The organism is Klebsiella sp. HMSC25G12 (genome assembly GCF_001807705.1).
Classification (GTDB): Bacteria; Pseudomonadota; Gammaproteobacteria; order Enterobacterales; family Enterobacteriaceae; genus Klebsiella; species Klebsiella variicola.
The window spans coordinates 1-57,671 of record NZ_KV789923.1 but is presented as its reverse complement, the minus strand read 5'-3'; the positions used below and the strand labels follow the sequence as shown (position 1 = coordinate 57,671).

Sequence of the window (57,671 nt, the reverse complement as noted above, 5' to 3'; positions counted from 1 at the left end):
GTGGTGTAGCGATCCGCATCGTCTGCTGCGGGAAGCCGATCGTGTACTGATCGATGATGGCTGGATGATCCTGACCGGGTTTAATCCGGTCAGCCTGATGGGGTTGCGTAAGCTGGTGCCGCTCCTGCGCAACGGTACGCCTTATAATAGCCGTATGTTTACGCTGATGCGCCAGCTGGACTGGCTGTCGCTACTCAACTTTGAAGTGCTGCACTATGGGCGTTATCAGGTTTTACCCTGGTCGCGCCACGGCGGCAAACTGCTGAGCACACATCTGCCAGCGCTGGGCTGTTTGCAATTGATTGTCGCCCGCAAACGGACCATTCCGCTGACGCTCAATCCGATGAAATCCGGTAAAGCGAAAACCCAGCTGCGGCCGGCAGTCGGCGCCACCCGGCAGTGGCGCAAGGGGCAGAATTAGCTCTCCGGCTGGTAGCCGATGTCGTCCTGAGTGGGATGGGAGGCCGCCGCGCGGGCCAGCTCGTCGCAGCGTTCGTTTTCTGGATGGCCGGCGTGGCCCTTCACCCACTCCCATTTGATCTTATGCTGGCCAAGCGCAGCATCCAGCCGCTGCCAGAGGTCGACATTCTTTACCGGTTTTTTCTCTGCCGTTTTCCAGCCGCGCTTTTTCCAGTTGTGGATCCACTGGGTGATCCCCTGGCGGACATACTGGCTGTCGGTGCTGAGCACCACCTCACAATGCTCTTTTAACGCCTCGAGAGCGACGATTGCCGCCATCAGTTCCATGCGGTTATTGGTGGTCAGACGGTAGCCGGCGCTAAAGGTTTTTTCGTGCTGGCGGTAGCGCATGATGGCGCCGTAACCGCCGGGTCCTGGATTTCCCAGGCAAGAGCCGTCGGTGAAAATTTCTACCTGTTTGAGCATCTCTGGTAGACTTCCTGTAATTGAAATCGATTTGTAAACGATAAGTCTGACATAAATGACCGCTATGAGCACTGCAATTACGCGCCAGATTGTTCTCGATACCGAAACCACCGGTATGAACCAGATCGGGGCGCACTACGAAGGACACAAGATTATCGAGATCGGCGCCGTGGAGGTGATCAACCGCCGCCTGACCGGTAACAATTTCCATGTCTATCTGAAGCCCGATCGGCTGGTGGATCCTGAAGCATTCGGCGTGCACGGGATCGCCGATGAGTTCCTGCTGGACAAACCCACCTTTGCCGACGTGGCTGATGAGTTTATGGATTACATCCGCGGCGCGGAGCTGGTGATCCATAACGCCTCGTTCGATATCGGCTTTATGGATTATGAGTTCGGTAAGCTGAACCGCGGCATTGGAAAAACCGAGACCTTTTGTAAAATCACCGACAGCCTGGCGCTGGCGCGGAAAATGTTCCCCGGCAAGCGCAACAGTCTGGATGCGTTATGTTCGCGTTACGAAATAGATAACAGCAAGCGTACGCTGCACGGGGCATTACTCGATGCCCAGATCCTTGCCGATGTCTATTTGATGATGACCGGCGGCCAGACTTCGATGGCGTTCTCTATGGAAGGCGAAAGCCAGCAGCAGGCGGGAGAGATGGGCATTCAGCGCGTCGTCCGCGCCGCCAGCCAGTTACGGGTGGTTTATGCCTCTGATGAAGAACTGGTGAACCATGAATCCCGCCTCGATCTGGTACAAAAGAAAGGCGGAAGCTGCCTGTGGCGTGCCTGATAACCACTAAAATGGATTAAAAGTAGGCGGTTGGGCGATTTTTGCAGCAAACGATTCAAAACGGTAGAAAAAGCGTTGACGGGGTAGAGGGGAATCCGTAATATTCGCCTCGTTCCCAACGGAACAACAACGCGGAGCGGTAGTTCAGTCGGTTAGAATACCTGCCTGTCACGCAGGGGGTCGCGGGTTCGAGTCCCGTCCGTTCCGCCACTATTCAGAAAGCCTGAATCAGCAATGATTCAGGCTTTCGTCGTTTTCGTCGCCGAATTTCAGCGCGCCTCTTGTTCCTCCTGCATACACTGCATGAATACCCGCATCGCCGGACTGATTGCTTTCCCGGCGTGATGGGCGCAGAGCGCATGGATCGTCAGCGGCGTCTCGCTGAACGGCAGCTCGACCAGCGTCCCGCGTTTGAGTTCCTCCTCTACCGCAAAGCGCGGCAGAAAACTCACCCCTAGATTGCCCGCCACGCACTGCTTGATGCTTTCAATACTCCACAGTTCGATGGTGTTCTCCATGGTAATGCCGCGCTGGCGCAGGGTACTTTCAAAAATCTGCCGGAACACGCACTGGGGTTCGTTGATGATAAAACTCAATGGGATATGCTGCCGCGGGCGCAGGAAGTCGACCGGCGCCTGATCGACTGACGCGACCAGCGCCAGCGGCTGCGGGCCAAGTTCCATCATGGTGAGCGCATCATCGTTGCCAACCCGGTAAAACACCCCCAGGTCGACTTCGTCAGCGAGCAGCGCATCACGGATGCTGTAGCAATTGAGCGACTGTAGTGACAGGCGGACCTTCGGGGCGCGTTGCTTAAAACGCTGCAGCACCGGCGGCATTTTGTACGCCAGCAGGGTTTCACCAGTGGCGACGCGAAGTTCGCCGCCGGGTTCATCGTCCTGGCGCGCCGCCTGGCGAATCGACGCCATCACTTTGGTCAGATCGTAGACGTGCGGCAGGACATTTTTACCGGCGGCGGTGAGACACATCCGTCGGCCAATTTTCTCAAACAGCGGGATAGCAAGCTCCTGCTCAAGCTGCTGGATATGAAAGGTTACGGTGGACTGGGTGCAGCACAGTTTCTGCGAGGCGCGCAGAAAGGATCCTTCTTCGACAACCGTTTTGAAGGTGATAAAGCGTCGCAGATCCATATTTCCTCTTTATATCGACATTCTCGAATTCAGAATGAAAAAACATTCATTTTTTTAAATTATCAGCTTCGGGTACTGTCTGCCAGTCAAGAGGAGAAAACACGTGACACCTACCCTGATTAGCGCCTTTTTAACTTACACCCTGATCACCGCCCTGACGCCCGGGCCGAATAATATTCTGGCGCTGAGCAGCGTCACCGCGCACGGCTTTCGACGGAGCATGCGGGTTCTGGCCGGCATGAGCCTGGGGTTTGTGATCATCATGCTGATTTGTGCCGGGCTGACGTTCACTCTCGTTACCCTGGATGAGGGGATAACCTCCCTGCTACGCTGGGTCGGCGCAGGGTATATCCTGTGGCTGGCCTGGCACATTGCCCGCAGCGACCCGGCCAGCGGTGGGCAGGAGGAGCGGCCTGTCAGCTTCTGGGCCAGCCTGGGGCTGCAGTTTGTGAATGTAAAAATTATCCTGTACGGCATCACGGCCCTGTCGACCTTTGTTCTGCCAGTGACTCGCGAGCCATTCTGGCTGGTGATGATAAGCCTGTTGCTATCAGTAATAGGCGTTGCCGGCAATCTTTGCTGGGCGCTGGCCGGTCATCTGTTTCAGCCGGTGTTCGAACGCCATGGAAGAGGGTTAAATCTGCTGCTGGCGCTGCTGCTGGTCTGGTGCGCGGTACGAATGTTTATGGAATGAATTAAGGGAGCGTAACGCTCCCTTGAGGTTATTTATCCTGCGGCAGGGCGGGTTGCCCTTCATTTACCCAGGTCATGAAGATCCGATAACCGATGGCCAGCAGGGTGGCGCCGAGAAACATACCGAGAATGCCGTTAGAGGCCATTCCGCCGAGGGCGCCCAGCAGCACTACCGGCATTGGCGCGTCGACTCCGCGCCCCAGCAGCAGAGGTTTGAGGACGTTATCGGCCATGCCGGCGACGATCAGCAGGATGGTGTAGAAGATATCCATGCCGGTACTGTGGGTGCCGAGACTCCACATTAGCGCAATGGCCGGGGCCGTCACCAGGATCACCGGCACCTGGGCAATGCCGAGGATCAGGGCCAGAATAAAGAAGATCCCGACGGCGGGAATGCTGGCCATCAGCATGATCACGCCGACCAGCAGCGCCTGGATCAATGCCACCCCGATGACGCCCTGGGCGACCGCGCGGATGGTGCTGGTGCACAGGCGGGTGAGGGTCACGCCTTTATTTTCATCGGTAATACGGATGGCAATACGCTGGGCGCTGATGGCGCCCGCTGCGCCCCAGGCCATCATAATTCCCGAGACGATAAACGAAATAATAAAGCCAATCAGCCCGCCGCCCATGCTGGCCAAAATACTGAGAAACTGTTTGGCAATGTCGCCGATTTGCGAGCGGTAATTACTGAGCAGTCCCGGGAGATCGACGGAAGCTCTCATCCACAGGGCGCTAAGCCGTTCGCCAATGATCGGTAACGCGGCAATGCGCGAGGAGGGCGGGGGAATGGTAAAGCTCTGGCTGCCCATCTTGTCTATCATGGCGCTGGCGCTTTCCGCCAACGAGGTGATCATCAGCACCGTGGGGATGACGATCAGTAAAATACCTAACAACACCAGCACCACTGACGCCAGTCCCTGTTTGCCCGCTAACAATCCGGCAAAATATTGATGTAAGGGATAGAGCGCCACGGCGAGGATCAGCGCCCAGAGCATCATATTGATAAAGGGAGAAAAGACGGTAAAACAGAATGAGGCCAGCGCCAGAATAAGCCCGAACCGAATAAACATATCGAGAAAGCGGGTGACCAGCCGTTTTTCAATCAACAGCAGATTATTATTATCCATTTTCTTTTACGCTCACATAATATTCTTACGCCAACGCTCAGCGTTGTTTAACAAAACACGCCAGCAACAGAAAATTCATGATTTACAACGCAGAAGTGAGTTGAAGGTGATCTCCGCCCATTTGGTTGTGGGGGCTTTTAATGAGTGTAGAACAGAAATGAATGGCGCCCGGCAAATATTCTGCGGTGCGCTGGCGGGCGAAATCCCGCTTTCTTTACCTGCTGAATGAGGAAGAAAGCGGAGGGAGATTAACCGAGGGTAAAAGGATCGGCATCGCGCCAGGCGGGAAATTTTTCGCGATATTCCTGGAGGGCAGCCAGCGACAATTCGGCATCAAGACGGGTGGCCTGATGCGGATCGGCAGTGGCGACAATCTCCCCCTGGGGACTGATAATCCGGCTATCGCCGCGGTAATGATGGCCGTTACCGTCAGTACCGACCCGGTTACAGCCGGCGACATAGGCCTGGTTCTCGATAGCGCGGGCGACCAGCAGCGACTGCCAGTGCAGGGAGCGCGGCGCCGGCCAGTTGGCAACATACAGCGCCAAATCATAGTCGTTCAGATTACGCGACCATACCGGAAAGCGCAGGTCGTAACAGACCAGCGGCAGGATACGCCATCCGCGCCATTCAAAGACCACGCGTCGGTCACCAGCCTCATAATGATGGTGTTCATCGGCCATACGGAACAGGTGCCGTTTATCATAATGGTGCACCGTACCGTCGGGCTCGACCAGCAGGAAGCGGTTAACAGCGCCGTGTTCGGTTTGCAGCGCTGCGCTGCCGGCAATCAGCGCCTGGGTTTGCGCGGCCCGGGCATGCATCCACTCCACCACGTCGGCTTCGGGTAAAGACTGTTTTGCCGCTTCCATGGCAAAGCCGGTGGTGAACATCTCCGGTAAAACAATGACATCGCGCCCAATAATCCCTTCCAGTTGGCGATCAAAATGGCGCAGGTTGGCAGGGCCGTCCATCCAGACCAGCGGTTGTTGCAACAGCGTAATTTTCAGGCCAGGCACAATGGTCAACTCCATTCTCATGAGGGGGTTAGGTTAACTGTAACACCATATCAGCCTCGCGGCGGTCAGCGGAATATTTTGTTAAAAAAATGCTACTGACAGAAGCCACGGAGGAGGGGGGACGAAAAAAAGGCGGGGAAAATTCCCCGCCCGGCGTGTGATGTGGTGATTGTTTTATTATGCGGCTTCAACTTTGCGAACTTTTTCCGGCAGCTTTACCGGCTTTGTCGCCAGCTCCTCTGGCGCAAAGTCGTCGACGTTGATGCTGCGCAGGCGACTGTGCTCTGCGCGGGTCAGAATAGCGGCTTCTTCCTGATTTATTAATCCTTTGGCCAGCGCGTTGTGTGCCAGCTCATCCAGACGGGTGAACGGCAGGTTTTTACCCAACTCTTTGCAGATCCGCTGGTGGATAGGATCGGCCGCCATCACTTCCAGCAGCGCCTCTTCCAGCAGACCAACCGGGTTATGCTCGCTCGGCGTCAGGTACTGACCGCGACCGATGCGGGAGCGAGTGGCGCTGGGCACCTGCAGAATTTTAGCGACTTTATGGTCCAGCTTATCCGACGGCGCATGATGATGACGCCCGGTCGGGAAGATGGCCACACGCATCGCACCTGCCACCAGACGGTTGGGGAAGTTTTTCAGCAGATCGTCGATGGCCTGTTCAGCCTGGTGCAGCGCATCCTGCACTCCCCAGTGAACCAGCGGCAGATCGGCTTCATTGCGTCCTTCATCGTCATAGCGTTTCAGCACCGCGGAGGCCAGATACAGCTGGCTTAACACATCCCCCAGACGCGCGGAGATACGTTCGCGACGCTTGAGGCTGCCGCCCAGTACCGCCATCGACACGTCTGACAGCAGCGCGAGGTTGGCACTCAGACGGTTCATTTGCTGATAGTAGCGACGGGTGGCGTCACGGGTCGGCGCGCTGCTGGTGCGTCCGCCGGTCAGGCCCAGCCAGAAACTCCGGACTTTGTTACTGCCGACATGGCCGATGTGTTTGAACAGCAGCTTATCGTAGGCGTTCAGGTCGTTATTCTGCGCGGCGGCCATCTCTTCCAGCACGTAAGGGTGGCAGCGAATAGCCCCCTGACCGAAGATCATCATGCTGCGGGTCAGGATGTTTGCGCCTTCAACGGTGATGGCGATCGGCGCGCCCTGGTAAGCCCGGGCGAGGAAGTTACCTTCGCCCAGCATAATGCCTTTCCCGCCGGTAATATCCATCGCGTCGATAATGGAGCGCTGGCCGCGGTGGGTACAGTGATATTTCACAATCGCGGACAGCACTGCCGGTTTCTCGCCGAGCATAATGCCGTAGGTGATCAGCGACGCCGCGGCGTCCATCACATAGGCGTTACCCGCGATGCGCGCCAGCGCCTCTTCAATCCCTTCCATTTTGCCGATCGAGATTTTGAACTGACGGCGAATGTGGGCGTAGGCGCCGGTCGCCATGGCGACGGATTTCAGGCCGCCGGTGGCGTTGGAAGGCAGGGTAATGCCGCGGCCCACGGACAGACATTCAACCAGCATGCGCCAGCCCTGACCGGCCATGCTCGGGCCGCCGATGATGTAATCGATCGGCACGAAGATATCCTTGCCGCGGGTTGGGCCGTTCTGGAACGGGACGTTCAGCGGGAAGTGGCGACGGCCAATTTCCACGCCCGGCGTTGAGGTGGGGATCAGCGCGCAGGTGATGCCCAGCTCTTCCTCGCCGCCCAGCAAACGGTCCGGGTCAGAGAGTTTGAAGGCCAGCCCCAGCACGGTGGCGATTGGCGCCAGCGTGATATAGCGTTTGTTCCAGGTCAGGCGCATCCCCAGCACCTGTTGACCCTGCCAGTCGCCCATGCACACCACGCCGGTATCCGGAATAGCGCCGGCGTCAGAGCCCGCTTCCGGACTGGTCAGTGCGAAGCAGGGGATTTCCAGGCCGCGCGCCAGACGCGGCAGATAATGATTCTTCTGTTCTTCGGTACCGTAATGCTGCAGCAGTTCGCCCGGGCCCAGCGAGTTCGGGACGCCGACGGTGATCGCCAGGATGCCGGAGACGCCAGAGAGTTTCTGTAGCACTCGTGCCTGAGCGTAAGCGGAGAACTCAAGCCCGCCATACTCTTTCTTGATAATCATCGCGAAGAAGAGGTGCTCTTTCAGATAGGCCCACAGCTCGGGCGGCAGATCGGCCATTTCGTGGGTGATGGCGAAGTCGTTAGCCATCCGGCAGGCCTCTTCCACCGGGCCGTCGAGGAAAGCTTGCTCTTCGGCGGTCAGGCGCGGCTGCGGATAGTTATGCAGCTTGTGCCAGTCCGGGTTGCCGCGGAACAGATCGCCTTCCCACCAGGTGGTGCCGGCGTCGATGGCTTCTTTTTCCGTACGCGACATCGGCGGCATCACCTTGCGGAAAGCGCGAAATGCCGGTGCGGAAATCATCGATTTACGCATGGGGGCAAAGTTGAACGGCAACAAAATAATGGCCAGCGGCAGCAGCAGCCAGATATTCCACACTCCGGCCGCGCCGAGCGCCGCGGTCCAGGCGAGCAAAATCACACTGCTGAGCAGCAGGCTGACCCGGTGATAGAAGAGCGCACCGAGTAAAACGACGGTTGCAACAATACTCAAAATCATCATAGAGAAATGCTCCCTGAGCTTGTAGGAGGTCTGACCACTTGTGATGTATTGGTTGTAGTGCATGCGTTTTTATTTAGCAATGTGTTTACAAAATAATTACAACCTCGCTCACATTGTTGTATGCAAAAGCGGCACATAAAATCAAAAGGACGGGGGATAACGCTGCCTGCTGCTTCTCGCTTCGGCGGCTATCCGGTACACTGCCAGGGTTATTCCACTCATACTGAAGGATTATCCTCATGTACCAGGATCTTATTCGTAACGAACTGAACGAAGCCGCGGAAACGCTGGCTAACTTTCTGCAGGACGAAGCCAATATCCATGCTATCCAGCGTGCCGCTGTTCTGTTGGCGGATAGCTTTAAGGCGGGTGGGAAAGTGCTGTCCTGTGGTAACGGCGGTTCCCATTGCGATGCGATGCATTTTGCGGAAGAGCTGACCGGTCGTTATCGCGAAAACCGCCCGGGTTACCCGGCCATCGCGATCTCCGACGTCAGCCATCTCTCCTGCGTGAGCAATGATTTTGGCTATGAGTATGTGTTCTCCCGCTATGTTGAATCCGTCGGCCGTGCGGGCGATGTGCTGCTCGGCATCTCCACGTCAGGTAACTCCGGCAACGTGATCAAGGCCATTGAAGCCGCGCGGGCGCAGGGGATGAAAGTGATCACCCTGACCGGTAAAGACGGCGGCAAAATGGCGGGTTCCGCCGATGTTGAAATACGCGTGCCGCACTTTGGCTATGCCGACCGCATCCAGGAGATCCACATCAAAGTGATCCATATCCTGATTATGCTGATCGAAAAAGAGATGGTGAAAGGCTAACAGGCAGGCGAGTGTGTACTGTTGACGGCGGCCTCGCTTTGGCGCCGTCGTGATTTGTGAGGGTGAGGTGATCTATGTGCGAACTGCTCGGGATGAGCGCCAATGTGCCAACAGATATCTGTTTTAGCTTTACCGGGCTGGTGCAGCGCGGGGGCGGGACGGGGCCGCATAAAGACGGCTGGGGCATTACCTTCTATGAAGGCAAAGGCTGTCGCACATTCAAAGATCCGCAGCCGAGCTTTCAGTCGCCGATCGCGAAACTGGTCCAGGATTACCCGATTAAGTCCTGTTCCGTCGTCGCCCATATCCGTCAGGCCAATCGCGGGATGGTGGCCCTGGAGAACACCCATCCCTTCACCCGCGAACTGTGGGGGCGCAACTGGACCTATGCGCACAACGGGCAGCTCAAAGGCTATAAATCGCTGAAAACCGGTAATTTCCATCCGGTAGGTGAAACCGACAGTGAAAAAGCGTTTTGCTGGCTGCTGCACCGTTTAACCGAGCGCTATCCGCGCACGCCGGGCAATATGCTGGGCGTTTTCAAGTATATCGCCACCCTGGCGGGTGAACTGCGTGAGAAAGGGGTGTTCAACATGCTGCTGTCGGACGGGCGCTACGTGATGGCGTTCTGCTCGACCAATCTGCACTGGATCACCCGGCGGGCGCCGTTTGGCGTGGCAAAACTGCTGGACCAGGATGTGGAGATCGACTTTCAACGCGAGACCACACCCAACGATGTGGTCACGGTTATCGCCACGCAGCCGCTGACGGCCAATGAAACCTGGCACAAGATCATGCCAGGCGAGTGGGCGTTATTTTGTCTCGGGGAGCGTGTAGTTTGAGGCCAGCTGCGGCTGAACAACCTCGTGGCTGAGCGGCTTGCTTACCACATAGCGGCCGTCGGTCACTGACACAATCGGCGGTTTGTGGGTCTGCTGGAAATAGTCATAGCCAGGCTTAAGCTGTTTCCAGAAATCTGCATAGTAGGAGTATTTGTGGCGTTCCATATTGGCGTTGGTCATGCGGAACGGATAGATACTCACCTGCACGCTTGGCTGGCCGAAGACTAAGGCGCCGGTCACAAACTGGAAGATCTCATCGATCCCGCTGTCGGTCATGGCGTAGCAGCCGACTGAGACGCAGTCGCCATGGATCATCAGGTATTTCCCTTCATAACCATGGGCGCGATCGTAGGCGTTCGGGAAGCCGATGTTAATGGCTTTATAGAAGCGGCTGTCGGGTTTGAGCTGGCTGCGGGTGACGCTATAGAACCCTTCCGGACTCTTGAAATCACCCTGACGCTGTTTCGGACCCAGGCCACCGGAATAGTTGCAGATCCGATAGCTGTCGAGGAGCTGGTAGGTTTCACCCATTTTGACGTAAAGGTCGAGCATGCGCTCTTCTTTAAAGATCTCAATGTAAACCGGTGAACCCATTAATTGCTGCTTGTATTCTTTGCTAACCGGCGTCGTCGGGCTATTGCTGCTGAGCAGCCCGGCAAATGACACGCACGGCAACAGAAGCATCGCAATAAATAATGCGATTTTGCGCATACTGCTTGTTCCTTGATAAAACAAAATAGCCACATTGCCAGGACGGCAAGAGAGACCCGAAATCAGAGTTTTCTGGATTTAGAGCGCTCACATTAGCATCACGGCATTTTTTCGCAAGGGCGACGTGGCGGCGTTTACAATTCAGCCTCACTTTATAACCCGCTTACGGCGAAAACACAGTCAGAACTTTGCGCAATAGCTCGCATTTTAGAAGCACTTATTGCCCCTCGTGCTACAGCCGCCGCTCACGAAATGTTACACTTGCGCCGGTTCATCACCAGAGTAAGAAAGGAGGCTTCTCTTCCGTCATGAGCGCCACTGGCGCCGTTTCGCCCTTTCTTCTCTGCCATTCTGTCAATAAGCTGGCCCCGGCCTGCGTCGGGGTTGAGGTTACGGATACCTGCTAACGATATGATTAAAATCACGAAAGGGCTGGATTTGCCCATAGCTGGCATGCCATTACAGCAGATCTCTCCTGCGCCAGCGGTGAAGCGCGTCGCGCTACTCGGCGAAGAGTACGTCGGGATGCGTCCCGCTATGGCGGTCAAAGAGGGCGATCGGGTCAAAAAAGGTCAGATCCTGTTCGAAGATAAAAAGACCCCCGGCGTCTACTTTACCGCCCCGGCGAGCGGGGTTGTCAGCGCCATCCACCGCGGTGAACGGCGCGTTTTACAGTCAGTGGTGATTGATATCGAGGGCAATGACGCGGTGGCCTTTACCCGTTACGCCGCGGACGCACTGGCTGAGCTGCCGCGCGACACCGTACAGCAGCAGCTGCTGGCCTCGGGCCTGTGGACCGCGCTACGCACCCGGCCATTCAGTAAAACGCCGCGCCCGGGCAGCGTGCCCGCCGCTATTTTTGTCAACGCCATGGATACCAATCCGCTGGCGGCGGAGCCGCAGCCGATTATTCTGGCCGAGCGTGCCGCCTTCGATGCCGGTCTTACCGTGCTCACGCGTCTGACCGACGGGAAAGTGCACGTCTGCCAGCCCAGCGGCGGCAAGCTGGGCGGCCATCCTGCCGGCCAGGTCTGTTTTAATCAGTTCTCCGGGCCGCACCCGGCGGGGCTGCCGGGAACCCATATTCACTTTCTGGAGCCGGTGAGCCTGAATAAACAGGTCTGGCACCTCAATTATCAGGATGCGATCGCTATCGGTCAGCTTTTCCTTGAAGGTGAGCTGAACTGCGAACGGGTGATTGCGCTCGGCGGCCCGCAGGTGAAGTCGCCGCGGCTGGTCAAAACGACGCTGGGCGCCAGCCTGGACGATCTGCTGGCGGGCGAGCTGGAGGAGGGGGAAAACCGCGTCATTTCCGGCTCGGTACTTAGCGGTACCCGCGCCCACGGCCCCCACGCTTTCCTCGGGCGTTTCCATCTGCAGGTGAGCGTGGTTCGCGAAGGTCGGGAAAAAGAGCTGTTTGGCTGGGTGATGCCGGGCAAAGAGAAGTTCTCGATTACCCGCACTACGCTAGGCCATTTCTTCAAGCGCAAGCGCTTTCATTTCTCCACGGATACTAACGGCGGCGAGCGGGCGATGGTGCCGATCGGCAACTATGAGCGGGTGATGCCGCTGGATATTCTGCCAACCATATTGCTGCGCGATCTGCTGGCCGGCGATAGCGATAGCGCCCAGGCGCTGGGCTGTCTGGAGCTGGATGAAGAAGATCTGGCGCTCTGCACCTACGTTTGTCCGGGCAAATATGAATACGGTCCGGCGCTGCGCAGCGTGTTAACCCAGATTGAGCAGGAAGGATAAGAGATGGGCTTAAAGCACCTGATTGAGAAACTTGAGCCGCATTTCACGCATGGCGGCAAGCTGGAAAAATATTACCCGCTGTATGAAGCGGCGGCGACCATCTTCTACACGCCGGGGCAGGTCACCCGCGGCGCGGCGCACGTGCGCGACGCCATCGACCTCAAGCGGATGATGATCCTCGTGTGGTTTGCCGTATTCCCGGCGATGTTCTGGGGCATGTACAACGTTGGGCTGCAGACCATTCCGGCGCTGCACAAACTGTACGGCGCCGAACAGCTGCAGCAGGTGATCGCCAACAACTGGCATTACAGCGTCGCCCAGTGGTTAGGGGTCAGCTTCAGCGCTGACGCCGGCTGGCTGAGCATGATGACCCTGGGCGCGGTCTTCTTCCTGCCGATCTATATCACCGTTTTTATCGTCGGCGGCTTCTGGGAAGTGCTGTTCGCGATTGTGCGCAAACATGAGATCAACGAAGGCTTTTTCGTTACCTCAATTCTCTTCGCGCTGATTGTGCCGCCTACGCTGCCGCTATGGCAGGCGGCGCTGGGGATCTCCTTTGGGGTGGTGATCGCCAAAGAGATTTTCGGCGGTACCGGGCGCAACTTCCTCAACCCGGCGCTGGCGGGGCGCGCGTTCCTGTTCTTCGCCTACCCGGCGCAGATTTCCGGCGATCTCGTGTGGACGGCGGCGGACGGTTTCTCCGGCGCCACGCCGCTCTCCCAGTGGGCCAGCGGCGGCGGTGAAGCGCTGGTTAACGTCGCGACCGGCATCCCGGTGAGCTGGATGGACGCCTTCCTCGGCAACATTCCCGGCTCAATTGGCGAAGTCTCCACGCTGATGATCCTGATCGGCGGCGCGATCATTCTCTTTGGCCGCGTCGCGTCCTGGCGCATCGTCGCCGGGGTGATGATCGGCATGATCGCCACCGCCACCCTGTTTAACGTTATCGGCTCCGATACCAACCCGATGTTCTCGATGCCGTGGTACTGGCATCTGGTGCTCGGCGGCTTTGCCTTCGGCATGATGTTTATGGCGACGGACCCGGTATCCGCCTCGTTTACCGATAAAGGGAAATGGAGTTACGGCGTGCTGATCGGCGTGATGTGCGTGCTGATCCGCGTGGTGAACCCGGCTTATCCGGAAGGGATGATGCTGGCGATCCTCTTCGCCAACCTCTTCGCACCGCTGTTCGATTACCTGGTGGTGCAGGCCAATATTAAGCGGAGGAAGTCGCGTGGCTGAGAAGAAAAGTAACGATAGCATCGGCAAAACGCTGCTGGTGGTGCTGGTGCTTTGTCTGGTCTGCTCCATCGTGGTAGCGGGCTCGGCCGTGGGGCTGAAATCCCGCCAGCAGGCGCAGCGGGCGCTGGATAAACAGCGCAATATCCTGGCCGTCGCCGGCCTGATACAGCCCGGGATGGATGCTGATGCGGTAGCGGAAACCTTCGCGGCGCGCATTTCGCCGCGACTGGTGAATCTGGCGACCGGCGAGCTGCTGGAGAAAGACCCGGCAAAATTTAATCAGGCCCAGGCGCTGAAGGATCCGCAGCAGAGCATCGCGCTGGACGCCAGCCAGGATCCGGCCGGCATTAAGCGGCGTAGCAACCTGGCGGAAATTTATCTGGTGCGCGACGCGCAGCAACAGATTGAGCAGATGGTGCTGCCGATCTACGGCAATGGCCTGTGGTCGATGATGTACGCCTTTGTGGCGCTGGACGTTGATGGCCGCACGGTGAAAGGCATTACTTATTACGATCAGGGGGAAACCCCGGGGCTGGGCGGCGAAGTGGAGAACCCGAACTGGCGCCAGCAGTTTATTGGCAAGCAGGTGCTGGATGACAACGGCATGCCGGCACTCCGGGTGGTGAAAGGCGGCGCGCGCGCCGGTGACCTGCATGCAGTAGACGGTTTATCCGGCGCCACGCTAACGTCTAACGGCGTGCAGCATAGCTTTGATTTCTGGATGGGCGAACTGGGCTTTGGTCCGTTCCTGAAAAAGGTGCGTGAGGGAGGGCTGAATAATGGCTGAACAGAGCGATATGAAAGAGGTGAAGCGCGTGCTGGTGGGGCCGCTTATCGCCAATAACCCCATCGCCCTGCAGGTGCTCGGCGTCTGCTCCGCGCTGGCGGTAACCACTAAACTGGAAACCGCCTTCGTGATGACCATTGCGGTGACGCTGGTGACGGCGTTCTCCAGCATGTTTATCTCGATGATTCGGCACCATATTCCCAATAGCGTGCGCATCATCGTGCAGATGGCGATCATCGCCTCGCTGGTCATCGTGGTGGATCAGCTGCTGCGGGCTTTCGCTTATGAGACCTCTAAGCAGCTGTCGGTGTTCGTCGGGCTTATCATCACCAACTGTATCGTGATGGGGCGTGCCGAAGCTTATGCCATGAAATCGCCGCCGCTGGCCAGCTTTATGGACGGTATTGGCAACGGTCTCGGCTATGGCGCGATCCTGATAATCGTCGGCTTCCTGCGCGAGCTTATCGGCAGCGGCAAGCTGTTCGGTATCACGGTGCTGGAGACGGTGCAGAACGGCGGCTGGTATCAGCCGAACGGCCTGTTCCTGCTGGCGCCGAGCGCCTTCTTCATTATCGGTTTGCTGATCTGGGCCCTGCGTAGCTGGAAGCCTGAGCAGCAGGAAAAGGAGTAATCGATGATGGCTCATTACATTAGCCTGTTTGTCCGCGCGGTGTTCGTTGAGAACATGGCGCTGGCCTTCTTCCTCGGGATGTGTACCTTCCTCGCGGTGTCGAAAAAGGTCTCCACCGCCTTCGGCCTCGGCGTCGCAGTGACGGTGGTGCTGGGTCTTGCTGTGCCAATCAACAACCTGGTCTATAACCTGGTGCTGCGCGACGGCGCGCTGGTGGAAGGCGTAGATCTCAGCTTCCTGAACTTCATCACCTTTATCGGGGTGATTGCGGCGCTGGTGCAGATCCTCGAGATGATCCTCGATAAGTACTTCCCGGCACTCTATAACGCGTTAGGGATCTTCCTGCCGCTTATCGCCGTTAACTGCGCCATTTTCGGCGGCGTGTCGTTCATGGTGCAGCGTGATTACAACTTCCCGGAATCCATCGTCTACGGCTTCGGCTCCGGCATCGGCTGGATGCTGGCGATCGTGGCGATGGCGGGGATCCGCGAAAAAATGAAGTACGCCAACGTGCCCGCCGGCTTGCGCGGGTTAGGGATCACCTTTATCACCACCGGGTTGATGGCGCTGGGCTTTATGTCCTTCTCCGGCGTGCAGCTATAAGGGCGAATAAGTATGGAAATTATTCTTGGCGTCGTGATGTTCACGCTGATTGTGCTGGTGCTGTCGGGGCTTATCCTGGCTGCGCGCTCAAAGCTGGTGAACGCGGGCGACGTGGTTATTGAGATCAATAACGAAGCGGATAAACAGATCCGCACCCCGGCGGGTGACAAACTGCTGAACACGCTGTCCAGCAACGGTATCTTCGTCTCTTCCGCCTGCGGCGGCGGCGGCTCCTGCGGCCAGTGTCGGGTGACCATCAAAGAAGGCGGCGGCGATATTCTGCCGACCGAGCTTTCGCATATCACCAAACGCGAAGCCAAAGAAGGGTGCCGCCTGGCCTGCCAGGTGGCGGTGAAGCAGAATATGAAAATTGAGCTGCCGGAAGAGATTTTCGGCGTGAAAAAATGGGAGTGCGAGGTTATCTCTAACGATAACAAAGCCACCTTCATTAAAGAGCTCAAATTACGGGTGCCTGATGGTGAAGCGGTGCCGTTCCGCGCCGGCGGCTATATTCAGATCGAATGCCCGTCGCATAAAGTGGCCTATGCCGACTTTGATATTCCTGATGAATATCGTTCAGACTGGGACAAATTCAATCTGTTCCGCTATGTCTCTGAGGTGAAAGAGCCGACCCTGCGCGCCTACTCGATGGCTAACTATCCGGAAGAGAAGGGCATCATTATGCTCAACGTGCGCATCGCCACGCCGCCGCCGAAGGTCCCGGATGCGCCGCCGGGGATCATGTCGTCCTATATCTGGTCGCTGAAGCCTGGCGATAAGGTGACGATTTCCGGGCCGTTCGGCGAGTTCTTTGCTAAAGAGACCGACGCTGAGATGGTGTTTATCGGCGGCGGCGCCGGCATGGCGCCGATGCGCTCGCATATCTTTGATCAGCTTAAGCGGCTGCACAGCACGCGCAAAATCAGCTTCTGGTACGGCGCCCGTTCGCTGCGCGAGATGTTCTACGATGATGAGTTCGAGCAGCTGGCGCGCGACAACCCTAACTTTACCTTCCACGTCGCGCTCTCCGATCCGCTGCCGGAAGATAACTGGACCGGGCATACGGGCTTTATCCATAATGTTCTGTATGAAAACTATCTGCGCGACCACCCGGCGCCGGAAGACTGCGAATTCTATATGTGCGGGCCGCCGGTGATGAACGCCGCGGTGATAAAAATGCTCAAAGACCTGGGCGTCGAAGATGAGAACATCATGCTCGACGACTTTGGAGGCTGACGATGCTGACGGTATTTGTCGCGACCTTTGTGATTTTTGCGCTGGTGATCCTCGGTATGTCGCTGGGCTACCTGGTGAAGCGCAAGAGCATTCAGGGCAGCTGCGGCGGGATCTCGTCGCTGGGGCTGGAGAAAGTCTGCGACTGTCCGGAACCGTGTGACGCGCGTAAGAAACGTCTCGCTCGCGCGGCGCAGCGTCAGCAGCGGCGTATTTTGTAATGCCCGGCGGCGCTGCGCATGCCGGACCTGCGGCTTCGGTTCTGTAGGCCGGGTCAGGCGCAGCCGCCACCCGGCATAAAGCGGCTCCGTGCCCGGTGGCGCTGCGCTTGCCGGGTCTGCTGCTTCGGTTCTGTAGGCCGGGTCAGGCGCAGCCGCCACCCGGCAACAACATGCCAGCAATGTGAGGCCGCTTTCGCGGCCTTTTTAGCCGTTGACTCCCTTACTGCCAGCTTTTCGCCTGTGCCGGAGAATCCACCATCACCCCGTCGGCGCCCAGCTCCTTCGCCGTGCGGTAGTCTTCCGCACTGTTGATGCCGAAGAAAATAATGTGCGCTTTGCCCTGTGAGCGGAAGCAATCCATCGCCTCTTTATCCCAGGTGAGCGTTGCCGGGGAGATCCCTTCGCCAAGGGTAAACTTCTCCACTACCTCCACCTTGCGCTTCAGCTCCAGCCCATACCACTGCTCGCCCTCGTGCTGGCTGCTCAGTTGACACTGGTGGCTGAGTGAAATAGTCGCAAGTTTAGTGCGAGTCTCGCTGCGGGTGACGAAGCGGGGAATAGCCGATGGCAGGGCGGCGATATAGCGGTCATCGGTGGAATAGACCCGCACGCGATCGAGGCTGTCGGTGGCTTTTAACACCGCCAGCAGGCGTTCGCCCATCACCGCCGGTTCGGCATCTGGAGATTTGATATCGATATAGAAAAAAGTGTGCGGCCACTGTTGCAGCACGCTTTGCAGGGTCGGGATCGTGGCCTGCTTACCGCGCCACGGGTGGCTGTCATCCCCCCATTTCCAGCCGACGTCGACTTTCGCCAGCTCGGCGGCGGTTAAGCTGGAGACCTTACCCTCGGCGTTGGTCAGGGCGGAGAGAGCGCTTGAACGATAGAGTACCGGTACGCCGTCGCGGCTTAACTGCACCGTGACCCAGATGGCCTCAGCGTGGTTCTCCAGCGCCAGTTTAATGGCCGGCAGGGTATTTTCCGGCGCATCGCCGGTACCGCCGCGGTGGGCAATCAGCTGTGGGTTAGCTAAAGCGCTGCTGGCGGCCAGCAGGCAAAGGGCGGTGAGTCGTTTCTTCATAATTGTATCTTTCAGATTAGTTGATTAACGTTATGAAAATAAACATGATTTATTGCACTTTTATGTTGTCAGCGTTTTTTTGACCACCGGAGTAAAAAAAGCATCAAACTGGCGCGCAGTTTTGCTATGCTGTATGGGTATACAGTGTTGAGTCTGACGATGCGTAAAATTATCCATGTCGATATGGACTGTTTCTTTGCAGCGGTGGAGATGCGCGACAACCCGGCGTTGCGTGATATCCCCCTCGCGATAGGCGGCAGTCGGGTACAGCGTGGCGTGATTAGTACCGCGAACTATCCTGCGCGTAAGTTTGGTGTGCGCAGCGCCATGCCGACGGCAACGGCGCTCAAGCTGTGCCCGCATCTCACGCTGCTTCCCGGCCGCTTCGATGCCTACAAAGAAGCCTCGAATCATATCCGCGAAATTTTCTCCCGCTATACCTCGCGCATTGAGCCGCTGTCGCTGGATGAAGCCTACCTTGACGTCAGCGACAGCGTGCATTGTCACGGGTCGGCCACTCTGATAGCTCAGGAGATCCGCCAGACCATCGAACGGGAGCTGCACCTCACCGCCTCGGCGGGCGTGGCGCCGGTGAAGTTTCTCGCTAAAATCGCTTCCGATATGAATAAACCCAACGGCCAGTTCGTTATCGCTCCCCATCAGGTGGCAGAGTTTGTGCGGGCGCTGCCGCTGGCGAAAATACCCGGTGTCGGAAAGGTGTCGGCGGCGAAGCTGGAAAATATGGGCCTGCGTACCTGTGGCGATGTGCAGAACAGCGATCTGGCCATGCTGCTCAAGCGCTTCGGTAAATTCGGTCGTATTCTGTGGGAGCGCAGCCACGGGATTGATGAGCGGGAAATCCATAACGATCGGCAACGTAAATCGGTGGGTGTGGAGCGGACGTTAGCGGAAGATATCCACGAATGGTCAGCGTGCGAAGCGATTATCGAAAATCTCTATCCCGAACTGGAGCGGCGGCTGGCGAAGGTCAAACCGGACCTGTTGATCGCCCGCCAGGGGATTAAACTGAAATTCAATGACTTCCAGCTGACCACTCAGGAGCACGTCTGGCCGCGGCTGAACAAAGAGGATCTGATTGCCACCGCCCACAAAGCCTGGGATGAGCGCCGCGGCGGACGGGGCGTGCGTCTGGTTGGGCTCCATGTGACGCTGCTCGATCCGCAGCTGGAAAGGCAGCTTTTATTAGGGATTTAACCATGCATATTCGTGCTTACCGCGACAGCGATTTGCCATTGCTCTGCCAGATCTTTCTGCGCGCGGTGCAGGAAACGGCGAGCCGGGACTATACCCCGGCGCAGATTGCGGCCTGGGCACAGGTGGATGAGACGCGCTGGCGACAAAAGCTGGCTGACTCAGTCGGGCGGGTAGCCGTGGTTAACAATCAACCGGTTGGCTTTATCACCGCCATCGGGACGCATATCGATTTGCTCTTTGTCTCGCCGGATCACGCCCGGCAGGGTATCGGCGGCGCGCTTATCGAGGCGCTCTGCGCTCAGTATCCTGCGCAAATCCTGACGGTGGACGCCAGCATTACCGCAAAGCCCTGTTTTACGGCCCATGGATTTAAAGTGGTGGCGGAGCAGCGGGTGGCGGCCCGTGGGGAGTGGTTTATTAACTACCGGATGGAAAAACGCGTGGCGCTAAGGTGATGCGGGGGAAAACCGGCGGCAGACTGCCGCCGGTGGTGGGGCTTATTTAGCCGGAATGGCTTTCAGCAGCTCGGTCAGCAGCGTCCAGTACTGGCCGACGCTCTCGATATGTACCTGCTCATCCGGGGAGTGCGGACCAGTAATGGTTGGCCCGATGGAGACCATGTCCATCTCCGGATACGGTTTTTTGAACAGACCGCATTCCAGACCGGCGTGGATGATCTGGATGTTCGGCGTCTTGTTGAACAGACGCTGGTAAGTCTCGCGCACCAGGTGCATTACCGGCGAGTTGGCGTCCGGCTGCCAGCCAGGGTAAGCGCCTTTGGCTTCGGTTTTCGCCCCCGCCAGTTTACCCAGAGAATCCAGCATGCTGACCACGTAGTCTTTGCCGCTGTCGATCAGCGAGCGGATCAGGCAGTGGATCTGCACGTTGTCATCGGTCATGGTGACGACGCCGACGTTCAGCGAAGTTTCCACTACGCCTTTCGCCACGTCAGAGTTGCGGATAACCCCGTTCGGCGTGGCGTTCAGCAGGCGGATGAAACCGTCGCGGGAAGCCTGCGTCAGCGCTGCTTTGTCGTTATCGACCGCTTCCAGGAGCACTACCAGGTTCTTCTCTTTGGCCTCCAGCTCGTTTTTCAGCAGCGCCTGGTAAGTATTCACCAGCGCTTTCAGCGCATCGGCTTTATCCGCGGCGACGGCGACGGTCGCGTATGCTTCGCGCGGGATGGCGTTGCGCAACGTACCGCCGTTGAAATCGACCAGACGCAAATCCAGCTCATCGGCGTGGCCGGCGAGGAAGCGCGACAGCAGCTTGTTGGCGTTACCCAGACCCAGGTGAATGTCACCGCCGGAGTGGCCGCCTTTCAGCCCTTTTAAGGTTACTTTAAAGCTCTGGAACCCGGCCGGAATCGCTTCTCGGGTCAGCGCCAGGTTAGAGGTGAAATCGATCCCGCCGGCGCAACCCATGTAGATTTCGCCTTCTTCTTCGGAGTCGGTATTGATCAGGATATCCGCCTGCAGCCAGTTGGCCTGCAGACCGAACGCGCCGTCCATACCGGCCTCTTCGGTCATGGTCAGCAGCACTTCCAGCGGACCGTGAGCGACGCTGTCGTCGGCCAGCACCGCCAGCGCGGACGCCATCCCGATGCCGTTATCCGCGCCCAGCGTGGTGCCGCGCGCTTTCACCCATTCGCCGTCAATGTACGGCTGGATCGGATCTTTGGCGAAGTCGTGGACGGTATCGTTGTTTTTCTGCGGCACCATATCGAGGTGCGCCTGCAGCGCTACCGGCTTGCGGTTTTCCATACCGGCAGTCGCGCCTTTACGAATCAGAATGTTGCCAACCTGGTCACGTTCCGCGTGTAAGCCTTTTTCTTTTGCCCAACCCATAATGTGCTCGGCGAGCTGTTCTTCGTGATAGGACGGGTGCGGGATGGAGCAAATCTTGGCAAAAATATCCCAAAGCGGCTGCGGGGATAGTTGAGACAGTTCAGACACGGTAAGTCTCCTTACAGACTCCTGCATACAGCGGTTGCAGGACGAGGGTTAGCGTTAAAATACACAACAAGCCCGGGCTTGCGCGATGGGGTTGAGAATACCACTTTCCACCGCCGCAGGTAGTGTAAACAACGCAAAAAGCGTTGCGCAAACCGCTTAACACTGGTTTTTAGTGCGTCAGATCTCTATAATCTCGCGCAACCATTTTCCCCCTCGAACATTATTTAAGCCGTATTACACAGGCTGGGACACTTCACATGAGCGAAAAATACGTCGTCACCTGGGACATGTTGCAGATTCACGCCCGCAAACTGGCCAGCCGTCTGCTGCCGGTTGAGCAATGGAAAGGCATTATTGCCGTCAGCCGCGGTGGACTGGTACCGGGAGCCTTACTGGCGCGTGAACTGGGCATTCGTCATGTTGATACCGTATGCATCTCCAGCTACGACCATGATAACCAGCGCGAGCTGAAAGTGCTGAAACGCGCGGAAGGCGATGGCGAAGGCTTTATCGTTATCGACGATCTGGTGGATACCGGCGGTACCGCCGTGGCGATCCGCGAAATGTATCCAAAAGCACACTTTGTCACCATTTTCGCCAAGCCGGCAGGCCGCCCGCTGGTGGACGATTACGTTGTGGATATTCCGCAGGACACCTGGATTGAACAGCCGTGGGATATGGGCGTGGTGTTTGTACCGCCTATCGCAGGTCGTTAATTCTTCAGGACAGTGCTATTTACCACGCCCGGCTTGCCGGGCGTGGTTTTTTTTATCCTTTAGCAGGTTACAATAACAGGAGTGGCACTACGACGGAGGCTGCACATGTCACAGGCTAACCTCAGCGAAACGCTGTTTAAACCCCGCTTCAAACATCCCGAAACCTCTACGCTGGTGCGTCGGTTTTCCGCCGGAAAACCGCAGGCGATGCAGTCGGCGCTGAGCGGCAATCACGTCGATCACTGGTACCGTCTGATCAACCGTTTGATGTGGATCTGGCGCGGCGTGACCCCGCAGGAGATCCTCGATGTGCAAGCGCGCATTGTGATGAGCGAGGCCGAACGAACGGATCCAGAACTGTTCGATACCGTTATCGGCTATCGCGGCGGCAACTGGATCTTTGAGTGGGCGAAAGAGGCCATGCAGTGGCAGCAAAAGGCCGGGCAGGAAGCCGATCCTTTGCTGAGCGGCCGCCACTGGTTGCATGCATCGAACCTGTATAGCATTGCCGCTTATCCGCATATTAAAGGCGATGAGCTGGCCGAACAGGCGCAGGCTTTAGCCAACCGGGCGTATGAAGAGGCCGCCCAGCGGCTGCCGGGCTCGCTGCGCGAACTGGAGTTCACCATTCCTGGCGGTTCGCCAATAACCGGCTTTTTGCATATGCCAAAAGGCGATGGGCCGTTTCCGACGGTGCTGATGTGCGGGGGCCTGGACTCACTGCAGACGGATTATTACAACCTGTATGAGAACTACTTCTCACCGCTCGGTATTGCCATGCTGACGATCGATATGCCTTCCATCGGCTTCTCGTCAAAATGGACGCTGAATCAGGACACCAGCCTGCTGCACCAGCACGCGCTGCGCCATCTGGAAAATGTACCGTGGGTCGATCATACCCGGGTCGCGGCCTTTGGCTTCCGCTTTGGCGCCAATATCGCGGTCCGTCTGGGTTACCTGGAGCCGCAGCGGCTGAAGGCTGTGGCGTGTCTGGGCCCGGTCGTTCATGGTCTGCTGGTGGATCCCCTGCATCAGGGGCGCGTGCCGGAGATGTATCTTGACGTGCTGGCCTCGCGGCTGGGTATGCATGACGCGTCCGATGAAGCGCTGCGCGTGGAGCTCAACCGCTACTCGTTAAAAACACAGGGACTGCTGGGGCGCCGTTGCCCGACGCCGATGCTTTCCGGCTTCTGGAAGGACGATCCGTTCAGCCCCGAAGAAGAGTCGCGGTTAATCACTTCGTCATCTGCCGATGGCAAACTGCTGGAGATCCCGTTTAACCCGGTGTATCGCAATTTTGATCACGCATTGCGACAGATCGCCCGCTGGATCAATCATAGATTTGGTTAATTTATTGCTAAATTCTATTGGTTTGGTAAAACAGTTGCATCACTAAAGGAGATCGCAATGACGTTACCGAGTGGACACCTGAAAAGTAAGTTGATCAAGAAATTCACGGCGCTAGGGCCTTACATTCGCGAAGAGCAGTGCCATGACAACCGTTTCTTTTTCGATTGCCTGGCAGTTTGCGTCAATGTTAAGCCCGCACCGGAGAAGCGTGAATTCTGGGGCTGGTGGATGGAAATGGAAGCACAAGAGTCACGTTTCACCTACAGCTACCAGTTTGGCCTGTTCAATAAAGAAGGTTCATGGCAGGCGGTCGACATTGACGACCCGGAAGTGAGCGACAGACTGGAAAAAACGCTACGCGAGTTCCACGAGCGCGCGGCAGCGCTGCTGACCACCTTTAATCTGAAGCTGGAACCGGCCGACGATTTCAGCGAGCCGGTTCGCCTGCGGGCCTGATTGATCTACGGATACGATTTCTCCACGCCCGTGCGGCGTGGAGGAGCGTGCCGCCATACCCGTAATTTCAACCCCACCATCTGACTCACCCTGCCTGCGGCGACAGCTTGCCAGCCATCGCCTGTTGAATAATCGGGATAGGGGTCAGTAAGTGCTCGCGCATCAGCGCGCTGGCTCGTTCGGCATCGCGCGCCAGAATGGCGTCCAGCAGGGTCTGGTGTTGAACATGTTTGTCTTCCAGCATCTCCACCGACAGCACGGTGGTGCGCAGCCAGATGAAACGGTAGCGCGCCGCCAGATCGAACAGCCTTTCGCGCATCTGCAGCAGATACTGGGAGCCGCAGCCGGCGACGATGGCGGTGTGAAACGCCTGATGGCGCTGGTCCCATTCATCGAGTAAGCGCTCACTGGCGTCACAGGACTCCAGCTTGTTGAGCAGATGGGCGCGGGCCAGCAGCTCGGCTTCCCACTCGTCGCCGCCGCGTTCGATGGCGAGGCGCACCAGCATGGCTTCCATATTGGCGCGCGCGTCGAAGATATCGAGAAGCTCCTGCTCCGACATGGGCGCCACCCGATAGCCTTTCTGATTAACCACCGTCACCAGCCTTTCCGCCACCAGCTGCGAGAGCGCCTCCCGCAGCGGCCCGACGCCGAGCTCATAGCGCGACGTCAACAGGCTCATCCGCAGCTTCTCATCGGGTTGGTAGACCCCGCGGATGATGTCGTTTTTCAGCCAACGGTACCCGTCAATGGCCGTCGCCTGGGGAATGGCGGTCATGTTCTTACTCCTGAATACTCTTCCCGGCGGGCGCCGGGAACAGGGTTAACGCGTATTTTGCAGCGGCAGTTTTTGCCACAATACCAGCTTTTTCCAGCGCGACATAATCGGGACTGTACAAATAATTCCCAATGCTAACAGGCCGGTAGAGATCACCTCCAGCTGCTGCGCCGGACGGAACAGCATCACCACCAGCACGAAGGTGATAAAGGCGATCACCAGCCAGGTCAGGTACGGATAGAGCCACATTCTCAGACGGATCTCGCCGCCTTGCGCCTGAAGGATTTTGCGCATCCGCAGTTGTGAAACGGCGATCACCAGATAGACCAGCAGGGCGATGGCGCCAGAGCTGTCGATGAGGAATTTAAACACCTTCGCGGGGGCATAGTAGTTCACCACCACGGTGAGGAACGCCGCGCCGGTGGAGAGCAGCACCGCCACGTACGGAGTTTTGCTGCGGTTGGTCCGGCCCATGATGGCCGGCGCATCGCCGCGACGGCTCAGGGAGTAGAGCATCCGCGAGGCGGTATACAGCGCCGAGTTCAGACAGCTGGTGACCGACAGGAGGATCACGCCGTCCATAATCAGCTTCGCGTAGGGAATATGCAGCAGCTCGAGCACCGAGCGGTAGGAACCGATGCTCTTCAGCCCCGGCATATTCCATGGGATGAGGGCGACGACGATAAAGATCGAGCACAGATAAAAAATAGAGATACGCCAGATCACCGAGTTGGTGGCGCGGACGATGTGTTTATCCGGCGTGTCCGATTCGGCGGCGGCAATGGTGACGATCTCCGCGCCCATAAAGGAGAACATGGTGATCAGCATCGCGCTCAGCACCGCGCCGAAGCCGTTCGGCATAAAGCCGCCGTGGTCCCACAGCCGCGAAATGCCGCTGACCTCGGCATAGGGATAAAAACCGGTAATGGCGACCGCGCCCAGTACGATAAACGCCAGAATAGCGATCACTTTGCACAGCGCCAGCCAGAACTCGAATTCACCGTAGTTCTTGACGCTCAGCAGGTTACTGCCGGTGAGGGCGAGAGTGATGACCAGGGAGAACAACCACACAGGGACGCCCGGCACCCACGAATGCAGAATAATCGCCGCGATATTGGCTTCCAGCGGAATAACCAGTACCCAGAACCACCAGTACAGCCAGCCGATGGTATACCCCGCCCAGCGGCCGATGGCTTTGTCGGCGTAGGTGGAAAAGGAGCCAGTATCCGGCGTGGCGACGGCCATTTCGGCCAGCATACGCATAATCATCACCACCAGCAGCCCGGCAAACAGATAGGCCAGCAGCACCGCCGGGCCCGCTTCGGCAATGGCGACGCTGGAGCCGACAAATAAACTCGCGCCGATCACCCCGGCGATAGATAACATCGTGACGTGGCGCGACTTCAGTCCCGCCCCTAAATCCTGTGATTGCGACAGTTGCCCCATCATTTACCCTCTCGAAGTGTGTCACCTGGGAGAGCGCCCCGACATTCCCGCGCCGGGGCACGCGTATTATTGTTGTTTTGCAGGTCTCGTCTTCATTCCCTTACGAACGTACTTCGCTTCCGCATGTATTCTGTTCTATGCCTGTTTCTCTATGCCTGTTTCGCCTCGGTAAAGCAGTCGGCGATGATCTTGAGACCCTGCTCGATCTGCGCCTCTTCAATGGTCAGCGGCACCAGGATGCGCAGCACGTTGTAGTACGGCCCGCAGGAGAGCAGGATCAGGCCTTTGTCGCGGGCACGGGCGACGATATCCGCCGTCAGCCTGGCGTTAGGCTTGCTGCGGTCGCCCTTTTCAAACAGCTCAATGGCGATCATCGCCCCCAGGCCGCGAACGTCACCGATCTCCGGATGATCTTCTGCAATCGCCAGCAGGCCCTGGCGCAGGGTGTCGCCGAGTTGGTTGGCTTTTTCCAGCAGGTTCTCCTGCTCGAAAATCTGTAATACCGCCAGGGCAGCGGCGCAGGCGATGGGGTTGCCAGCGTAGGTGCCGCCGAGTCCGCCGGGGGCGATGGCATCCATCACCTCCGCCCGCCCGGTGACGCCCGCCAGCGGGAAACCGCCGGCGATGGATTTGGCGAAGGTGGTGATATCTGCCGCCACGCCCATCTGCTCCATGGCGAACAGCGTGCCGGTACGGCCCGCGCCGCTCTGGACCTCATCGGCGATGAGCATAATGCCGTGTTCGTCGCACAGGGCGCGCAGGCGCTGCATAAAGGCCGGGGAGGCGGCATAGAATCCGCCTTCACCCTGCACCGGCTCGATAATGATGGCGGCGATATCTTCCGGCGCAGCATCGTTTTTGAAGATGCGATGGATGCTGGCGATCGCCTCGTCATCGCTGACGCCGTGCAGCGCGCACGGGTAGAGGGCGCGATAGACGTGGCCCGGCATTAACCCCATACCGGCGGAGTACGGGTTCACTTTCCCGGTTAGCGACAGGGTGTAATGGGTACGGCCGTGATAGGCGCCGGTGAAGGCGATGGTACCGCTGCGCCCGGTTGCCGCGCGGGCGATTTTCACCGCGTTCTCCACCGCTTCCGACCCGGTGGTGACCAGCAGGGTTTTCTTGGCGAAATCACCGGGCACCTTCTGGTTCATCTTTTCGCACAGCGCCAGATAGGGCTCGTAGGCCAGTACCTGGAAGCAGGTATGAGATAGCTTTTTCAGCTGGTCTTCGACGGCGGCGACAACCTGCGGATGCAGATGGCCGGTATTGAGCACCGCGATACCGCCGGCAAAATCGAGATATTCCCGGCCTTCGACGTCCCACACCCGGCAGTTCTCCGCGCGTTCGGCGAAGATAGGGTGGATCTGGCCGACGCCGCGCGGGACCGCATCGCTGCGACGCGCCATCATTGCTTTATTGCTGTTCATCCATCGCTCCTGTTAAAGGCCAATACACATATATTTGATTTCTAAGTAATCTTCGATGCCGTACTTCGACCCTTCGCGGCCGAGGCCGGAGGCCTTGACGCCGCCGAACGGGGCGACTTCGGTGGAGATAATGCCGGTGTTAATCCCGATAATGCCGTATTCCAGCGCTTCGCCGACGCGGAAGACGCGGCTCAGATCGCGGGCGTAGAAATAGGCGGCGAGGCCGAATTCGGTATCGTTGGCCTGGGCAATGACGTCGGCTTCATCCTTAAAGCGGAACAGCGGCGCCAGCGGGCCGAAGGTCTCCTCTTTCGCCACTTTGGCGCTGTCGGGAACGTTGACCAGGATGGTCGGCTGGAAGAAGTTGCCGCCCAGGGCGTGCGGTTTGCCGCCGGTGACGACTTTCGCGCCTTTGGCGATGGCGTCGGCAATATGTTCTTCAACTTTGGCGACGGCTTTCTCGTCAATCAGCGGGCCGGTGGTGACGCCATCCTGCAGGCCGTCGCCGATGCGCAGTTTTTCCACCGCCTGCTGCAGTTTTTCAGCGAAACGGTCATACACCCCGTCCTGGACGTACAGCCGGTTGGCGCAGACGCAGGTCTGCCCGGCGTTGCGGAACTTCGACGCCAGCGCCCCCTCGACGGCTTTATCGAGGTCGGCATCATCAAAGACGATAAACGGCGCGTTGCCGCCCAGCTCCAGGGAGACTTTTTTGATGTCTTTCGCGCACTGCTCCATCAGCTGGCGGCCAATCTCGGTCGAGCCGGTAAAGGAGAGCTTGCGCACCAGCGGGTTGCTGGTCAGTTCGCCGCCGACGGCCCCGGCGGAACCGGTGACCACGTTGAACACCCCGGCGGGGATCCCGGCGCGATTGGCCAGTTCGGCCAGCGCCAGCGCTGAAAACGGCGTCTGGCTGGCCGGTTTCAGGACCATGGTGCAGCCGGCGGCCAGCGCCGGGCCCGCTTTGCGGGTGATCATCGCCGCCGGGAAGTTCCACGGGGTGATGGCGGCGGTAACGCCGATGGGCTGCTTAATCACCAGCAGGCGCTTGTCGGCCTGATGGCCGGGAATGGTATCGCCGTAAATGCGCTTACCTTCTTCGGCGAACCACTCAATAAAGGAGGCGGCGTAGCTGATTTCGCCTTTGGCTTCCGCCAGCGGTTTTCCCTGCTCGAGGGTCATCAGGCGGGCGAGATCGTCCTGATTCTCCATCATAAGATCGAACCAGCGGCGCAGAATATTCGCCCGCTCTTTGGCGGTCAGGGCACGCCAGGCGGGAAGGGCGCGATTGGCGGCTTCAATTGCTTCGCGGGTTTCGTCGGCGCCCATTTTCGGCACACTGCCGAGCTGCTCGCCGTTGGCCGGGTTGGTCACCGCAATCACATCGCCGTTGGGCGCATCGCGCCACTGACCATCGATCAGCGCCTGCTGGCGAAACAGTGTCATATCGTTGAGTTGCATAATCGCTTCCTGTCTTAAGGGGGTTAACGGATAAAAGCGGCGTGTAGTGTCTCCACGCTACGTGCCGCACGCAGCGTGCGTCCGGGATTGCTCTGGCTTTCCAGCAGGGTCTGCACCTTGCTGACGATGTGCGCGCCGATCGGGATAGCGGAGGTGGCCGCCGGCGATGGCGCATTGCAGGTATGTATCGAACGCGCGGTGGTGACGAAGAGAAAATCGTCGATCAGTTTGCCCTGCGGCGATACCGCCTGCGCCCGCACGCCGGCGGGCCACGGGCGTAAATCGCTCAGCGTCAGGCTCGGGCAGTATTTCTGCACCAGCCGCAGATAGCCGCTTCTGCACAGCGAATTCTTCATTTCGCCCAGTCCGGAGCGCAGGTTGTTTTGCAGTACCCGGCGGATGCCGGGCGAGGTGAGGATCTCCAGGGTATCGGCCAGCGAGATATCGCGCTTGCGGTAGCCTTCGCGCTTCAGAGCCAGCACGGCGTTGGGGCCGACGGTGACGCTGCCGTCGATCATGCGGGTCAGGTGGACGCCGAGGAACGGCATCGCCGGATCGGGGATCGGATAGATCAGATGGTTGACGATCTGGTTGTGCTGCGGCGCCAATTGAAAATATTCGCCGCGGAACGGGCAGATGATAAAGCCGGGATCGACGCCGAGCATTTTCACCAGCCGATCGGCCATCAAGCCCGAACAGGCGATCAGCGTCGAGGCCTCATATTCTCCGCCCTGGCGGGTGCGGATCACCACGCCGCTGGCATGTTCTTTCAGGGCACTGACTTCGGCGTCGTAGACGATCGTTCCGCCTTTTGATTCGAAGATCTTCGCCATTGCCGCCGCCACGTCGCGGTAGCTGACGATGCCGCTGGAAGGGACGAAGATCCCGCCGAGCCCGGTAATGTTCGGTTCGCGCTCGCGTAGCTCCCCGGCGCTTAGCCACTCGCGCTGCAGGCCGTTGGCGGCGGTGCGATCCCACAGGGCGCGCATCCGCTCCATCTCCAGCGGCGAGGTGGCGACCAGCATTTTGCCGCAGACGTCATAGCGGATGCCGTTCTGCTCGCAAAACGCTTTGGTGGCGCGGTTGCCGGCGAGGCAAAACTGCGCCTTGAGGCTGCCGGGGGTGTAATACACCCCGGCGTGGATCACGCCGCTGTTGTGGCCAGTCTGATGGCAGGCCGGACCGGTCTCTTTTTCCAGCAGCGCAATGCGGGCGTCCGGGTAAATCTCAATTAACTGCATGGCGGTCGACATGCCGATGATGCCGCCGCCGATAATCACGAAATCATACATCCGCTCAATTCCTTCGCCTGAGAACCCTTATTGATGAGTCTGGTAATGATTCGTGGAATACGCAAAGTAGCCGCGCTGGCGCATCAGTTCGCGGCGCAGGTCCGGGTGCGGCGTAAACCGGTCGCGGCCGTGCAGCCAGAACAGGTTGTTAATCAGCAGGAATTTGCCCACCGGCACCGGTATTGAAAGGATGTTTTTGCTGGTTTCCAGCGCGTCGGAAAGGCGGCTCAGCCAGGTGCCTTCTTCGAAATCTTTCGGCTGGACGAACTGGTCGATATAGCGCATTACCGGACGGCCCAGCGAATCGACGTCGAACACCGGGTGGAAAACATCCTTGCTGACGTTTTTGCTCGGCGGCGCGGCCCAGCGCATTGGGCGGCGAGCCAGCGGGTCGCGGAAAAATTCGTCGAGATGCTCCCAGTCGTCGAGATGCAGCAGCAGGGAATTACCGCCCTGCATGTTCTGCTCGTCGATCTTCATCATTAACACGTAGTCGGTTTGCTCTTCGACGTAGGTGCCGTCGTTGTGCAGCTCCATCACCCGGTGCGGCTGGCGCAGGTAGCTGTCGGAGTTATCGACATTTTTCACCACAAAGCGAGCGTAATACTGACCGCTCATGGCGTCGAAGTTGGAACGGCCAATCAGATGGGCGACGGCGGTGGCCAGCTTGACCATCTCCTCGGCCTGGCTGACGTTATCGATCCCTTCGCCGTTGATCAGCAGCGCGCCTTCCGCACGATCGAGCAATGTTTTGATCAGCAACGGCTGCAGCTGATTGCCGCACAGATCGTCGAGGATCTTGCCGACCTGGAAGCGTAAGAAAGATTTGTATTCCAGCGCCTGCACCGGCCACTGCGCGACCTGCTGCAGGAACTGCGTGGTTGTTTCGGCGGAAAAGGTGAGCTCCAGCAGGCGCGGCGACTGTGCGGAAGGGGCAATGGAAAAGCCCGGATATGGCTGGGCTAACGGCGCGGGTGTCGGTTTTACTGCGGTCAGGGCGTTCATCAGGATCGTTCCTCGCTGTAATGTCAGGGTGATGTTCATTTCGTAGCCATAAATTAAAAATATCTACATTTTTATAAAATGCGTACGAAATGGCCTTTTTGTTTCTATTTTGTGATCTGACAACAATTATTTAACAATGCGGGAGGGAGATAAGGTGGTGGTTAACCTTGAGGAACAGAGCGGGTGGCGGAAAGCGCAAAATGCGGGGGAGGCTGAGGGTAAATCGTAATACCGGTCACAGTTTTTAATCTGCGCCATACCCTTATGAACTGAGGGTGTTAGTATTCAGCGCGTTAATACCTTTCAATGCTTACCGAGGCTTCGATGCTGGAGAATGTCATTATCAGATAATCAGTTCCCCGACCTGCCCAGGCCGGACTGATTATCGCTGCGCTTAAACCTTACGCACACACCTGCGGGTGTAGGCATGTTTTCGCACATGATAATGAACAGGTTTCAGTATGAATTTATCCCGTCAGGAACAACGGACCTTACACGTTCTCGCCAAAGGTGGCCGTATTGCGCACGTCCGCGATACCTCCGGCCGCATTACCGCCGTCGAATGCTACACCCGGGAAGGGCTGTTGCTGAACGACTGCACCCTCGCGGTCTTCAAAAAGCTCAAAACCAAAAAGCTGATTAAGTCGGTGAACGGCCAGCCGTACCGGATCAACACCACTGGTTTGAATAACGTTCGCGCGCAGGCGGACAACCGCTGATACAGCGACCCGGGCAGGGTCGCTGCCCGGGCGTATGGCTCTCAAGGAGAAACACCCATGATCGATATCCCTCGCATTTTTACTATCAGTGAAAGCGAACACCGTATTCATAACCCTTTTACCCCGGAAAAGTACGCCACCCTGGGACGGGCGCTGCGGATGGCGCCGGGCACCGCTATTCTTGACCTTGGCAGCGGCTCCGGCGAGATGCTCTGTAGCTGGGCGCGCGATCATCAGATCGTCGGCACCGGCGTGGACATGAGCCTGCTGTTCAGCCAGCAGGCGACCGCCCGTGCAGAAGCGCTCGGGGTAAGCGACCGGGTAACCTTTGTGCACCAGGATGCCAGCGGATATGTCGCCAGCCAGCCGTGCGATATTGCCGCCTGCGTGGGGGCCACGTGGATCGGCGGCGGGGTGGCAGGCACAATCGAGCTGCTGAAGCAGAGCCTTATCCCAGGCGGCATGTTGCTTATCGGCGAGCCATGGTGGCGCAAACGTCCGGCCACGGCAGAAGAGGCGATTGCCTGCGGCGCGCAGTCACCCGATGACTTCCTGACGCTACCGGCGCTGGTCGCCCACTTTGGTGAACTGGGCTATGACGTGGTGGAGATGGTGCTGGCCGACCAGGAGGGCTGGGATCGTTATGAAGCGGCGAAATGGCTGACGATGCGCCGCTGGCTGGAGGCCAATCCGCACGATGACTTCGCGCCGGAGGTTCGCCAGCAGTTGACCACCGCGCCGCTGCACCATGTCACCTGGACCCGGGAATATCTCGGCTGGGGCGTGTTTGTCCTGATGGCGCGTTAACCGGTATGTCGGTAGCGTCAGGAGGCGCTACCGACCATCTTCAGACCTTCAGTTCGTCGTAGCTGACCATGACGTGCTGGCGAAAGGCAGGCCGTTCGGTTAGCCGTGCATAGTAAGCCGCCAGATGGGGGAGGGAATGACGGGTGATGTCGATGGCAAAGTAGCGGTACAGCACATGGCCAAACTGGATGTCGGCCAGGGTGAACGTATCGCCCACCAGATAGCGACTGCTGGCGAGACGTGCCTCGGCAATCGCCAGCTTTTGCTCCAGGGCCGTCACCGCCGCGGCGATGGCCTGCGGATCCCGCTCGGCGGCGGGCGTGCGCACCACGCGCCAGAACACTGGCGCCGTAAAGCCGAGGGCAATATTCTGCTTTGACCACTCGGCCCAGCGATCAACCTCAGTGCGGGCCAGCAGATCGCCCGGCCAGAAGGCGTCATCGGCGTAGCGATTGGCTAAATAGCGAAGGATAGCGCCCGTTTCCCACAGCGGCGGATTATCGCCATCCTGCAGCACTGGCACCGTGCGATTGGGATTGAGCTGATAAAACGCCTCGCTGTCGGTACCACCATAGCGATGCCCCACGTCGAACCGGAGATAGTCCAGCCCAAGCTCGCCAACACACCACATCAGCGCCTGCACGTTAGAGGAGGTTTTTCGGCCCCAGATGGTCAGCATTGAGATCTCCAGAGAACAGGGAAAGAAGGAGCATAGCAGGTTGGGTTGAAAACGTGAGGGGGAAAAGACGGGTGGTATAGCGGTGTATATGGTGTGGGGACGCATGTTATCCCCTTGCGATAACGCGAATTCATCCCTACAAAGGTATAATGACCATCAATATGGCGCTTGTATAAAATAATGCAGCAATCATCTTTGAACGAGAATAAGGCGAGGGAGTGGAAACGTTAGTTATTCTGGCCGTAGTCGTATGGATACTTTTCAAGCTGGTACAAAAGGTTACGAGCAAACTCTATCCTCAAGACTCGGTGAAGGTACAGGAGAAGCCCGACACGACACCAGCGACGGATGCCTGGGGAAATTACCCTAAAGCTGAAGGGCATGTCGTTTTATTCGAACAGTTCCGACGTGAGCAGGCGCAGCGGCAGCAAGCTGCTAAAGAGGCTGAGACATTCTACCGCTCAAGGGAGTGGCGGCGTTTACGTTACCAGGCGTTCCAGCGCTACGGCAATAAATGTTGCGTATGCGGGCGCGGCGCCAGTGACGGGATGGTGATGCACGTTGATCATATAAAACCGCGTTCTCTTTACCCGCATTTAGCCCTCGATATTGCCAATCTGCAAATCATGTGCAACGAGTGCAACGTCAGTAAGGGCAACAGAGATGAGGTTGCGTGGCAATAATAAGGACAGGTTAGCGGCTATGTGCAATTCCCCTGGTATTAAAATGTTCGTAACGAACAAATAAGCAAGTCTTGACGGAATGAATCCGCAATGACGCTTTTATTTCGTTACAGCAGCTCATTGGTGAATTCCTTCATCACCGCATTTGTCGGTAGCGCCATTTGCCTTGCGTTAGTCCTGCTCATTTTCAATAAAGTGAGATGACTGCCAGTGGCTGGAGATCAATGATGCGGGATACTTACCTAACGACGGGCTGTTACCTTATCGAACGTTCAAGGAAAATACAGGAGGGATAACGGGCAACTTACTCCGTATCACGACGCTATCGCCTCCCTTATTTCTTATTGATGCAACGGTTGGTCACAGGCCGCGAGTATGGATTCATGCATCGCTTCGGAAAGTGTCGGATGCGCAAAGATCATCGACAGGAGACTTTCATCTGTGGCCTCCAGGTGACGGGCGATACCAAACCCCTGGATCTGTTCCGTGACCTGTGCGCCAACCATATGCGCGCCCAGCAATTCACCCGTTTCAGCATCGAAAATGGTCTTCACAAAACCCTCCGTCTCACCGCTGGCCAGCGCCTTACCATTGCTCTGATAAGAGAACTTACCGATCCTGACGGGCCGTCCCCTGGCCAGGGCCGTCGATTCCGTCAGGCCCAGACTGGCAACCTGAGGCCGGGAATAAGTGCAACCGGGCACATAGTCGCGATCAAACGGGTGGGTGCCTTCGACACCAGCCAGTGTCTCAATGCAGATCACGCCTTCGTGGCTGGCCTTGTGCGCCAGACACGGCGGGCCGGCTACATCGCCGATGGCATAAAGCCCAAATACGTTAGTGCGACAAGCCGCGTCCGACTTGATAAAACCGCGGTCTAACTCGACGCCCAGTGCTTCCAGCCCCAGATCTTCAATATTAGGCTGTACGCCAACCGCCAGCAGCACGCGTTCGACTTCCAGGAAAGATTCGGCGCTCGTATTTTTCATTGTACAGCGCACCCCGGTATCGGTGAGCTGTACTTGCGTTACCTGGGTCTGGGTATGGACCTGAATCCCGCGCTTTTCGAATGACTTACGCACCGCCGCTGACACTTCGGCATCTTCCACGGGCAAAATCTGCGACGCTAGCTCGACCAGCGTCACTTTACAGCCCAGATCGTTATAAAGGCTGGCGAACTCGACGCCAATCGCGCCTGAACCGATGATTAATAGCGACCTGGGCAATCGCTTAGGCTGTAGTGCCTCGTAATAGGTCCAGATATATTCGCCATCTGGCTCTATGCCTGGCAATGCGCGTGGTCGGGCGCCCGTGGCCAGGATCACGTGATCGGCCCGGTAATCGTGCGCTTCCCCCCGGGCATCCGCTACCGTTATTTGTCCCTTACCGCGCAGCCGCGCGGTGCCATCAATCACCCTCACGCCATTTTTCTTCAACAGGTACTCAACCCCGCCGGTGAGCTGTTGCGAAACGGCACGGCTAAACTGCACCAGTTTCTGCAGATCGACATTCACCTCACCCACGCTGATGCCCAGCTGACTGGCATGGGTGATACTGTGCGCGACCTCAGCGCCATGCAACAGCGCCTTGGTTGGAATGCATCCCCAGTTCAGGCAGATGCCGCCCAGATGTTGTTTTTCCACTAAGGCGGTACGAAGACCTAGCTGGCCGGCACGGATGGCGGCCACATACCCCCCAGGCCCCCCGCCGATGATCAGCACATCGTAATTATCGTGCATAGCTCGTCTCCTGGATAAACATCAGGGTAGGGGTTTCAGTCAGTCGCTTGAGTTCCTGGAGAAAAGCTGCACCTGCTGCCCCATCGATGACCCGGTGATCGCAGGATAGCGATACCGTCAGTTGGTGGCGCGCGACGATTTGCCCGTCGCGTACTACCGCCCGCATCTCGCCGGTGCCAATGGCGAGGATTGCGCTTTGCGGCGGATTGATGATGGCGTCAAACTGCCGGATGCCGAGCATCCCCAGATTTGACACGCTAAAGGTCCCGCCCTGGAACTCTTCCGGCTTCAGCGTGCCCGCTTTGGCCCTGGTCACCAGGGCGTGAATTTCGGCCGATATGTCGCTGATCGATTTCCGGTTCGCCGAGCGAACAATGGGGGTAATTAGCCCGTCAGGCAGCGCAACAGCCACCGAAATATCGGCATCCGCAAAGCGGCGGATACTTTGTGTCGCTTCATCAAACTGGATGTTGACGTCTGGCACGGCCACCAGCGCCAGGGCACAGGCTTTCACCAGCAGGTCGTTAACCGAAATCTTGACACCGGGTACTTCGCGGTTAATTTCCTGACGAAACGCTAACAGTCGTTCCAGATCGAGATCGACACTCAAACGGAAATGGGGAGACTGTTGCTTGGAGGTTTGCAGGCGAGAAGCGATAGCCCGCCGCATACCGGACATGGGGATGCTCTCAAAGGGTGCCGGGGCACTCTCCTGCACAGGGCTGGTCTGCGGGTGCCCGTCGAGCAACAACGCCGCAGCCAGCACATCATCACGACTCACCCGACCACGTGAACCACTGCTTCGGCAGTCATGCAAGTTGATACCCAGTTTGCCGGCCAGACGGCGCGCCAGCGGGGTGGCCGATACCTGGCTATCATCGGCATGCGAGCGGGGCGCTTTGCTGCGACGAACGGGGGGCATCGGAGAGGCCAGGCGACCGCCGGCGGCAACGATCGCACTTTCCAGATCAGAAACAGAGATACGATCCCCGCGTCCGCTGCCGCGGACCTTTTTCAGGTCGACACCCCAGCGGGCAGACAGTCGTAACGCATGGGGCGTGGCATTAACCTGAGTCACATCGGTCACGCCTTGCAGACTGACGGGGATGACGGTCTGCCCAATAGGGGGCTCCGGACTGTTGGATGGCGGCGAAACAACGGAAGGTGGCTTAGCGCCTGCCTGTGCCGCTAGGTCCGGCGCGGCAGCCTCCGGGTCAGGGGCTGCGGGTTTCACCGTCGCCAGACTGGCAGCAAATTCGTCCAGTTCAGCATCGCTGACCGAAGCGTCAGCCACCAGAGCCAGCACGGCGCCAACCTGAAGCGTCTCACCCTCCCGGGCGATTATCCGGCGTAATGTACCGGCAAAAGGTGCCTCCAGCACATTGACGATTTTACTGGTTTCAATCTCACAGATTTCCTGCCCTCTGGTGAAATCGTCACCCTCCTGGATTGCCCATCGAGCGAGCAAGCCTTCCTCCATGGAAAGCCCCCACTTTGGCATTTCAAGCGTCTTGATTTCGCTCATAGGTTAATCCTCCAGCACTTGACGGACGGCGGCTTCGATACGTTCAACGCCAGGGATCCAGAGTTTTTCGAGAGCAGGGGAGAACGGGACCGGCGTGTGTGGCGGCGTCACCAGCAGAACGGGTGCTTTGAGGAAATGGAATGCCTGAGACGCAATCAGCGCCGCGACATCATGAGCAAAACCGAAGCGTGCAGCAGATTCGTCGACAATCACTACCCGCCCCGTGGAAGCCACCGATTCCAGAATACCTTCTTCATCCAGCGGTGAAATGGTTCGCGGGTCGACCACCTCGACCGAGATCCCCTCTCTGGCCAGTTTGTCCGCCACCTGGTTTGCTTTATGTACCATTGCCGACAACGCAATGATGGTGACGTCCTCTCCTTCGCGAGTGTAGTTGGCTAGACCTAGCGGGATGGTATAGATCTCGTCCGGTACCTCGCCCTTGAGGTCGTACAGCATTTTATGCTCGCAGAATACCACCGGGTCGTCGTCGCGAATGGACTGGATTAACAGACCCTTGACGTCATAAGGCGTCGAGGGCACCACCACTTTCAGTCCAGGCGTGGTGGCAAAGATATTATAGGGTGACTGTGAATGCTGGGCCGCGGCGGAAAACCCTGCGCCGATCATCCCTCGCATTACCAGCGGAGCTCTGGCTTTGCCACCAAACATGTAGCGGAACTTAGCCGCCTGGTTATAAAGTGCATCGTGACTCACACCAAAAAAATCCATGAACATCAATTCCGCGACTGGCCGCAGCCCCGTTGCTGCGGCGCCGGCCGCCATACCGATAATGGCCGACTCGGTAATGGGCGTGTCGATCACCCGATCGGAGCCGAACTGCGTCCACAGCCCTTTAGTGACACCCAGCACACCGCCAAAGGCTTCAATCTTCGCCTCTTCGGGCGCATTTCCGCCATGACCGCCACGCAAGTCTTCACCGATGAGTACCACGCGTTCATCGCGCTCCATTTCCTGAGCCAGGGCTTCCTTGACCGCTTCACGATAGGTTTTTATTGTCATGGTTATCACCCTCAGTATGAGACGTACACGTCTGTCAGCAGGTCTTCCGGAGCCGGGTAGGCAGCGGCGCGGGCCTTCAATACGGCATCGTTGACCAGGGCTTCTACTTCCTCGTCAATCGCCGCCAGTTCTTCCTGGGTGATATGCTGCTTGACCTTAGCGGTGAAAATCTTCAGCGGATCATGTTGTTCACGCAGGCGTTGCACTTCACCTTCCGCGCGGTATAGCGCGGGATCGCCCTCAAAATGACCATGCCAGCGGAAGGCTTTGGCCTCAATGACGCTTGGGCCACCGCCTTCTCGCGCACGCTTGACCGCCTCTGAGGTTGCCTCATAAACGGCAAAGAAATCGGTGCCATCGACGGTCACTGCCGGCAGGCCGAAGCCAGCGGCGCGCCGGGCGATATCACGCCCACCCACGGCGTAGTCATGGCCGGTCCCTTCGCCGTAACCGTTGTTCTCGAAAATAAAGACGGCTGGAAGCTGGAGCACGACGGCCATATTGATGGCTTCAAAGACCAGGCCCTGATTAGAACCCCCATCGCCCGTAAAAGAGACACCGACGTTGCCGGTTTTTAGCGTTTTTGCCGTTAGCGCGGCGCCGATGGCCAGTGGAGGGGCTCCCCCAACGATAGCGTTCGCCCCCAGCATTCCTTTCGACAGATCGGCAATGTGCATCGAGCCACCCTTACCGCGACATAACCCGCTGTCCTTACCGAATATTTCGGCCATCATGCCGTGAATGTCACAACCTTTAGCAATACAGTGGCCATGTCCACGGTGTGTTGAACCAATGAAATCTGCGCTCGTTAAATTTTCGCAGACCCCCACCGCGATGGCCTCCTCACCGGTATAAAGGTGAATGAAGCCCGGAATATCACCGCTGGTATTTTCCTGATGCAACCGCTCTTCAAAGGTCCTGATCTCCCGCATCTTGCGGTAAGCCTGCAATAACGCCTGTTTGCTGAGCATCGTTAAATTCTCCTCAATAAAGGTCACCCAGGCGGGGCCAACAGACAGGGCGAATAACCCTGGCCACACCCATGCAATGAATCTACGAGCGGTTAGAGAGAGTGCGAAGCCACCTTCATGGGGGGGTAGGTGGGGGTTTTCATGCTTGAGGTCAAACTTTCTAAATTTTGTGTGGCCATAAAGTTTGCCTGCCCCATGTCATCCCGGTGGCTGGCGTACAATTGAAAAAAAACAAAACGAGTAGACACCACGGATGAAGCCATTGGATTTAGAAGGTCGCCAATCACCCTCACTGGTCTCCGGGCCATTGCGGCTGACGCGAGGCTTGCCGTTAATCCTGACCAAATTCGTCCCGCCTCGCTCCTCAATACAATTGCTGGAGCGCCCCCGGCTTCTTCAGCTTCTCAGTCCCGTTCAGCAGTGCCGGCTGGGCGTCGTCTGCGCCGGCGCTGGATTTGGCAAAACCACGCTGTTGGCGCAATGGCATCAGCAGATGGTCGCCCAGGGTGAACGTATCGCCTGGCTGAGCCTCGATGAGGATGATGATGACGTATGGCAGTTTATTCCTTATCTGCTGCAAGCATTGCGTCCACTCTATGCTGACTGGGACGCCGATTTCTGGCGTGACATGGAAGAACAGAAGCTCTCCAGCTCCGAGCAACTGCTGGCCGGGCTCATTAACCAGCTACACTATTGCCCGCATGACGTATACCTGATCATCGACGACTTCCACGTGATTAACGATCGTGGGGTCTATGAAGCCCTGGGGTATTTAATCAAGCATGCGCCTGCCGCCTTGCATCTGATCATTGGCAGCCGTTTCCACCCGAATCTTGCGCTGAGCCAGCTGCAGGCCCAGGACCAACTGGTGGAAATCTATGATCGAGACCTGCAATTTACGCTCGAAGAAACAAAACACTATTTTAGCCGCACGGTTGCGCTACCCCTCAGCAACCACCATGCACAGCGGCTACAGTCCGTGACTGAGGGCTGGATTGCAGGGATGAAGATCGCTTCATTGTCCGCAGAATTACAGCATGATCCCGAGCATCTGTTGCGCAATATGCATGGAGGAACACGGTCTATTGCCCGCTATCTGAAAGAGGTGGTACTGGATCCGCTGCCGGAAGAGGTTCTTGATTTTCTGGTGAAAACGTCCTTCCTCAGTCGGTTAAATGCCGAATTATGCAATGCAGTGACTGGACGTGATGATAGTAAAGCGATGCTGGCATGGATTGAGCGACACAACCTTTTTTTGTCAGCCCTTGACGAACAAGGCTACTGGTTCCGCTACCATCCTCTGTTGCAGGAAAATCTTCGGACCATGCTGCAGCAGAACAACGATATTGATCGCAAACAGCTACATGAATTAGCCAGTCATTGGTTCGTCGAACAGAAGCTGTGGTCTGAGGCGGTACGCCATGCGCTCAGCGCAGGCAAGCCGGTGCATAGCCCCGTACAGGACGGCGCAAGCGCTCAGTCACTGGCGGAAGAAGGGGATATCGATACCCTGATCTCATGGATGCATCATTTACCGCCCAGCACCGATCCTTCGCGCATTGACCTGCAAATTAATCTGGCCTGGGCACTGGCGCATTATTTCCACTTTGATGAGTCGAGGCAGCTGCTTGATAACCTCGATCAGATGGTACTTCATCATCGTGAGGATTTAACTCGCAGCACCTGGTGTAAATTGCGCGTTGTGCGGGCAATTTGCGAAGCCTTTGCGGAAAACATCCCGGAGAGTCTGGCTATTGTTCAGCCGTTGCTGGCCGAAGTGCCCTGCGGCGACACCTGGGTTGATGGTCTGATATGCAATATTCTCAGCTATTGCCATGTTGTTAACCAGCGCTATCACGATGCGCTGGAGGTTCAACAGCATATGCCCTCTCCGGAAAGTCCTTTAGATAATCTGTTTGTCTCGGTTTATCGCGCTTTTATCATTGCCCAGTGCCATCTTTGTCAGGGCGATCTGGGGAAAGCCGGGTGGTACGCAGAGAAAACGTTGCGCCAGGCTGAATGTTATACCGGTACCCAGTCGACCAGTGGCGCGACGCTGGCGCCGCTGCTGGCGGAGATAGCCTATGAATGTCAGAGTGGTGACTCGCCCGATCATCTGTTAGCCGACCGGCTCGAATTCATCGACCGATTCAGTCCACCCGATGCGCTGAGTCGTTGCTATACCTATCTCGCGCGTCAGGCCCTGGATGGTGATATGCCGTATGAGGCCGAGCGATTGCTGGAGCATGCGCAGCGTCTTGCCGTGTCTCGCGGCTGGCAACGGCTCCAGGCCATGATGTTAGCCGAGCAGGTGAGAGTGCGGCTGCAGCGCGGCAATGTCACAGGCGCAGAGCAACTGCAGCGACAGCTTGAACAAATGGCCGCCAGCTTCAGAATGGATGCCGAACACCCCTGTCAACGCGCTATCGTTCTGTATGCATCCCTTAGCCACTGTCGCCTTCTTCTCGCCACAGGCCAGGCGCCGCAAGCCTGTATTCTCCTGGCTGACATGGTCTCTGATCAGGAAAACCGGGGGGGCAGGTTAACCGCAGCGCGTCTGCGTACGCTCTGGTCATTAGCCTTGTGGAACAGCGGCAAAACTGCGGCAGCGCGCACAACATTTCAGCCAGTCGTGCAGCTGGCTGAACAACAGCATCTCAAGGGCCTCTTTCTTGAAGCTGGCGATACCTTGCAACCTTTGCTTATCGGTATGAATGAATCCTCTTCGGCTTGTACAGAGGAAGGGATAGTCCATGAACCCTGGGCCGGCAAGCGCGCGCCTGCAGATGGAACACCGTTTAATAGTGGAAGCCCCGATATTCATGGGGAACTCAGCGAGCGAGAGTTGCAGGTATTACAACTGATCGCTGAAGGTCAGATGAATAAAGAAATTGCTCGCTCCCTCGTTATTTCTGCTGAAACGGTCAAATGGCACATCAAAAATATCTACGCGAAGCTCAAAGTGAATAGTCGCACTCAAGCGATGAGCCGGGCGCTGGAGATGAAATTACTGGATTAACGGTTTGAACAGGGAGGCCTGGGCGCAAAATATTATAAAGACGAGCCACTTTCTTAACGGGGCTATGAGCCACGGATAGACGGGCTTTACGCATAGCGATCTCCTTCGTTGGCAGATTGATTATGCCGGATGAATTCTAAATATGAATGGCACGATTATGCGGGATACTTACATGAAAGCTGACATAAAGAAGCCCGACTGGTAAGAACGGGCTTTTTTTTGGCACTCTGGCCTGAATGGAACATCCTACATTAGACGTTAACATCTTACATCTAATTAGTCGAAAATACTAATGCATGCGTAGTTACATTTGATTTGACTATCCATTTACATTTTATCTTTTCACCGTTTGCAGATTAGTCGAGCATCGCCAATAAAATCTGACCACTAAGATTCGGGAGTGTTAGGCTACAGGTCTCAAATCTGAATGACTGCTATATGCAAATACTGGACATTGCTAACATTTATTTGTATCACTACTGTGAGTAGCGAGTCAAATAAAATAAAGTGACCACCGCCCTGAAGGCGAACCCAAACCATTACTCTAAGCTTATATAGTGCTTTTTTTTTAAAAATTTAGCTAAAATTTTATTTTTATCCCATGATATTTAAATAAAGCATCAAAAAAGCACTTTATTTTGTATGAAGCATCGTCGTGATGAAGTTCGACACCTGCAAAACGATAAATATCATAACCTGCCAATTTTAAGCTACGATCAGCTGCAACCAAATCTGCATACTTACTCCTACTCGCCCTACCTGTTTCATCTGAGTAATGTTGAATGCCATCGATTTCGATCACAACCCTACCGCCATCAGGCATTAGCAAAAGAAAATCCATCCGATGATTGAGTAATGCTCCAGCGCCTCTCTCAGATACGGTTTTGGGATCCCAGTGCAGCCAAACTTCTGGTAGCAATGCAGGTAAGTCATAAATTGCTGACCTATATTGTCGAAAGAATTCCTTGAAAAACTTTTTCTGGGGCGGAGACGAATTAGGCAAACTTTGCTGCAATCGTCGATAAAGCGAAATTTTTGCCTCTTCGCTATTCTCTTCACAAATAAAATCTGCCCACCATGCCTGCAGTTCTCGCCAACTCAATCCCTCGGAACTTAATGGACGATCATAGATCAAAACCTCATTGGAGTTTGAAAGAATTTCAATTTCGTTATTAAGAGAGTCACTCAAGCGAATATCGGGTTTGGTGAGAGAGGCAAAAATAATGTTCTTAGGGCGCCCTCGAAATGTCCGCAACGATATCAGGCTAAAAACCGGATAGCCTTCAGCATCAGAGCTATGGATAAGCTCAGCTCCACAGGTTCTTAAAACTTTATTAACGGCCTCAACCTTTGCTAACTGCCTTTCGATACTGATCTGCACGTCCGCAGAGACTAAACCTTCGAGCCACCTACGGAAACGTGGAGCTGATAGTTCGACTATCTGTAGTTTTTCAAATAACCATGCCACGTCACCGTCTTCAGGATTTCGTACAAAATGTCGGTGAATTTCGCCAAGAATCCCTGTCTCATGAATCGAAAACATTTCACTTAAATCCAACGGAAAAACAAACAGATCATTTAATAAACGCTTGAAATTTTCCCAGTGGCCAAATAATTCAAATGGTTGCAGAGCTTCTGCCAGTTCACGACGATGACGCTTGGGTATATCGATGATGGGCTCGTCCGCCCATAGGAGGTCTTGGATATTGTTGCGTATGCTTGGATTGAAAACCTTCTGCGCCAAAAGCGTTCTTGCAAACTCCGGCATATCTGCGTCATCGAGTAAATCAAAGGCTCCATGCAAGCGCTCGCGCTTGGATCCTTCCTCTTTGGGCACAGGTAGACCCAAGTGACGACAGAGATCAGGGATTTTTTCGTTAGTGCAGTGATTTTTCAAGTTTCCCACCACAGGGCGAAGTAATTCTTTTAACGCTAAGATATCCATTGATTTCCCCTTACTTTGCTACACACCTGTTCTCTGTTGACTAATATACCGCTATGCCAATGATGTCATCATCACATTCGAGTAAGACCGGCTACCAAAGTCGGCAGTTCCATGCCATCTTATATGGACAATTTAGGGCCTGTTTTCTCGTATAACCTGGCTTACCGTCTTAGGCGTCAATATATTCACCCTGCGGAGCTCATAGCAGTAAAATCAAAGGGAGTACTATGCCCGCAAACTGTCGATTTCGCCGTCGCATCTCAAAGCGTTAAGCCACGGAGTGCTTAAGAAAGAGGAAAAATGGTTACAATGACTGCTGGACAACCGTACTCAGCTTGGCTCAAAAAAGCTGAACATAGCATAACCACTTCTGACGGCAATGAGATAGAGGTATACGAGCTCGAAATCGATCTTGAAGCAGGGCTTGTACTATCCGCATGGGCCAAACATTTCCGTGAGCATTACTGTCTTGATAGCCAAATTGATCGCCTGCGCAGAGGGACTAACAAATCGCGAGCCGAGTATTTGAGAGACTTGGTGTTTCCTGATGAGTCTGAAGATTTTGGCCCAGCAACGCGCTCCGGTGATTTTGCTGAAATCCTTATCGCGGATCTACTTGAAAGCCATTTTGGTTTTTGGGTTCCACGTACCCGATATGACAACAAAATGGTTCGCAACGAGTCCCCAAAGGGAACAGATGTCTTAGCGTTTAAGTTTGATGGCATAGGCCCATCACGGCCATCTACAAAAGATATCTTGATTTCTTTTGAGTCGAAAGCACAACTCAGTGGTAAGAAAGCAAAGCCTAGATTGCAAGACGCCGTTATCGACTCGATAAAGGATGTGTATCGAATTTCAGAATCCCTTAATGCGATGAAGCGCCGTTTAATTGATCGTCAAGATGAAGAAGGTGCAGATCGGGTAGAACGCTTTCAAGAAGGGTTGGATGTCCCTTATGTACGAATGACAGGGGCGGCGGCTGTTTTTTGTTCAAGTCTTTATGATTCTGTTCACATATCTGAAACTACAGACTGCACTTCGCATGAAAATATTAAAAACCTTATGTTGGTTGTGATACATGCTAAATCGCTTATGAAATTTGTTCACGCTCTCTATTGGAGGGCAGAAAATGAAGCCTAAAAAACGTGCTCGATATGCGGCGGCAGTTACGCTATCAAAAGGAAAAATGTTTGAGTATGGAGTTCCTGAAGGAGACCATATAGAGCTTCCTGATGATCTCGATTTGCAGATGCAGTTTCCATTAGCTGTTGGTACTGTCGGCGACTTTGCGTCCGAAGTGGTGGCTAAGACCATCGGCAATTCGATTGAAGCACAATCCCAAACCCCACTGGATGAGGTTATTTTTTCAGCTCAAGTCCTTCAAGCTTTTGACGATTCCCTGCTTAACAAAGAACTCTCCTTCAATCTTCGCATACTTGCAGCTGCTGGTTTTTATCTTGGCGATGTACCCGGAAATGCTTCAGTCCAATTATCTAAACTGAGCCAACTAGATTTTCCTAAGCACGATACTTTAGCTATAGCAGTTAAAACTGCGATGGATCGGCCTTGGGAGCATACCAACGAGACATTAGAGTCTTCACGTGCAAAAGATATTTTGGATGTTTTGTGCCAACACTTCAGGAATGGCCGGAATGGCCGGCAGAAAGCCTATGATGCAATTAAATCATTGCGCGAATGGGCCTATAGCCATGCGTCTGCACATGACCTACTTATGGCCGATTTGCTCGGAGCGATTAGTGCCACTCGCATCGCTAATTCTGCTTGGACATTACTTCCACGCTATAGCAACCTCCCGCAAGAAAAGTGGGAGACATATTTATCGCGTTCTATGTCAATTAAGGAAATGTGGCCATCTCAGCGCTTGCTAGGAGAGGCTGGATTGTATAGAGGGATATCAGGAGTAGTTCAGATGCCGACGAGCGCCGGGAAATCTAGAGCTACCGAGCTTATTATTAGGTCGGCATTTCTTTCTGCTCGTACGAAATTGGCCTTAGTTATCGCTCCCTTCCGGGCACTATGCCAAGAGATAGCAAACGATCTTGAAAAGGCATTCAAGGATGATGGCTATGACGTCAATCAACCCAGTGACGCGTTGCAACCAGATGTCGAGTTCGATTTTTCTAACTTATCAGATTTTCTCGATTTGGAATATGGAATATTTGACTCAGAGGTCGAATCGAAGCCACAGGTCATTATTCTTACCCCGGAAAAGCTTCTTTACATACTTCGACAAGAGCCAGACATTGTTCAGAAAGCTGGACTGGTAGTTTATGACGAAGGGCATCAGTTTGACACAGGCAGCCGGGGTGTAACTTATGAACTGCTGTTAACATCCATTAAGCGAATGCTACACGAAAATGCCCAGAGCGTGTTGATTTCAGCAGTAATTCAGAATGCTGCTTCTGTTGCTGCATGGCTATTAAATGACGGTTCAAAGGTTGTCTCCAGTAGAGCCTTACAGGCTAGTAGACTCATTGCCTTTGCCAGCCTTCCGAAAGGTAAAGATGGTCAACTTCAGTTCAATGTGGCCTCTGATAGCGATCAGAAATTCTTTGTCCCGCGAGTTATTGTTTCAGAAAAAATGCCTCGATTACCTAAGGAAAGAAAGGATCGTTTTTTCCCTACTCAGGAGAGTGGCTCCATAGCGTTATATCTTAGTTTACGCCTGCTGAAAAATGGTGGGGTTGCTATTTTTACAGGAAGAAAGTCTTCTGCTGCAAAAATTGTTCGTGAGGCCGCCGAAGATATTTTTCGTCGTGGAATTTCACTTGAGCCACCTTCTGCCCATAGTGACCCTGATGAGATTCGTCGCTTTGTTTATCTCTTCGAACGTAATTTTGGTGCTAATGCATATTTGACACAAGCAGCTGCTTTAGGCATTTTTGCTCATCACGGCAACACTCCCCAAGGTGTTCGTCTGGCTATTGAGTATGCTATGAGGCAAAGCCTTATTCGATTGATCATCTGCACCTCGACACTTGCACAGGGTGTTAACCTTCCGATTCGATACCTACTTGTAACAAGCGCAATGCAGGGGCGTGAATCGATCAAAGTACGCGACTTCCATAATCTCATGGGACGCGCTGGACGTGCCGGAATGTACGGTGAGGGTACTGTTATTTTCACTGACCCCCGTCTCTATGACGAGCGTTTCGCAAAGACGTACCGTTGGCAAGAAACGATCAATCTAATCAATCCTGATAGTGCTGAGCCAACTGGAAGTACATTGCTTTCTCTTTTCGATCCTCTGCGAAATGACCTCGGAACAGTTACTCTAAGCTCTTCAAGCTCTGCTGAAGTAGCCACTTACATTGTCAATGACTGGGAAACTCTTTTAAAGTGGGTAGAGAGCGTTCCTATCAATATTCCTAAACAGAACTTTTCGGTCGCTTCACTAATCGAACAACTTAAATCCAAGAAAAAGATAATTGAAGCAATTGAAAGCTTCTTAATGACATATCGTAGTGATGTTCAGCCCGAAACTTTTGTGGACAACTCTCGAGAATTGGTTACTGAAACACTTGCCTACTCGCTTGCCACTGAGGAGCAACAAATACTCCTGACAGATATCTTCGAGTCTGTGGCGCGAAGGATCGAACTTTTTGTTCCAGATACAGCGATCCAGAAGCGTTTCGGGCGGACTTTGTTAGGTATTGATCAAGCATTGGCAATCGAATCATGGGTCACTACAAATGCAAACGCACTCGAGGGAGCAACCTCTGCCGATCACCTGTTTGATGTGCTATGGCCGCTTTTAGTACTCTTATCTAATGAAAAACGGTTGAGTGACACAGTTCCTAATGGGGCACTAAAGACATTAGCATTGGGGTGGCTGGCTGGAGATTCGTTTGCAGCTCTCGTTCAACGGCTTGACAAATTGGGTGCATCCTATCCCTATGGTGCGAACCAAAGAAAATTTGATCTTGATGTGGTTGTAGACCTGTGTGAACAAACATTTGGCTTTGAGTTTGCGCTGTTGCTCGCAGCGGTAAAGGAATCCTTTCTCGCGTTCTCTTCAGAACAGGCGGGTGAGGTTTTTAGAGAATATGTTGATCTTCTTCAGAAGCGATTGAAATATGGACTTCCGAATCAGAGTTGCATTGCCTTTTTTGAAGCGGGATTTGCTGAACGCGTAATTGCCCAGTGTCTTGCAGAAGGAACGACTCAAGGTGCTATTCAAGTTAGTTTTGACGCCCGACACATGATTCGACAAAACCCAGAGAGATTTGAAGTAATGCTACAAGGCTTCCCATCTTATTTTTTTGATGTATTTAAAACAATCACTGCACCTTGATAATATTATCTTCATTGAGACTACCAGAGCCAGGAGCACACAGATTCTTTTAACTTAGAGCAATGGCATATTAACCATTCCCAGCTATCCATTGATTAGGGCCTTCGTCTGTTGCAGAACACTGGAACTTCCTCTCCTCGCTCACAGCAGACCTTTGGCCCAGTGAGCTTGTCCGCTCTGTGCCAGAAACGGAAGTTGGGGTGATAGCCTTCAAAATAGCAAATTAAATCGAAGAGAGAAGAAGGTAATCAATAAATAATACAATAAGTTAGAAACGCTTGAGATTTCTTTTTACTCTTCCAGCACATATACATGCAGTCAGGAGTGGGCTACAGCGCTCATGCCTAACGGCCAGATAGCACAGGGAAGGCATACAGTGGCACCGTATGCCTATCTGTTATCAGCTCCGACCATCGTAGAGTTTGGCGATTTCCGTTGCAGCTTTCTCTATACCCGGATAAACCGTGCTTTCGTTGATGCCGAAGCGGCTGAGCTGCTGCATCAGGCGTTCCTTGTTTCTAATCACCAGTTTTCTGACGTTCAGCGTACTTAGCCCCGTTTCTGGCAGGTCCACGTTTTCGCCAAATAAGAGGAACGCTCCAGCCTGAGACGAAATGCGGGCGTTGCTGAACCGCCCTTTAACTAGAACGATTTTACTCAGATGTGCCGGATCGATAATGTTTTTGAAATAGGACTTCTCATCACGGATCAGATGAAGCAACTGCCCGCACTCTTCGGTGGCATTAAATGCCTGAGTCGCCAAGCTGGTATTCAGGTTGCTTTTGATACGTGATGGAAGCCGGGAAAGATTGGCTATACAACTTACAGTATCGGAGTCGAAAAACTTAATTTCACTTTTGGGTGCCGTCAATATAATGACGTTGCCATCAATTTCATTTCCATCTTTATCTCGTTTGATTTTGGAACACGCGAAATAGAGTGCGATGAGCGGGTTAGTTGAGACGTCAAGCAGGCGGGTGGGTAAGCCGTAATGTTGCATGCGTACAAGCTTATCCAGCATATAGCGGTCATCTCTGAACTCGGCAGGTTGAACCGTCAGCAGCTCGGTAATCATATCCGACTCGTGATATCGGTAGCGATAGTTGCCCTGCGTATTCTTGCGGAACAGCGAAGGTTCTAACTGATAGCTGATGTCGGAGTGACCCCGGTAAAACACCTCTTCATTATTTTCCTGAGGATGATTCAGTATGATTTCCAGATATTCATTGATATCCGAAATTACCTCAAGGTCTTCATTATTGTCAGGTGCTTCGGTTTTAACCGCAGCGGAAGCTTCAGGGGCTTTTACACTGATACCTAATATTTCGAAAAATTCTTTAACGTCTATATCTTTGACTGCCCAGAAATTTCTGTTCAGTCCGAAGCTGCCCAGTTCCAGCTTCTTCACGTATTCTTTTTCACTGGTTAAGAATTTTTTGCCGATAATATCGGTTAAGTCATAGTTAAAAGCGAGAACTTTTTCCCGGTTTATAGTTTTTGCTCTGATGTTACTTATTCTCCCAATGCGGATGTGACTGTAATAACCGCCTGTATTGCCTTCCTCATCAACTTCAAACTCCGGCTCTGTCATAAAGATGACCGGCAGTTCCTGAAGAAACTGATAGGTTTTGCTGGTCAGGGGGAGCAGTTTCTTTCTGAGTGAGTCAGGGGTGGATTCAAAAAGCCGGGAAACTGGAAAAGACTCTTCACCCTTACTGTCAGAGAAGAAACTGTAATAATCGGGATTACCGACCACGATAAGGTTCAACATGTATGTCATCCTTGCATGAATTACGTTGTATTTGCATTATGCCAGAACTGGTGAATTATTAAACATTTCGCGAGCTGTGCCCCGCTGTTACACAGAACGTTGTTAGCAATGTCCGCAGTTCGCTCAAAGCTACCTTCCAGTTTAACTGGGTATTGGTTGCATTTTTGTTAGAGATGTCCAAGTAAAATGCGAATGGGTAGCCAAGTCAATGCAAATTCCCAAATGGACGACTAAACGCGTTTGAATGCCTGTGTATGTTGTTGTAGTAACATCCTTTCAACCTAACCGTGCAGGCCTGACAACGTCCGTAACAAGAAGTAGAAATATTGCTCAAAAGGCAAGATAGGCGGGAGCTAAAAGGTAACACGTGCTGTTAGCATACCCTTGCATTGAGCCACAAACAATCTCACTGTACTTGCCACAATTTTGCCACATCTACAACGCGCAAAATTGCACATTAGTGTTGAACAAAGCAAAACAATGCAATAATAACTTGATGATTTTATTATAAAAGATGGTGCCGATAATAGGAGTCGAACCTACGACCTTCGCAGACTCTAATGAATTATCTACAAAGCCTAGCTAACTGGTTGATTAAACTTAGTTAATTAGACTTTTCACCAGCAACAAAAGGTATATATCAACCCTGAAACTGCCCCGACAAAATATCAGGGGTTTACATGACTTACAAGCGTGACAGATATCTGATTCTCGACCATTGCGGGGTTTACATGGTGCGAATCGTTATACCGTCCTACATGAAGCCTTACTTCAACGGTAAGCGCTACTACATGAAATCCACAGCCACCAAAGATATCAGGCAAGCAAGGCTTTTCAGGGATGCTATAGCGGTAGAGTTCATCAAGCTAAGGGAACAGCTTAAGCCAAAACAACACGGCTCAAAGGTTGAGCAGATAATCAATGAACTACGTGGTATCAGCAACTTTGCAAAGGAATCACCAGTGAATTACGGGGCTAATATCGAGCGCTGTCCTACACTGATACAAATACGTGACCTTTATTTGCTGCAATATAGCGATAAACGCAAACTAACAACGCTTTCAAAGATAACTAAAGCCGTTGAGTTAATTCTTTCTCACATTAAGCAACGTGATTCACAGCTTCAGAATATTAACAGAACGGTAGTAACCGGATGGCTTGACCAACTGAAAAAAGAGAAAGCAACTCAAACGCTACAAAACTATATAAGCGCACTGGCTCAACTATTCGATTTTGCAAAGAATCGCTATCACGATGCGCCTAAAGATAATCCTTTCAGAGGGCATAGGTTAGAGGCCAAAAGTTCACATGATAGCTATGAGCCTTTCCTTATTTCTGAGTTAAGCAAGGTCTTTGAGTTACTCAATGATGAGATGAAACAGGTAACCTTAATCGGCCTTTATTCAGGGATGAGATTGAATGAAATTTGTAGCCTCACCACTGATGATATTGTGACAGAGGAAAACGTAAGGTGTTTACGCATCTCAAAAGGCAAAACAAAGAATGCTGCCCGATTGGTTCCCATTCATCCTTCAATTAACGGACTTATTGACACGCTAATTCAAAACCATACGGATAAGTTTCTTTTCAGACATGCAGCGTTAACAGACAGGGCTGATGGTAAGCGCTCTACATGGCATACACAGCAATTCACCAGAGCAAAGAGAAAGGCTTTAGGCGAGAAGGAAACGGAGAGGAAAGTCTTTCACTCGTTGCGTGGGATGTTCATCACCGAACTTGACCGCCTCAAAGTGCCTGAAGACAGGATAGCGCTTCTTGTAGGTCACGAGAGGGGGAGCACAGAGTCTTTCAAGACTTACAGTCAAGGGGCTTCACTCAAAGAGCTTGCTCAGTACGTGGAAAAGGTCAATTTTGACCTGTAACTTGACCTTCAGCCGTCTATCCTTGTATTGGCGGCTTGATGTCCCAGCCTCAAACGTTCACAGTCAATTTGACGAAAGAATTTTACGTTGCTTTTGCAGTGGAATATCATTTACCAAACATATAATCATATATGGAGACTGAACAATGGATGATGGTTTGAAGGAGTCGGTAACTCTGGCTCTCAAAGAGAGGCTGTCCAACCCGTTATGGGGTTATATATTACTATCATGGATAGGGTTCAACTGGCAGAACATCGCAAAGTTGTTTATGAGCAAGAAAACAGTAGAAGAGCGAATAACCGACATTATATCTCAGGATTGGTTTTATGTTCATTTTCTTGTTGCACCTTTAATACTGGGCGTTTTCCTGGCTATTATATCACCCTATTTGAAACAATGGCTTTCCGCAGCCCATAAACGCGCAGATAAAAAACAACGAGAAGACCTGAAACAAAAAATCATAGATAAATATGATGATGATATTGCTATAGCCGAAAAGAAAGTTGAGGCAAATAAAGCCCAAGAGCTTGCTGAGGAAAAGGAGCATACAAAGGTCATTCAGGAGCAAGAAAAACAGAAAAGAGAAGTTCTCGACACCAAAACAATTGAAGAAAACCTCAAGCAATTGGAAAAGAGAAAATACGAAATTGAATCCGCAATAAAAAAATTAGAAGAGCAAGGGGAAAATAGAAGGCATGAGATTGAATCCTCGATAAAAAATCTAGAAGAGCAGCGAGAGAGTGTACAGAAAGAGACTGACTTCTGGAGGAATAGAGTATTTGAGGTCATAAAATTAGTTAATGGCTTCAATAATGTTTCAGACAGCCGCTCACTGAACAGTATCAAAGATGAGCTTTCCAGCCTATTCAGTGATGAAGAGTTAGAGATTGCTGGCTATGTCGTAGAGTACCAGGAAGAGCGAAATAAAATCCTCATGGAAACCATATCAAATGCCTTATCCCTTGTTAAGGACATCCGTGAGTCGTACAACCAAGAACTTGATTATGGCGTTACCACGAATATCAGCAGACACAAAGAAATGGATTTGCTTATCAATGAGCTTTCATCGACACTGAAAATTATCAACAAAAATGTTTATATGAATAACTCAAAGAAAAACAAGAATATAATTAACAATATCAAAAACAGGGCTGTAATTTCAGGGACAACAGCCGGATGATTAAGGTTGCCGTCAGACTAGACGGCCTTTCTTTTTCATTTTCAAATATTGCATAGCTATGCATTAAAAGCCCGAAATTACTGACCAATTTGAGTGATTATTCATTTATTTAACAGTGATTAACAGTTTTCTCACACCCCATGTTTTCTTCTTCGATGGCTTGCCAGCCCTGACCTCAAGCCATTTTTCTGTTCTTTGATGATTACAGTGAACTTACTGGTAATTTACACACTGTTTCCAGTCTGGTTTAGGTATACCTCAACAAGCACCGATTTACTGAACCAGTTCACCCCAAAAATGATTTATTGAACCATATAAAACAGACTGATATAATTGAACCATCTTAAACAGACTGCTACGGTTAACTATCATGACTTCACGTGTCTATGCTTACCTCAGAGCTTCCACCACTCAGCAAGACGCAACACGCGCCAAAGGTCAGTTGGATGAGTTCGCTACAGCCAACGGTATGACCATTTCAAGCTACTTCACAGAGAATGAATCAGGTGCATCGCTACAGCGTCCTGAGTTGTTCAGACTGCTTGAGATTGCGCAGAAGGGAGATGTTCTCTTAGTGGAGCAGGTAGACCGCCTGTCACGTTTGAGCGGCGAAGACTGGAACAAGTTACGGTCACTGATTAATGAGAAAGGTGTGAGAGTGGTTGCCTTAGACCTGCCAACAAGCCACCAGCTTATTCAGTCAGGTGATGAGTTCACCAGCAGAATGCTTGAGGCGCTAAACGGGATGATGCTGGACATGTTAGCGGCCATTGCCAGAAAAGATTACACAGACCGTAAGAGAAGACAGGCTCAGGGCATTGTAAAGGCCAAATCAGACGGTAAGTACAAAGGCCGTCCAGAGGACACACAGCGTAATGAGAGAATAGCCAAGCTGTTACAGGCTGGTATGTCCTACACTGACGTAATGGAAACGGTGAATTGCTCAAGGGCAACGGTGGCAAAGGTCAGTAAGAGTCTCAAAGAGATGGCTTAATTTGACTTGTGAAGAGTCACGCCCTGCTTTGTGCGGGGCTTTCTCATTGATTTCATTGCAGATATGTTGAGGAATTGCTTGTTAAACGCTACTTTCTCAGGTTCGCCCTCTAAGCAGGTATTCATCTGCTCATCAAATCTTCCAGACCTTCACTGATATGTTCCAGTAATCAATGAAGGCCGAAAATAACGAGTGATGCCCTGATTTTACGGAAAAATTTTCATCAGTAATTTTCTGGCCTCATCCCTTAAATCATCGTTAACACGATTAGACGCAATAATTAGCCTTAGTGCTTCTTCACTTGCCCCTGCGGAAATGATTGCTCTCGCTTTACTGGTGCGGCTCCCACAGCTTTTTTCTGTGTATCCTTCCTGAGTATGCAGCAATTCAATGAGGTCAGCACGTGAAATGGTGGTGTTGGCAAACTTGCTGTAATACGTCACAAAGCACCCCATACCAATAGCTTTAAGGTAGGTGTGTAATTTTTCGTCATCCATTGAGAGGCCCTTAAGAGAATATCTGAGGGAATTGTAACCCCCTGAAAGTCATCTTAACCAGTGGGTAAACTGAGATGAAAGGTTTGATGTCTGGATCCGGCTTATGCTTACCGTTATCCCTGTACCATTGTTTCTGGCATTCAACACAAGCCATGCAGCTTGAGTAATGTTCACTAGCACCATGTCTCTTGCAGATGTGAACAAAGAAACGCTGACCGCGTGCTCTGGCAATCTTTGCAGCAGCAGTTTTTCGGATGGTGAAGTCTTCGTTTCCGGTAAGAAACAAAAATCGGTTTGATGTCTGTACAGTAGGTTTCATTCTTCCAGTCTCCGGTGTGGAAAATCATTCAGCCCACCAGCGATTAACGCTTGATGGGAAGGAACCCTTTTCACCGTGATGGATTGTCTATGGCTTAACAGATGGGAAGGTCTGAAAAGTTGCAATTCACAATATTGCTGTAGGTGAGGTGACTCAACAATTTGGGGGTGTTTAGTCTTCGCTCTTATTGTGAATGTCTGCCATTTGATAAATCTCTTTAGATATGGCCGGACTAGTTGAACTCTCAAGCTACCCCGACTCAACGGGGGCTTAAGCAACGACACCAGATATTCCCACAACTCAAAGAGAACTCATCTCTAACAGGTTGATTATTATATCAAACGCAATGGTTTGATGCAATTGTAACCTGAGCTATTTTAGCGCTTTCTGAGGGCTTATGATGGGCCTTGAGGGAAGAATGTAGGTTGATATTAGGAACGCTTCAGAATGGCATACAGGGGTTCTGATAGGCTATCTGAATAGATTACAAGGCGAAAGCAAGAGCATGACAACGCGAAGCCATGCGAATGTTGAAAGGATAATTCCTTGATTGGTGATTCCACATCTTAACAGTAATCTTTAAAGGTATTGATTAAGTATCTTTGAAGAGATAATAAGATTTTAATGGCTTTTGGCGTAAGCCATTTTCTTATTGTAGTATTCAATTAGTGATAATCAGAAAACTTTAAAGATAATCTATAAAGGTCTTAATGCATTATATCAATCGTAAAAAATCCGTCAATAGCAAAAAGTGCTAAATATGCTTTTCCGCCATACCACCCACCCCGCCAATAATAACCATCCATCAATTTCAGTAATAACAAAATGCTACTGGACAAAAACACAGTTACGTATGATAATAATACAGTAATCCTCATTTATCAAAATCGGTCAACAGGGTCTTAGATAGATGAGAATAGCTAGAAGGTCACTTTCTCAGGTTTTATTATGGGGGGTGACCTTTCCTGTTTCAGGAGTATTAACATGAATGAAGAAAAGAAAGAAATACTTTACTATCGTAGCGGAAAAGACACATCAATTCTACATGCAGTATAAGAGCCTTTCCGAATTAACAGGGATTACACCTCCCTCTGGTTATACCCCACCTCGTATGATGACAAAAACCAGAAGATACGAAGTTATCAAGGCTATCTGTCAGAAACTGAAACCCCTTGACAGAATTTAACAACATGTTAACATTTGTATATTGGATTGATTTCCTGACAAATTAATGGCTTTCCTGTGGCATCCCTTCCTCGGGACAGGTCAGCCAACCCCCTTACACATTCCAGATGACACTACACGGGTTACGTAAAAGACGGCCTGTGTGGTGTATTTTTGCATCTGAATTTCACGAGAGCGTTAATAATGAATAGTCCTACACAGAAACGAATTGAAATCGAATCACATTTCATCCCCAAAATTAAAGCTGCACTGGAAAATATCGAAGATGCAAAGGATATTTACAACGCAGACAGCCTGAATAAAGATACTCTTATTGCTATCAAGACTAAGCAACTAATGTCTCAGCCAGTCGAAGATTATGGATTCAGAATCCGACAGGTTACACACCCAGCGATGGTACAGACCATTATTCAGAACATGATGAATGAGAATTATATTGTGTATGAGATGGGCGCTGGATTTATCAAATTTGTACCCTTACAGCAGTCACCAAAACATAACCCGCTTGCTGAGATTGAAAAGGCATGTAAGAAAGCTGCTGAGAAATTTGTTGATTCCGGAATCACTGAGAAAGCGAATAAGGTAAATAATGCCATCCATGCTCACAATGTATTGGTGAAACAGGCTGAAGAGGCGTTATCGGGAATCAAACCGTTTGAATCCTATCTGTCTGTGATTGTAGCCGATGAGGTGGGTAATGACTAACAAAGTCACTGAAGCCGCTTACAAGGCTCAGATTGCCACTTTACAGGCTCAGTTAATGCAACGTCATACAGTGACTGCCATCGACGCTGTACAGCCTTTCTGTGAAGCTATAGGTATCAATCCCGCTGATTACGTTAAGGCCACCAGCGCTATGAGTAACCAGCATAAAGCGTTCTGTGACGGGATTCTGAAAGCGGCTTCTTCAAAGGTCACCCGCTTGCAGCGTGATGCAACTGTACGAATCCTCGAAGCACAGACAAAACGAAACAAAGCCATAACAGCAGCCTCAGAAGCGGCTGAAGTTGCTCAGTCGATGGGAGGGCTAAATGAATCAACTCTTCAATGAATATGGGGCTTTGTTGAATAAATCAGATTTCGGGTA

At 53.8% G+C, this 57,671-nt stretch carries 50 protein-coding genes and 1 tRNA gene (1 of these 51 running past the window's edge); 29 read left to right on the top strand and 22 right to left on the bottom strand.

Annotated features, from left to right (window positions below; translation table 11 throughout):
- Window positions 1–421, top strand: partial view of a class I SAM-dependent methyltransferase gene (locus HMPREF3096_RS25150; protein WP_012968892.1) — the 3' portion only. 302 nt of this gene lie to the left of the window's left edge; 421 of the gene's 723 nt are visible here — the last part of the coding sequence; its start codon lies off the left edge, out of view; the stop codon is at window positions 419–421.
- Here HMPREF3096_RS25150 and rnhA read toward each other — a convergent pair.
- On the bottom strand, window positions 418–885 hold the full coding sequence (rnhA, locus tag HMPREF3096_RS25145; protein ID WP_004204620.1) for a ribonuclease HI: 468 nt from the start codon (window positions 883–885) through the stop codon (window positions 418–420). The two genes, HMPREF3096_RS25150 and rnhA, sit on opposite strands and share 4 nt — an antisense overlap.
- Window positions 886–949: 64 nt before the next feature.
- Here rnhA and dnaQ point away from each other — a divergent pair, with 64 nt between their 5' ends.
- Together dnaQ and HMPREF3096_RS25135 are read left to right on the top strand one after the other, a co-directional pair.
- The gene (dnaQ, locus tag HMPREF3096_RS25140; RefSeq protein WP_004204621.1) at window positions 950–1,681 is read left to right on the top strand and encodes a DNA polymerase III subunit epsilon; all 732 of its coding nucleotides are present in this window, start codon (window positions 950–952) and stop codon (window positions 1,679–1,681) included.
- A gap of 133 nt (window positions 1,682–1,814) precedes the next feature.
- Window positions 1,815–1,891 (top strand) — tRNA-Asp (locus HMPREF3096_RS25135).
- A 59-nt stretch (window positions 1,892–1,950) separates the two neighbouring features.
- Here HMPREF3096_RS25135 and HMPREF3096_RS25130 read toward each other — a convergent pair.
- Window positions 1,951–2,832 (bottom strand): LysR family transcriptional regulator, encoded by an 882-nt coding sequence (locus HMPREF3096_RS25130; RefSeq protein ID WP_012968890.1) that lies wholly within the window; start codon window positions 2,830–2,832, stop codon window positions 1,951–1,953.
- Window positions 2,833–2,935: 103 nt separating this feature from the next.
- Between HMPREF3096_RS25130 and eamB the strand changes: the two genes are divergently transcribed.
- Complete coding sequence (gene eamB / locus HMPREF3096_RS25125; protein WP_004204623.1) at window positions 2,936–3,526, top strand: cysteine/O-acetylserine transporter; 591 nt, start codon at window positions 2,936–2,938, stop codon at window positions 3,524–3,526.
- A gap of 28 nt (window positions 3,527–3,554) precedes the next feature.
- On the opposite strand, the gene HMPREF3096_RS25120 is transcribed toward eamB, so the two are convergent.
- From HMPREF3096_RS25120 to fadE, 3 genes are all read right to left on the bottom strand, one after another.
- Complete coding sequence (locus tag HMPREF3096_RS25120) at window positions 3,555–4,655, bottom strand: AI-2E family transporter (protein WP_012542797.1); 1,101 nt, start codon at window positions 4,653–4,655, stop codon at window positions 3,555–3,557.
- A gap of 248 nt (window positions 4,656–4,903) precedes the next feature.
- Complete coding sequence (locus tag HMPREF3096_RS25115; protein WP_016160335.1) at window positions 4,904–5,674, bottom strand: amidohydrolase; 771 nt, start codon at window positions 5,672–5,674, stop codon at window positions 4,904–4,906.
- 177 nt (window positions 5,675–5,851) lie between these two features.
- Window positions 5,852–8,296: an acyl-CoA dehydrogenase FadE gene (fadE, locus tag HMPREF3096_RS25110; protein ID WP_032729390.1), complete on the bottom strand. Its 2,445-nt coding sequence runs from the start codon at window positions 8,294–8,296 to the stop codon at window positions 5,852–5,854.
- A gap of 239 nt (window positions 8,297–8,535) precedes the next feature.
- Here fadE and lpcA point away from each other — a divergent pair, with 239 nt between their 5' ends.
- On the top strand, window positions 8,536–9,117 hold the full coding sequence (gene lpcA, locus HMPREF3096_RS25105; protein ID WP_008805261.1) for a D-sedoheptulose 7-phosphate isomerase: 582 nt from the start codon (window positions 8,536–8,538) through the stop codon (window positions 9,115–9,117).
- A gap of 74 nt (window positions 9,118–9,191) precedes the next feature.
- A complete protein-coding gene (locus HMPREF3096_RS25100; RefSeq protein WP_008805262.1) occupies window positions 9,192–9,959 on the top strand; it encodes a class II glutamine amidotransferase in 768 nt (255 codons plus the stop codon).
- Here HMPREF3096_RS25100 and dpaA read toward each other — a convergent pair.
- A complete protein-coding gene (gene dpaA / locus HMPREF3096_RS25095; RefSeq protein WP_008805263.1) occupies window positions 9,930–10,670 on the bottom strand; it encodes a peptidoglycan meso-diaminopimelic acid protein amidase in 741 nt (246 codons plus the stop codon). The genes HMPREF3096_RS25100 and dpaA overlap by 30 nt on opposite strands.
- A gap of 411 nt (window positions 10,671–11,081) precedes the next feature.
- On the opposite strand from dpaA, the gene HMPREF3096_RS25085 reads away from it, so the two are divergent.
- The 7 genes from HMPREF3096_RS25085 to nqrM are packed head-to-tail and all read left to right on the top strand — an operon-like array spanning window position 11,082 to window position 17,142.
- The gene (locus HMPREF3096_RS25085; RefSeq protein ID WP_012968886.1) at window positions 11,082–12,425 is read left to right on the top strand and encodes a Na(+)-translocating NADH-quinone reductase subunit A; all 1,344 of its coding nucleotides are present in this window, start codon (window positions 11,082–11,084) and stop codon (window positions 12,423–12,425) included.
- Window positions 12,426–12,428: 3 nt separating this feature from the next.
- The gene (locus HMPREF3096_RS25080) at window positions 12,429–13,667 is read left to right on the top strand and encodes an NADH:ubiquinone reductase (Na(+)-transporting) subunit B (protein WP_012968885.1); all 1,239 of its coding nucleotides are present in this window, start codon (window positions 12,429–12,431) and stop codon (window positions 13,665–13,667) included.
- Complete coding sequence (locus HMPREF3096_RS25075) at window positions 13,660–14,454, top strand: Na(+)-translocating NADH-quinone reductase subunit C (protein WP_008805266.1); 795 nt, start codon at window positions 13,660–13,662, stop codon at window positions 14,452–14,454. Before HMPREF3096_RS25080 ends, HMPREF3096_RS25075 begins: the two co-directional genes overlap by 8 nt.
- A complete protein-coding gene (locus HMPREF3096_RS25070) occupies window positions 14,447–15,085 on the top strand; it encodes an NADH:ubiquinone reductase (Na(+)-transporting) subunit D (RefSeq protein ID WP_002889716.1) in 639 nt (212 codons plus the stop codon). Before HMPREF3096_RS25075 ends, HMPREF3096_RS25070 begins: the two co-directional genes overlap by 8 nt.
- Before the next feature lie 6 nt (window positions 15,086–15,091).
- Complete coding sequence (gene nqrE / locus HMPREF3096_RS25065; RefSeq protein ID WP_004177335.1) at window positions 15,092–15,688, top strand: NADH:ubiquinone reductase (Na(+)-transporting) subunit E; 597 nt, start codon at window positions 15,092–15,094, stop codon at window positions 15,686–15,688.
- Window positions 15,689–15,700: 12 nt separating this feature from the next.
- A complete protein-coding gene (gene nqrF, locus HMPREF3096_RS25060) occupies window positions 15,701–16,924 on the top strand; it encodes an NADH:ubiquinone reductase (Na(+)-transporting) subunit F (protein ID WP_008805267.1) in 1,224 nt (407 codons plus the stop codon).
- A gap of 2 nt (window positions 16,925–16,926) precedes the next feature.
- Entirely contained in the window at window positions 16,927–17,142 is a 216-nt protein-coding gene (gene nqrM / locus HMPREF3096_RS25055; RefSeq protein ID WP_032729391.1) for a (Na+)-NQR maturation NqrM, read from the top strand.
- Window positions 17,143–17,362: 220 nt separating this feature from the next.
- Here nqrM and HMPREF3096_RS25050 read toward each other — a convergent pair whose 3' ends face one another.
- Complete coding sequence (locus HMPREF3096_RS25050; protein WP_032729392.1) at window positions 17,363–18,223, bottom strand: glycerophosphodiester phosphodiesterase family protein; 861 nt, start codon at window positions 18,221–18,223, stop codon at window positions 17,363–17,365.
- Between the two features lie 159 nt (window positions 18,224–18,382).
- Between HMPREF3096_RS25050 and dinB the strand changes: the two genes are divergently transcribed.
- The gene (dinB, locus tag HMPREF3096_RS25045; RefSeq protein ID WP_008805269.1) at window positions 18,383–19,438 is read left to right on the top strand and encodes a DNA polymerase IV; all 1,056 of its coding nucleotides are present in this window, start codon (window positions 18,383–18,385) and stop codon (window positions 19,436–19,438) included.
- A gap of 2 nt (window positions 19,439–19,440) precedes the next feature.
- Window positions 19,441–19,893: a GNAT family N-acetyltransferase gene (locus tag HMPREF3096_RS25040; RefSeq protein WP_012542788.1), complete on the top strand. Its 453-nt coding sequence runs from the start codon at window positions 19,441–19,443 to the stop codon at window positions 19,891–19,893.
- Window positions 19,894–19,935: 42 nt separating this feature from the next.
- Here the strand turns inward: HMPREF3096_RS25040 and pepD are convergent, their stop codons facing one another.
- On the bottom strand, window positions 19,936–21,393 hold the full coding sequence (gene pepD, locus HMPREF3096_RS25035) for a cytosol nonspecific dipeptidase (protein ID WP_012968882.1): 1,458 nt from the start codon (window positions 21,391–21,393) through the stop codon (window positions 19,936–19,938).
- Between the two features lie 257 nt (window positions 21,394–21,650).
- Here pepD and gpt point away from each other — a divergent pair, with 257 nt between their 5' ends.
- The 3 genes from gpt to crl all read left to right on the top strand — a co-directional run bounded on the left by gpt (window position 21,651) and on the right by crl (window position 23,915).
- On the top strand, window positions 21,651–22,109 hold the full coding sequence (gene gpt / locus HMPREF3096_RS25030; protein ID WP_002889733.1) for a xanthine phosphoribosyltransferase: 459 nt from the start codon (window positions 21,651–21,653) through the stop codon (window positions 22,107–22,109).
- A 105-nt stretch (window positions 22,110–22,214) separates the two neighbouring features.
- Window positions 22,215–23,459 carry an esterase FrsA gene (gene frsA, locus HMPREF3096_RS25025; RefSeq protein WP_012542786.1) on the top strand — a complete coding sequence of 415 codons (1,245 nt, stop codon included), beginning with the start codon at window positions 22,215–22,217 and terminating at the stop codon, window positions 23,457–23,459.
- Window positions 23,460–23,516: 57 nt separating this feature from the next.
- Window positions 23,517–23,915, top strand: coding sequence for a sigma factor-binding protein Crl (gene crl / locus HMPREF3096_RS25020; RefSeq protein WP_002889793.1), 399 nt, complete (start codon window positions 23,517–23,519; stop codon window positions 23,913–23,915).
- A gap of 85 nt (window positions 23,916–24,000) precedes the next feature.
- On the opposite strand, the gene csiR is transcribed toward crl, so the two are convergent.
- From csiR to glaH, 6 genes are all read right to left on the bottom strand, one after another.
- Window positions 24,001–24,693: a DNA-binding transcriptional regulator CsiR gene (gene csiR, locus HMPREF3096_RS25015; RefSeq protein WP_008805273.1), complete on the bottom strand. Its 693-nt coding sequence runs from the start codon at window positions 24,691–24,693 to the stop codon at window positions 24,001–24,003.
- A 45-nt stretch (window positions 24,694–24,738) separates the two neighbouring features.
- Window positions 24,739–26,139 carry a GABA permease gene (gene gabP / locus HMPREF3096_RS25010; protein ID WP_002889795.1) on the bottom strand — a complete coding sequence of 467 codons (1,401 nt, stop codon included), beginning with the start codon at window positions 26,137–26,139 and terminating at the stop codon, window positions 24,739–24,741.
- A 149-nt stretch (window positions 26,140–26,288) separates the two neighbouring features.
- The gene (gene gabT / locus HMPREF3096_RS25005) at window positions 26,289–27,572 is read right to left on the bottom strand and encodes a 4-aminobutyrate--2-oxoglutarate transaminase (protein WP_032729395.1); all 1,284 of its coding nucleotides are present in this window, start codon (window positions 27,570–27,572) and stop codon (window positions 26,289–26,291) included.
- A gap of 12 nt (window positions 27,573–27,584) precedes the next feature.
- Window positions 27,585–29,033: an NADP-dependent succinate-semialdehyde dehydrogenase gene (gene gabD / locus HMPREF3096_RS25000; RefSeq protein ID WP_002889845.1), complete on the bottom strand. Its 1,449-nt coding sequence runs from the start codon at window positions 29,031–29,033 to the stop codon at window positions 27,585–27,587.
- 23 nt (window positions 29,034–29,056) lie between these two features.
- Complete coding sequence (gene lhgO, locus HMPREF3096_RS24995; RefSeq protein WP_032729397.1) at window positions 29,057–30,325, bottom strand: L-2-hydroxyglutarate oxidase; 1,269 nt, start codon at window positions 30,323–30,325, stop codon at window positions 29,057–29,059.
- 27 nt (window positions 30,326–30,352) lie between these two features.
- Complete coding sequence (gene glaH / locus HMPREF3096_RS24990; protein WP_012542782.1) at window positions 30,353–31,330, bottom strand: glutarate dioxygenase GlaH; 978 nt, start codon at window positions 31,328–31,330, stop codon at window positions 30,353–30,355.
- Between the two features lie 461 nt (window positions 31,331–31,791).
- On the opposite strand from glaH, the gene HMPREF3096_RS24985 reads away from it, so the two are divergent.
- Both HMPREF3096_RS24985 and HMPREF3096_RS24980 read left to right on the top strand, forming a co-directional pair.
- Window positions 31,792–32,049, top strand: a complete 258-nt coding sequence (locus tag HMPREF3096_RS24985; RefSeq protein ID WP_008805277.1) for a YjhX family toxin — start codon at window positions 31,792–31,794, stop codon at window positions 32,047–32,049.
- 57 nt (window positions 32,050–32,106) lie between these two features.
- Window positions 32,107–32,856: an SAM-dependent methyltransferase gene (locus HMPREF3096_RS24980; RefSeq protein WP_032729398.1), complete on the top strand. Its 750-nt coding sequence runs from the start codon at window positions 32,107–32,109 to the stop codon at window positions 32,854–32,856.
- 40 nt (window positions 32,857–32,896) lie between these two features.
- On the opposite strand, the gene HMPREF3096_RS24975 is transcribed toward HMPREF3096_RS24980, so the two are convergent.
- Window positions 32,897–33,535, bottom strand: coding sequence for a glutathione S-transferase family protein (locus HMPREF3096_RS24975; protein WP_032729399.1), 639 nt, complete (start codon window positions 33,533–33,535; stop codon window positions 32,897–32,899).
- A gap of 218 nt (window positions 33,536–33,753) precedes the next feature.
- Here HMPREF3096_RS24975 and HMPREF3096_RS24970 point away from each other — a divergent pair, with 218 nt between their 5' ends.
- Window positions 33,754–34,218 (top strand): HNH endonuclease, encoded by a 465-nt coding sequence (locus HMPREF3096_RS24970; protein WP_004191854.1) that lies wholly within the window; start codon window positions 33,754–33,756, stop codon window positions 34,216–34,218.
- Window positions 34,219–34,559: 341 nt separating this feature from the next.
- Here the strand turns inward: HMPREF3096_RS24970 and lpdA are convergent, their stop codons facing one another.
- The 4 genes from lpdA to HMPREF3096_RS24950 are packed head-to-tail and all read right to left on the bottom strand — an operon-like array spanning window position 34,560 to window position 39,476.
- Window positions 34,560–35,957 (bottom strand): dihydrolipoyl dehydrogenase, encoded by a 1,398-nt coding sequence (lpdA, locus tag HMPREF3096_RS24965; protein ID WP_032729400.1) that lies wholly within the window; start codon window positions 35,955–35,957, stop codon window positions 34,560–34,562.
- Window positions 35,947–37,482 (bottom strand): 2-oxo acid dehydrogenase subunit E2, encoded by a 1,536-nt coding sequence (locus tag HMPREF3096_RS24960; protein WP_032729401.1) that lies wholly within the window; start codon window positions 37,480–37,482, stop codon window positions 35,947–35,949. The genes lpdA and HMPREF3096_RS24960 overlap by 11 nt, the downstream gene beginning before the upstream one ends.
- A 3-nt stretch (window positions 37,483–37,485) precedes the next feature.
- On the bottom strand, window positions 37,486–38,505 hold the full coding sequence (locus tag HMPREF3096_RS24955) for an alpha-ketoacid dehydrogenase subunit beta (protein WP_032729402.1): 1,020 nt from the start codon (window positions 38,503–38,505) through the stop codon (window positions 37,486–37,488).
- An 11-nt stretch (window positions 38,506–38,516) separates the two neighbouring features.
- Complete coding sequence (locus tag HMPREF3096_RS24950) at window positions 38,517–39,476, bottom strand: thiamine pyrophosphate-dependent dehydrogenase E1 component subunit alpha (RefSeq protein ID WP_002889884.1); 960 nt, start codon at window positions 39,474–39,476, stop codon at window positions 38,517–38,519.
- A 253-nt stretch (window positions 39,477–39,729) separates the two neighbouring features.
- On the opposite strand from HMPREF3096_RS24950, the gene HMPREF3096_RS24945 reads away from it, so the two are divergent.
- Window positions 39,730–42,495 (top strand): LuxR C-terminal-related transcriptional regulator, encoded by a 2,766-nt coding sequence (locus HMPREF3096_RS24945; RefSeq protein WP_032729403.1) that lies wholly within the window; start codon window positions 39,730–39,732, stop codon window positions 42,493–42,495.
- Window positions 42,496–43,075: 580 nt separating this feature from the next.
- Here HMPREF3096_RS24945 and HMPREF3096_RS24940 read toward each other — a convergent pair.
- Window positions 43,076–44,440 carry an AbiJ-related protein gene (locus HMPREF3096_RS24940; RefSeq protein ID WP_004215715.1) on the bottom strand — a complete coding sequence of 455 codons (1,365 nt, stop codon included), beginning with the start codon at window positions 44,438–44,440 and terminating at the stop codon, window positions 43,076–43,078.
- A gap of 309 nt (window positions 44,441–44,749) precedes the next feature.
- Between HMPREF3096_RS24940 and HMPREF3096_RS24935 the strand changes: the two genes are divergently transcribed.
- Window positions 44,750–45,580, top strand: a complete 831-nt coding sequence (locus HMPREF3096_RS24935; protein ID WP_004215714.1) for a Hachiman antiphage defense system protein HamA — start codon at window positions 44,750–44,752, stop codon at window positions 45,578–45,580.
- Window positions 45,570–48,755 carry a DEAD/DEAH box helicase gene (locus HMPREF3096_RS24930; RefSeq protein ID WP_227538776.1) on the top strand — a complete coding sequence of 1,062 codons (3,186 nt, stop codon included), beginning with the start codon at window positions 45,570–45,572 and terminating at the stop codon, window positions 48,753–48,755. The genes HMPREF3096_RS24935 and HMPREF3096_RS24930 overlap by 11 nt, the downstream gene beginning before the upstream one ends.
- A 400-nt stretch (window positions 48,756–49,155) precedes the next feature.
- On the opposite strand, the gene HMPREF3096_RS24925 is transcribed toward HMPREF3096_RS24930, so the two are convergent.
- Window positions 49,156–50,526, bottom strand: a complete 1,371-nt coding sequence (locus HMPREF3096_RS24925; RefSeq protein WP_032729407.1) for an FRG domain-containing protein — start codon at window positions 50,524–50,526, stop codon at window positions 49,156–49,158.
- A 680-nt stretch (window positions 50,527–51,206) separates the two neighbouring features.
- Between HMPREF3096_RS24925 and HMPREF3096_RS24920 the strand changes: the two genes are divergently transcribed.
- The 3 genes from HMPREF3096_RS24920 to HMPREF3096_RS24910 all read left to right on the top strand — a co-directional run bounded on the left by HMPREF3096_RS24920 (window position 51,207) and on the right by HMPREF3096_RS24910 (window position 54,583).
- Window positions 51,207–52,409 carry a tyrosine-type recombinase/integrase gene (locus HMPREF3096_RS24920; RefSeq protein WP_070544660.1) on the top strand — a complete coding sequence of 401 codons (1,203 nt, stop codon included), beginning with the start codon at window positions 51,207–51,209 and terminating at the stop codon, window positions 52,407–52,409.
- Window positions 52,410–52,554: 145 nt separating this feature from the next.
- Window positions 52,555–53,589, top strand: a complete 1,035-nt coding sequence (locus HMPREF3096_RS24915; protein ID WP_032414561.1) for an Atg14 domain-containing protein — start codon at window positions 52,555–52,557, stop codon at window positions 53,587–53,589.
- Window positions 53,590–53,959: 370 nt separating this feature from the next.
- Window positions 53,960–54,583, top strand: coding sequence for a recombinase family protein (locus HMPREF3096_RS24910; protein WP_032453057.1), 624 nt, complete (start codon window positions 53,960–53,962; stop codon window positions 54,581–54,583).
- 206 nt (window positions 54,584–54,789) lie between these two features.
- On the opposite strand, the gene HMPREF3096_RS24905 is transcribed toward HMPREF3096_RS24910, so the two are convergent.
- The gene (locus HMPREF3096_RS24905) at window positions 54,790–55,080 is read right to left on the bottom strand and encodes a hypothetical protein (protein ID WP_032453058.1); all 291 of its coding nucleotides are present in this window, start codon (window positions 55,078–55,080) and stop codon (window positions 54,790–54,792) included.
- A 1,687-nt stretch (window positions 55,081–56,767) separates the two neighbouring features.
- On the opposite strand from HMPREF3096_RS24905, the gene HMPREF3096_RS24895 reads away from it, so the two are divergent.
- Window positions 56,768–57,289, top strand: a complete 522-nt coding sequence (locus HMPREF3096_RS24895) for a hypothetical protein (RefSeq protein WP_032453060.1) — start codon at window positions 56,768–56,770, stop codon at window positions 57,287–57,289.
- Window positions 57,282–57,635 (top strand): hypothetical protein, encoded by a 354-nt coding sequence (locus HMPREF3096_RS24890; protein WP_023322119.1) that lies wholly within the window; start codon window positions 57,282–57,284, stop codon window positions 57,633–57,635. Before HMPREF3096_RS24895 ends, HMPREF3096_RS24890 begins: the two co-directional genes overlap by 8 nt.
- Window positions 57,636–57,671: the final 36 nt, after the last annotated feature.

Bases quoted from the DNA above. Each gene is read 5' to 3' on its own strand.
- nqrF (WP_008805267.1), top strand. From the start codon at position 15,701: ATGGAAATTATTCTTGGCGTCGTGATGTTCACGCTGATTGTGCTGGTG.
- HMPREF3096_RS25070 (WP_002889716.1), top strand. From the start codon at position 14,447: ATGGCTGAACAGAGCGATATGAAAGAGGTGAAGCGCGTGCTGGTGGGG.
- HMPREF3096_RS24890 (WP_023322119.1), top strand. From the start codon at position 57,282: ATGACTAACAAAGTCACTGAAGCCGCTTACAAGGCTCAGATTGCCACT.
- HMPREF3096_RS24910 (WP_032453057.1), top strand. From the start codon at position 53,960: ATGACTTCACGTGTCTATGCTTACCTCAGAGCTTCCACCACTCAGCAA.
- crl (WP_002889793.1), top strand. From the start codon at position 23,517: ATGACGTTACCGAGTGGACACCTGAAAAGTAAGTTGATCAAGAAATTC.
- HMPREF3096_RS24980 (WP_032729398.1), top strand. From the start codon at position 32,107: ATGATCGATATCCCTCGCATTTTTACTATCAGTGAAAGCGAACACCGT.
- HMPREF3096_RS25085 (WP_012968886.1), top strand. From the start codon at position 11,082: ATGATTAAAATCACGAAAGGGCTGGATTTGCCCATAGCTGGCATGCCA.
- HMPREF3096_RS24925 (WP_032729407.1), bottom strand. From the start codon at position 50,526: ATGTTGAACCTTATCGTGGTCGGTAATCCCGATTATTACAGTTTCTTC.
- HMPREF3096_RS24985 (WP_008805277.1), top strand. From the start codon at position 31,792: ATGAATTTATCCCGTCAGGAACAACGGACCTTACACGTTCTCGCCAAA.
- lpdA (WP_032729400.1), bottom strand. From the start codon at position 35,957: ATGCACGATAATTACGATGTGCTGATCATCGGCGGGGGGCCTGGGGGG.
- HMPREF3096_RS24975 (WP_032729399.1), bottom strand. From the start codon at position 33,535: ATGCTGACCATCTGGGGCCGAAAAACCTCCTCTAACGTGCAGGCGCTG.
- gabP (WP_002889795.1), bottom strand. From the start codon at position 26,139: ATGGGGCAACTGTCGCAATCACAGGATTTAGGGGCGGGACTGAAGTCG.
- gabD (WP_002889845.1), bottom strand. From the start codon at position 29,033: ATGCAACTCAACGATATGACACTGTTTCGCCAGCAGGCGCTGATCGAT.
- nqrE (WP_004177335.1), top strand. From the start codon at position 15,092: ATGGCTCATTACATTAGCCTGTTTGTCCGCGCGGTGTTCGTTGAGAAC.
- lhgO (WP_032729397.1), bottom strand. From the start codon at position 30,325: ATGTATGATTTCGTGATTATCGGCGGCGGCATCATCGGCATGTCGACC.
- gabT (WP_032729395.1), bottom strand. From the start codon at position 27,572: ATGAACAGCAATAAAGCAATGATGGCGCGTCGCAGCGATGCGGTCCCG.
- HMPREF3096_RS25120 (WP_012542797.1), bottom strand. From the start codon at position 4,655: ATGGATAATAATAATCTGCTGTTGATTGAAAAACGGCTGGTCACCCGC.
- HMPREF3096_RS24960 (WP_032729401.1), bottom strand. From the start codon at position 37,482: ATGAGCGAAATCAAGACGCTTGAAATGCCAAAGTGGGGGCTTTCCATG.
- HMPREF3096_RS24905 (WP_032453058.1), bottom strand. From the start codon at position 55,080: ATGGATGACGAAAAATTACACACCTACCTTAAAGCTATTGGTATGGGG.
- HMPREF3096_RS25040 (WP_012542788.1), top strand. From the start codon at position 19,441: ATGCATATTCGTGCTTACCGCGACAGCGATTTGCCATTGCTCTGCCAG.
- HMPREF3096_RS24945 (WP_032729403.1), top strand. From the start codon at position 39,730: ATGAAGCCATTGGATTTAGAAGGTCGCCAATCACCCTCACTGGTCTCC.
- HMPREF3096_RS24955 (WP_032729402.1), bottom strand. From the start codon at position 38,505: ATGACAATAAAAACCTATCGTGAAGCGGTCAAGGAAGCCCTGGCTCAG.
- dinB (WP_008805269.1), top strand. From the start codon at position 18,383: ATGCGTAAAATTATCCATGTCGATATGGACTGTTTCTTTGCAGCGGTG.
- HMPREF3096_RS24935 (WP_004215714.1), top strand. From the start codon at position 44,750: ATGACTGCTGGACAACCGTACTCAGCTTGGCTCAAAAAAGCTGAACAT.
- glaH (WP_012542782.1), bottom strand. From the start codon at position 31,330: ATGAACGCCCTGACCGCAGTAAAACCGACACCCGCGCCGTTAGCCCAG.
- HMPREF3096_RS25100 (WP_008805262.1), top strand. From the start codon at position 9,192: ATGTGCGAACTGCTCGGGATGAGCGCCAATGTGCCAACAGATATCTGT.
- HMPREF3096_RS25050 (WP_032729392.1), bottom strand. From the start codon at position 18,223: ATGAAGAAACGACTCACCGCCCTTTGCCTGCTGGCCGCCAGCAGCGCT.
- dpaA (WP_008805263.1), bottom strand. From the start codon at position 10,670: ATGCGCAAAATCGCATTATTTATTGCGATGCTTCTGTTGCCGTGCGTG.
- dnaQ (WP_004204621.1), top strand. From the start codon at position 950: ATGAGCACTGCAATTACGCGCCAGATTGTTCTCGATACCGAAACCACC.
- rnhA (WP_004204620.1), bottom strand. From the start codon at position 885: ATGCTCAAACAGGTAGAAATTTTCACCGACGGCTCTTGCCTGGGAAAT.
- fadE (WP_032729390.1), bottom strand. From the start codon at position 8,296: ATGATGATTTTGAGTATTGTTGCAACCGTCGTTTTACTCGGTGCGCTC.
- nqrM (WP_032729391.1), top strand. From the start codon at position 16,927: ATGCTGACGGTATTTGTCGCGACCTTTGTGATTTTTGCGCTGGTGATC.
- gpt (WP_002889733.1), top strand. From the start codon at position 21,651: ATGAGCGAAAAATACGTCGTCACCTGGGACATGTTGCAGATTCACGCC.
- frsA (WP_012542786.1), top strand. From the start codon at position 22,215: ATGTCACAGGCTAACCTCAGCGAAACGCTGTTTAAACCCCGCTTCAAA.
- HMPREF3096_RS24920 (WP_070544660.1), top strand. From the start codon at position 51,207: ATGACTTACAAGCGTGACAGATATCTGATTCTCGACCATTGCGGGGTT.
- HMPREF3096_RS25130 (WP_012968890.1), bottom strand. From the start codon at position 2,832: ATGGATCTGCGACGCTTTATCACCTTCAAAACGGTTGTCGAAGAAGGA.
- HMPREF3096_RS24940 (WP_004215715.1), bottom strand. From the start codon at position 44,440: ATGGATATCTTAGCGTTAAAAGAATTACTTCGCCCTGTGGTGGGAAAC.
- HMPREF3096_RS24895 (WP_032453060.1), top strand. From the start codon at position 56,768: ATGAATAGTCCTACACAGAAACGAATTGAAATCGAATCACATTTCATC.
- HMPREF3096_RS24930 (WP_227538776.1), top strand. From the start codon at position 45,570: ATGAAGCCTAAAAAACGTGCTCGATATGCGGCGGCAGTTACGCTATCA.
- HMPREF3096_RS24950 (WP_002889884.1), bottom strand. From the start codon at position 39,476: ATGCTCAGCAAACAGGCGTTATTGCAGGCTTACCGCAAGATGCGGGAG.
- lpcA (WP_008805261.1), top strand. From the start codon at position 8,536: ATGTACCAGGATCTTATTCGTAACGAACTGAACGAAGCCGCGGAAACG.
- HMPREF3096_RS24915 (WP_032414561.1), top strand. From the start codon at position 52,555: ATGGATGATGGTTTGAAGGAGTCGGTAACTCTGGCTCTCAAAGAGAGG.
- HMPREF3096_RS25080 (WP_012968885.1), top strand. From the start codon at position 12,429: ATGGGCTTAAAGCACCTGATTGAGAAACTTGAGCCGCATTTCACGCAT.
- csiR (WP_008805273.1), bottom strand. From the start codon at position 24,693: ATGACCGCCATTCCCCAGGCGACGGCCATTGACGGGTACCGTTGGCTG.